The following is a 56,044-nucleotide window of genomic DNA, read 5'->3' as shown; positions in this document are numbered from 1 at the left end:
TTGTTCGTATGTAATTGTATGCTCAATTAAATCAGAAAGAGAGTTACTCAGATAGCTTTATTCAAGGCGGCATCACCACGCCTATGCATAAGCACACCCGTCGAAGTAATCGATGCCGCTCAGCAAGAAACCGCTCGGGGCCATTCCGGACAAGCTCGCATCAAGTAGCCCAGGCAGGGGGACAGGTTCCAACGGCATCCCCTCGATACCCGCGCTACATCTGATCTTCGGTCCTCGCTTTTCATTTATCAATTCCCCTAACTCCGGAATAAATCCCCACCATACGGCTGCCCTCGTGGTGTGCCCCATTCATCCCCAGTAAAGAACACTAGCCCGAACGCTGGGATGTAGGTCACTGGTCCGTATTCGACCCAGCCATTTGCGAGCGTCACGTGCACTGCAGTGCACTCGATACGCTCTGGCCGATCCGGTAAAAAAGCTATCCGGAAGACAGCTGTGTGGGTCTGCTCGAAAGCGACCTCAAGTCCGGAGACAAGACATTCGCTGTCGCCATGGGTGAACACCACATCTGCAAGGCCACGGTAAGTCATGTAGGCCATGTCTTCACCTGATCACTTGGTCGAGCTTGGCCTCGACTGCATAGGCCAGTGCGCCGTCAGCCAGTTCCAATAAATCACTAAGGTCATCGCCATCGATCACTTGGGACCGGTGGAGCGTGTGAGCTGTTCTGAGAAGCGTTTTATGCTGAGCTCCAGGATTATCTAGAAGCGCGACCTGGTCGTTTAGCAGCAGCGTCCACGTCGCGATAGCGGCGGTCCTTTCAATAGTTTCCATATTCATAGCTCCCGGCCTACCCATCAAATATAGCTGTATGCATAAACAGTACTATAGGTGGTGAGTCGTCGCCATTCGATCGGATGAAATGCATGTCAGCGGTCACATCACCAGCGATATCTATGCTTTTTCAAATTGGACCGATCTTCGGACATGGGAGGGATGTTGCTCAAAATGGCGATCAGTTCGAACCAGGGGTAGGCCCCGTGGGTATTCGCCAGGCAGCCGGGTAAGTGTTGAAAGGACTGAGACGCCATATCAATGGGCTGAGCGACCAAACACTGGCTGCAGACAACAAAGTCAGCCATCAACGTCCAGCGGCCGGACCAGCCAATTTGCTGCTCGTTGATTTCAGTGCTGCCGCTCAAGTCCACACAATGCTCATACAACGATTGTTTATTCATTTCACACACCCTGTGTTCTTAAGGGGATGACATCCAGTCCTCCCACCTAAACAGGATAGGTCGCGCTGCTGTGAGCCTCTGACCGTTTCGGCATAAAAATCTCAGTGAAATAAAAAAACGTCCGAAAAAGCACTTATCCCCCTCCCGCCGACGGGCTTTGTGTCCCTTTTCTTTGCAAATCTCTGAGCAGAGCAAAGCTACCCCCAGCCCCCGCAGGCCTTGGGCCTCTGCAGTCGATTGGCGATTGCACTCAGTGCAAGGTTTTGCAGAACAATGTCATCGGACTGCACAGCTCGATGCAGACGCTCTTGGACGGTTGACTTAGGCGATGGCCCGGTTGGCTTGAACAAAAACTTTAAAAACCGGCGAAAAGTGGAATTTTAATAATCAGCTCCCCTCTCGGATCTGCGTGTTGAACGAACCGATGCCACCGAACCATAAAACGCTGGAAGCCTCGTCGATCAAGGCTTTCCGGCATTTAGGATGGTGATGGAGATTTGCACAAGGCTGCAGCTCAATTCTGAATCGCGGTCCCGAATCAAGGGGTGAGATCTGGTGAACTAAACCTTTGGATTAGCGCGCCGCCACCATCTAGGTTTGGTTTCCTGGACGGAGACGAAGCCACACAACCAGTCTTCATAACTTTCGTCATTCGGAATCAGGCCCTCTCGGAGAGGTTTCTCAAAGTCGAATGTTGTGATCCTTGGCGGATTTCCCTTCAGCCGCGACTTATAGCGTTTTTTAAGTGTTTCACCATGGTCTCTCACGTCTTCGCACAGCTTAATACTGAAGAAAATAATGTCATCTGTGTAGAGAGAAATGGCTTTAACGGTCCCGCCATACTCTTGGTTCGTATTCGTTTCTCCATAAGGCAAACCCAAGTACATATGGTGTATAGAAGCTCCCTCCGGAAACTGCTTGTTCTTGAAAGCAGTCAAAAGCTCGTTTCGCTTCGCTAAAGCTGCATTCAGGTTTACCACTGAGTCAGCTACTGCGGTTACCGTAGATATCGTCCGTCCCACGGTGGACAGGCGGCTCAGAACAATGTCTTGAATTGCCGCAATGGGCGGTGAAATCTCCTGCAAATAAAGCATGTTGGGCGTCATTTCGAATTGGGTAGTTGCTGGGATCTGGCGTGTAATGACCTTTGTTTTATGTGCCTCATAATTTTTCCGATCATTATCGTAAGAGCTCTTCAACGCCTTGACGTGCTGCTTTTTTAACGCTAACGCGAGGGACGCTACCGTCACAGCGAGCGATAAGACCGCATTCGTGTGTTGAAACTCCTTCACCAGCTCCTCTCTGAATTTACCTTTTTCTGCGATGCGCTGAGCAGCTACTGCACCTGCGAACGCCCCAGCCAGCGAAGTCGTGAAAGAAGAGTTTGCAAAACTTTTTATGTTATCCCAGAGAGGTGAGACGAGAGGGGACAGCTCTGCGTATAAAGAAGCGATTTCAGTCACGTACGAAAATCTCACATGGTGGTCAAACAGGGATCACTTTGGTCGGTCTTCAGTGTATGCACATTGATTGAGTCTAACCCTACTTTTTAGCTTGGGAGGCATGCCAAGCGCTTAGCGTCTTTTTGTATATATTGAGCATCGTAGGGGCAACCCAGACTTACAAACCCGACCTTCGGGGCGGATGGCGTGGTGACGGTGGACATTGACTAACCTCGGCGGAGATGTGGGCTTCGGCATATAGCCGAGGCAACAGCTGGGCGCTGGTATCCGGAACCGGATTCGTGCGCCTCTGATCAAAAAGTGCGCAATTCTAGCGATCAGCCCGGCGATTGACCAGTGTTATGCAGAGAATTACGACGAGTGCTGCGCTATGCTTCGCGTCGTTACGAAATATGTCGGTATTTCCGATGTCGGTAGCACGCATTACGTATTGGCGACTCAAAGCACCATCGCGTGTTTTTTGCAGTTAATGCCTCGGTTTCCGGAGTGGTAAATGAGTCAAGCAAGCAGTCAGGCTGAGACCGGGCATCCAGTGTCAAAACCACTCGCGCTATTGATGGCGGCGGTGGGCGTGGTTTATGGCGATATCGGCACCAGTCCGCTGTACACCCTCAAGGAAGTGTTCCAGGGCGGATATGGCGTGGACGTCACTCATGACGCCGTGCTTGGCATTCTGTCGCTGATCTTCTGGTCGCTCATCTGGGTCGTCTCCTTCAAGTACATGGTCTTCATCCTGCGCGCCGATAACCAGGGGGAGGGCGGCATCATGGCGCTCACCGCACTGGCTCGTCGGGCGACGATCAAGTACCCGAAACTGCAGATGACCATGGTGGTTTTCGGTTTGTTTGGTGCTGCGCTGTTTTATGGCGACAGCATGATCACTCCGGCGATTTCCGTGCTGTCAGCCATGGAAGGGCTTGAGCTGGCCTTTGACGGTATCGAGCATTGGGTGGTGCCGATGGCACTGGTGGTGCTGGTCGCGCTGTTCCTGATCCAGCGTCATGGCACCGCGCGTATCGGCGTGCTGTTCGGTCCGGTGATGGTTACCTGGTTTGTGGTGCTGGGGCTTCTGGGCATCAACGGTATCGTGCACCAGCCTGAAGTGTTGCATGCAATGAATCCATTGTGGGCTGTGCGCTTCTTTATCATTCATCCCGGTATTGGCGTCGCGATCCTTGGCGCTGTAGTGCTGGCGTTGACCGGTGCCGAGGCGCTGTACGCCGACATGGGGCATTTTGGTCGCAAGCCGATTGCCCGGGCATGGTTCGCGCTGGTCCTTCCTGCACTGGTGCTGAACTACTTTGGTCAGGGCGCGCTGGTTCTGGAGAATCCAGAGGCTGCGCGGAATCCGTTTTATCTGCTGGCGCCCGGTTGGGCTTTGCTGCCGCTGATCGGCTTGTCGACCCTGGCGACGGTGATTGCCTCTCAGGCGGTGATTTCCGGGGCGTTCTCCATGACGCTGCAGGCCATTCAGCTCGGCTACATCCCACGCATGTACATTCAGCACACGTCCAGTGACGCGCAAGGCCAGATCTACATTGGTGCGGTGAACTGGTCGTTGATGGTGGGGGTGATTCTTCTGGTGCTGGGCTTCGAGTCCTCGGGCGCGCTGGCTTCGGCTTATGGTGTTGCAGTCACCGGGACGATGTTCTGTACCACCATTCTGGTTTCGTCCGTGATGCTGCTGCTCTGGAAGTGGCCTGCCGTTCTGGCGGTGCCTCTGTTGTTGGCGCTGCTGTTCGTGGACAGTCTGTTCTTCGCGGCCAACGTTCCGAAGGTGATTCAGGGGGGCGCGTTTCCGGTCATTGCCGGGGTGGTGCTGTTTATCCTGATGACCACCTGGAAGCGCGGTAAGCAACTGCTGGTTGATCGCATCGACGAAGGCGGGCTGCCGCTGCCGATTTTTATCAGCAGTATTCGTGTCCAGCCGCCTCATCGGGTGCAAGGGACAGCGGTATTTCTGACTGCCCGCAGCGATGCAGTACCTCATGCCCTGTTGCACAACATGCTGCACAACCAGGTGCTGCATGAGCAGGTGGTGCTGTTGACGGTGGTCTATGAAGACACTCCAAGGGTTCCGGCGCAGCAACGTTTTGAGGTTGAAGCCTATGGGGAAGGCTTCTATCGCGTGATCCTGCATTTCGGTTTCATTGATGAACCGGATGTACCTGCCGCGCTCGGCCTTTGTCATCTGGATGAGCTGGATTTCAGCCCGATGCGCACGACTTATTTCCTGAGTCGTGAAACCGTGATCCCGTCAAAAATGGTCGGTATGGCCCGATGGCGTGAGGCGCTGTTTGCGTTCATGTTGAAGAATGCCAACGGCAATCTGCGCTTCTTCAAGCTGCCGTTCAATCGAGTGATCGAGTTGGGGACACAGGTTGAGATGTAGTTTGGCGGCACGCACCGCACATGTGTCCTCCTGTTGGAGCGAGGCTTGCCCGCGAAGAGCGTTAACGCGGTCGGTCTGATACATCGAGTCAACGGGTTCGCGGGCAAGCCTCGCTCCAACAGGGATGCGGGTCTACACGGGAATCCACTCAACAAAAAATCCCCGCAGCCTCACAGCTGACGGGGATTTTTTTGTACTGCCGTAAATCAGCTTACTGCGCGGTAGCCTTACCCTGACGCTTATTGATGAAAGTAATCAAGCGCTTGGCCAGCGCCGGGTAGTTTTCGTCAAAGTGGTGACCACCCGGCAATTGCAACTTCTCGCCGACAGCGGTGGTGTCGGTGCAGCCGCTTTCCTTGGTCTCTTCGACGCCATAGACGCACAGTACTTTTTCGCCAGGCAATTTAGCCATTTCCGGACCGGTTTGCAGATCCTTGCCTGCCGCGCCCAGCCAGCCGTCGACGCGAATTTCGAAGCTGCCCGTGCGGGCGAAGGCCAGCAGGATCATGCCGTCAACGCGCTCCTGATCCTCTTGTGGCAGGCGGTTGTAGACGGCAGGCAGGACGTCCGCGCCAAATGAGTAACCCGCGAGGATGAAGCGCTTGGCGCCCCATTTCTGACGATAGTGCTGCATCAGTTCGGTCAGGTCAGCGGCCGTCTGCTCGGGAGATTTGTGTTCCCAGTAGTAGCGCAGGACATCGATACCCACCACTGGATAGCCCATGCCAGCCATGTCCCCGGCAACGACTTTGTCCAGGTCACGCCAGCCACCATCACCGGACAGGAACAGCGTTACGGTGTCGGAGGGTTGCGCAGCAGGCACCTCTACGACAGGGATACCCAGACCGCCACCTTTGTCATCATCGCCAACCAGTTTGCGGCGCAGCTCGCTGTTGAGGACCTGTGGCAGCTTGATGTCATAGTCGCTGATGCTGGTGTCGGCGTTGGTCTGATCACGCACGAATGCCGCAGGCTCATCGTCCGGCGCGTCGTTCCACGCGACCATCCAGTGACCGTGGGGTGCGGTCTTGGGCAATGGCACATCGCAGATAACCGGCGGCGTCTCATCGGGCTCTAGGGTTTTGACCGGCTGAGAAGGTACTTCCAGATAGAAACCTACTGAAATAGCTTCCGCCTTGTCGTTGTTCTGCCCCGCGAGCCAGCGCCAGGCCAGGGTTGCGCCCGGGCCTATACCGGCTACGACAGTTGGTGCTTCATCAAGTTTGCCCAAGGCCTCATTGAAGGTCTTCTGCTGCAGGGTGCAGTCTTCCTTTGGCAGTACAACCTGAATGATCCGGGCAGAAGCGTCTTGACTCAGGGCCTGCAATTGTTTGTCAGACAGCAGATCATCGGCGGTCACGGCCAGTGCAACCTGAACCTTGGCCCGGTTGCCGGGCGTTACGCTGATCACCGCTGAGCCGTCGCTCAATGCGGAGCGCTCCAGCGTTGCGGGTGGGGCGGGGCGGCTCCACAACCAGACTCCAAGAACCAGAACCAAAACAATCAGCAGTGCTGCGAGCAAAATGCGCCGGTAGCGTTGAATCATCAGCGTTTCACCAATCCAGTCAGGCCGCCCGCAATCAGGGCGGCGGTGTCAGCCAGTGCCACCAGCGGATCGAGTCCGGCGGGCACGGCCATATAACGAGGTTCCCAGTCAGGCTGGAATTTGTCTTTGAAGCGACGCAGGCCCTGGAAGTTGTAGAGCTGTTCGCCACGACGGAACACCATGGAGCCCAGGCGCTGGGTCAGGGGCGCGCCCCGGCGTGGTTGCAGGCCCGATAGCGGCACCATGCCCAGGCTGAAGCGTTCGTAGCCGTGCTCTTTGTAATACAGAATCAGCCCGACCATCATGAACTCCATGGTCAGCTTCGGAGCATCAGGGTGAGCGCGCATCAGGTCCAGGCTGGCCAGATCATGACGCGATGTCTCAAGCAGGTTGGAGAACGCTACCGGCTTGCCTTCGAAATGGATGATCGCGATGCGGAAATGCTTGAGGTACTCAGGGCTGAAGCGGCCCAGTGAGAAACCTTTTTCGCGCACATTTTTGCCTGTCAGCCAGGCATCGGAAATGACTTTCAGTTCATCAAGCGGTGCCTGACCTGCTTCATAGATTTCCAGCGACAAACCATCACGTCCGCCCCGGTTCCAGGTGTAGCGCAGGTCTTTCATCTCCTTGCCTTTGGCTTCGATGTCGAAGCGCCGCAAGTTGACCCGAGCCTCTTCACCCAGCTTGATCGCAGTCAGGCCGATGTCCATGTAGAACGGCAGATTTTCCGCGCGGACCTGATAGAACACAGGGCGCGCGTGGTGCACATCACACAGGTCGCGGAATTGCCAGATCAGCTCGGCGCGCTGCTGAGTCGGGCCGATCGGGTCATAAAGGGCAACGAGGCTGCGGCCGCGATGGGCGTACATCAGAAATGCGTTGCCCTCGGGATGCAGTAGCACGGCTTTATCGCCGGTCAGCACCAATCCGCCATCAGGCTGTGACGACGCATTGAGGATTTCCGCGGCCTTGGCCAGCTCTGAAGCGTCCGGAAGTTTGATAACCGGTCGCGCGGTGCGCAGCAACCAGGTGAGCGAAACAATGACCAGTAACACCGCGCTGCCCAGCGCTGAGCGAAGCCCGCGAGGTGCATCCGCATCCAGCGTGAACTGCCACCACAGTTGATGGCTGTAGGGCACGTCCTGATAGGCAAACAGCAGTAGCCAGAACGATGCCCCAAGCACGCAAAGTGTCGCAACCAGGTACAGCGGCGAGAAGGGCAGTTCCAGCAGGCGACTAGGCCGGTAGAACGAGCGGCGAAAAATGGCCAGCAGCGCCGCAGTCAGGATCAGCAAAGTGGCTTCTTCATAATCGAAGCCTTTAAGCATCGACAGTGCAGCGCCTGCCAATAGCAGAATGACCGTCAGCATCCATGCGGCCGAGAGGCGGCGTCGCAGTCCTTGAGCCAGCAGCAGACACAGAACGCCAATAAGGCTGGCGCCAAAGTGTGAAAGGTTGATCAGGCGGTGGGGGATTAGAAATCCCAGATCCTCAAGGCGGGTGTCGATTTCGGGCGTCGCACCGGAAAACAACAACACAACGCCGGAAAGGAACACCAGTAGTGCGAGGATCGGCGCGGCGAGACCGGATGCGACGCGCATCGCCTGTTTGGTCGGTAGCAGGCGCTGACCTTCTGTGAACAGAAGCACCAGACACGCCAACAGCAACGGCAGGACGACGTAAATCATCCGGTACAGCAACAATGCGGCAGCCAGCGGCGCGGCACCCAGTTCGTTAGCGAAGGCTGCGAGCAGGATCGCCTCGAAAACGCCCACGCCGCCCGGGACATGGCTGAGCACACCTGCGGCCAGTGCCAGCAGGTAAATCAGCATGAAGGCCCCGAATGGTGGCGATTGTGGCAGCAGTAGATAGAGAACAGTGGCGGCCGCTGCGACATCCAGTGCAGTGATCACCAGTTGCATCAGCGTCAGGCGCACGCCAGGCAGGCGCAGGGTACGGCGTCCGGCACGCACCAGCAGAGTATGGGGGATCGTCTGCTCAGGTAGTCGGCGGCGATAAACTGCAATGGCCAACACGGCTGTCAGCACTAGAACGCCGATGGCAATCGCTGCCAGCAGGTCTACAGGTGTATGCAGCGCAAGGGATGCACCGGACAGGTTGCTCAGGGTCGCGAGTGCTGCCAGCGGTGGCAGGGCGCAGCCGAGCGACAAGCTGGCGAACAGCGTCATCCGGGCAACTTCTACCGCGCCGATGCCTTTGCGAGAGTACAGTCGATAGCGCACCGAGCCACCGGACAGCATCGACAGGCCTACAGCATTGCCAATGGCGAACGCGGTAAAGCCGCCAAGAGCCAGGGTTTTGTTAGGCAGATTAACGCCAGCATAACGGCTGGCGGAAAATTCATAGCCGAGCAGAATGACGAAGCCGACTGCAGCCGCTAACAGCGCACCCGCCAAAGACGGCCCCGGCACGCTAAGCAGTGAGTCTTGCAGCGCATAAAGATCAAGCTCGCTCAACATGTGTCGGCAAGCGATCAAGGCCACGGCGAACAGCAAGAGCGTAACGCCCAGTCCGATTGGCTGGCGGTATTTACTCAACAGCTCCAGCCATTGGAGGCGCGCAGGTTGGATAGGTTGATTAGCCGTAACTGCTTCGTTCGGTTCTGACGGGTTAGCGCGCATCAATCACTCCTTGGATCGTGCGCGACAGAATGGAGGTATACAGCCAAGTTACCAATCCCTACGCAAAAAATATTTCGAGATGTTAGCGCGTCATCGTCTAACGAGCGAATGGAGCCTGTACCTTCATGTAGCTGTTCAGCAACAGTTCAGCTATTAAACAGCTATCGGCAGATCGCTGTAAAACTGTCGGGTTTTGTAATATTACGTTACAAGGAGTCGGTTCGGTGGAGCGGGGTGGCGGGAATTTGCTTTCTGCATCAGAGGCTTGCGCTACTTTTCACACGCGCACAAAAAAGGCCACTCTTTCGAGTAGCCTTTTCTGCTGTTTGGTTGCGGGAGCCGGATTTGAACCGACGACCTTCGGGTTATGAGCCCGACGAGCTACCAGACTGCTCCATCCCGCGTCTGTGTGGCGGCATTCTACAGAGGATCACAGGGCTGTCAATTGTTAATTCAAGAAAATTGCTTTTCCTTCAATCGGTTAGCGTAAGTTTTTGACCGGGCGGACAAGCTGTAAGCCCTGCCAGGTGGGGCTGTCAGCCAATATCTATACAAACTCTGGAGCGGGGGGTTACTTCAGTTTTCCGGTAGGCCCGCACATCACCAGATGTCACATGTCGACACGAGTGAGATACTGCCCGACCACGTCTCTCGCAAAATTCTTACATGACGCAGCGAAAAATCATCCATGTTGACTGTGACTGCTTCTATGCAGCCATCGAAATGCGCGATGACCCTCGGCTGGCCAATAAGCCGCTGGCTGTGGGGGGCTCTGCGGATAAGCGAGGCGTCATTGCAACCTGCAATTATGAGGCGAGGGCTTACGGCGTGCGTTCGGCGATGTCTTCGCGGCATGCCTTGAAGCTTTGTCCGGACCTGACCATCGTCAAGCCGAGAATGGATGCCTATAAAGAAGCGTCCAAAGAAATCCAGACCATCTTTCGTGATTACACCGACCTTATCGAGCCATTGTCGCTGGATGAGGCCTATCTTGATGTGTCCGATGCCGGCCATTTTTCCGGCAGCGCAACGCGTATCGCACAGGATATTCGGCGCCGGGTGTCCAACCAACTGCATATCACGGTCTCTGCTGGCGTAGCGCCGAACAAGTTTCTGGCCAAAATCGCCAGCGACTGGAAGAAACCCAATGGCTTGTTTGTGATCACTCCGGATCAGGTCGAGGATTTTGTCGCGCAATTACCCGTCAGCAAGCTGCACGGTGTTGGCAAAGTGACCGCCGACAAACTGGGCAGATTGGGGATTATCAGTTGTACCGATTTGCGCGACTGGAAAAAGCTGGCACTGGTGCGAGAGTTTGGCTCGTTCGGCGAGCGCCTGTGGGGGTTGGCCCGCGGTATTGATGAGCGGCCTGTGCAGAACGACAACAGGCGTCAGTCGGTGAGCGTGGAGAATACCTACCACACAGATCTTCCTGATTTGGCCAGTTGCCTGGAAAAACTACCGGAATTGCTGGAAACGCTGAACGGGCGCGTCGCGCGCATGGATGGGCATTACCGTCCTGGCAAGCCTTTCGTCAAAGTGAAGTTTCACGACTTCACCCAGACGACCCTTGAACAGTCAGGCGCCGGTCGCGATCTGGAGAGTTTCGAACAGTTGCTGACTCAGGCGTTTACACGAGGAGGCAAGCCTGTGCGCCTACTAGGGATTGGTGTGCGATTGCATGATTTGCGTGGGGCTCATGAACAGCTTGAGCTGTTTTCGCGCTGAACGGATTTCTGTATAGGCCAGACACCGCCCTATCGAGAAGCAAATAGGCAGCTCTCATCACAAAACACGTCACTATTTAAATTTCCACAGAACCTGTGGGGCCGAATTTATTCGGGAAGAGGTCGGTACATCCGCCACATCATTGTCGTCGGGAATGCAGCCTTCCTGGTTAAAGTGGAGTGCCATCCCGGCCGTCCCACTAATCCTCTGTTTGCCGCGAGACAGCCCGGTGTCATAAATACCGGGCTCACCCCTACAGAAAAACGGCGCGAATCAGGTCACTTTTCAGCGCCTGGATCCGCTACCAGTCGACCCGCATCCTTGGCCAGTGCTTTCAAAAATTCCTGTTGCAGCTGCGGATCGTCGCGAGTCATCTCGATAAGGCTTTGTTCGAGGTCGCTGGCTTCTTCTTCCAGGCCAAGATCCGATAGACGTTTGACCCGATAGACCCATTGGCTGACTTCGTCGTCTTCCAGGTCGTCATAAATCAGCCCGTGGGCTTCAATCAATTTACCGCGCAAGGTGCGACTGACTGCCAGGTCGGCATTGGCGTGGGTATCGTCCTGCTCGTCTTCGACGCTCAGATACAGGCGTGTGACATGGCTCAGGTCCTGTTCGGCGAAGGGGCTGTCTAGCAGACTCAGGCGTAGTACACCGTTGCGATCAGTCGTCAGTTCATGACTCTGGGAGCCTGCCTTGACCGTCACCGGGCGTTCATTCCAGGGGAGCGTCGAGTTTTCGATTCTCTTCTCCCGCTGGACCTCATTGATACCGGCCAGATTCTGTTGAGCGCGCCCGTGAGACGGTGCGTTCATGAAGGGGTTGAGGCCGGCAACGCCGTAGTTGATCCAGTCTTTGGTCACGCTGTCCGGCAGGCGGCCCAGAGCAAAGACGTTGACCACGTTTGCGCCGACACCTGCCACGACCGCCACTGCACCGAGGGGGATCTCGTAGATTTCCCGCCATGGCTGATAGGGTGTGTACCGATCGTAAAGACGGGTTACTTCAAATTCGGTGACCTCAAAGGTCCGGTGTTCGTGAATGCGCACACGTCGTTGTGGCAGCTCAAGGGTTTTGGGCTCACCAAGGTCAATCTGTACGTTGTGCGAGAGCAGTTTGCGCTCGATACGTTCTTCGTGCTCGCTGCGTTGCGACAGTTGATTGGCGCAGCCGCTGACCAGGGACGCGCAAAGAATCACGCAGCCTAGGTTAAGTGGGGATCGCTTGAACATGAGATCTCTTGCGAATTAAGGCAGGTCATGGCTGAAAAATGGCGCCCACCTCATGGTGAGCGCCATCAAGACTCAGCGACGAACGCGGCCCTGGATGAAGGACAGTACCTCGGCAACCGGCAAGGCCTGGGCTTCGGACTCGGTCCGGCTCTTGTATTCCAGATTGCCTTCAGCCAGACCGCGATCGCTGACCACGATGCGATGCGGGATACCGATAAGCTCCATGTCCGCGAACTTGTTGCCCGGACTGGTTTTCTTGTCGCGATCATCAAGCAGCACTTCATAGCCTGCAGCGGTCAGCTCGGCATACAGCTTATCGGTCGCTTCGCGAACTGCCTCGGTTTCGTAGCGCAGAGGTACCAGAGCGATCTGGAAAGGTGCCAGAGTGTCGTTCCAGATAATGCCGTTCTCGTCGCTGTTCTGCTCAATGGCAGCAGCAACCACACGGGATACGCCGATGCCGTAGCAACCCATGGACAGGTTGACCGGTTTGCCGTTCTCGCCCAGTACCTGGCACTTCATGGCTTCGCTGTACTTGGTGCCCAGCTGGAAAATGTGGCCGACCTCGATACCGCGTTTGATTTCGAGGGTGCCTTTACCATCAGGGCTAGGGTCGCCAGCAACGACGTTACGCAAATCGGCTACGGCCGGAACCGGCAGGTCGCGTTCCCAGTTGACGCCGAAATAGTGCTTGTCGTCGATGTTTGCACCAATGGCGAAGTCGCTCATCAGCTCAACCGAGCGGTCGATGATGCAAGGCAGTGGCAGATTCAGCGGGCCCAGCGAGCCAGCGCCGGCACCAATAGCAGCACGCAGTTCGGCTTCGGAGGCCATGACCAGCGGGCTTGCGACCTGCTCGAGTTTGGCGGCTTTGATTTCGTTCAGGTCGTGGTCGCCACGAATGATCAGGGCAATCAGCTTGCCTTCTTCTGCAGCGTGGACCACCAGGGTTTTGATGGTCTTTTCGATCGGCAGGTTGAAGCCTTCTACCAGTTGCGCAATGGTCTTGGCGTCCGGTGTATCGATCAGGCGCAGCTCTTCAGTTGCAGCGCCACGGCTGGTTTCGCGTGGGACAGCCTCGGCTTTCTCGATGTTCGCGGCGTAATCGGAGCCATCGCTGAACACGATATCGTCTTCGCCGGACTCGGCCAGTACGTGAAATTCGTGGGAGCCTGCACCACCGATCGAGCCGTTATCAGCCTCGACCGGACGGAATTTCAGGCCCAGACGCGAGAACACGTTGCAGTACGCCAGGTGCATACGGTCGTAGGTGACCTGCAGCGAGGCATGATCAGCGTGGAACGAGTAGGCGTCTTTCATGACGAATTCGCGGCCGCGCATCAAGCCGAAGCGCGGACGGATCTCGTCACGGAATTTGGTCTGGATCTGGTACAGATTGATTGGCAGCTGTTTATAGCTGTTGAGCTCATTGCGGGCCAGATCGGTGATGACTTCTTCATGGGTCGGCCCCAGACAGAAGTCACGGTTGTGCCGGTCAGTCAGGCGCATCAGCTCAGGGCCGTACTGTTCCCAGCGGCCAGATTCCTGCCACAGCTCTGCCGGCTGAATGCCCGGCATCAATACTTCCAGTGCGCCAGCAGCGTCCATTTCTTCACGAACGATGACTTCGACCTTGCGCAATACACGCAAGCCCATGGGGAGCCAGGTGTACAGGCCGGAAGCGAGTTTGCGGATCATGCCGGCACGCAGCATCAGCTGGTGACTGACTACGACCGCATCGGAAGGGGTTTCTTTCTGTGTGGCGAGCAAAAATTGACTGGTGCGCATGGTAGGCCGTTGTCGGTTGCTGAGACTGGAAATGACTGGGCATTGTACGGGCAGTGTCTAGTCCCGTACAGGCCGTGAGGTTCTCAGGATTACAGCGAAATCTGTTTGACCCCTATATGAAAAAGCCCGGCATCAGCCGGGCTTTTCATTAAACGAGAAGCTGAGTGGCGATTACAGGACCGAGATCGGGTAGTCGACAATCAGACGGAACTCGTTAACGTCGCCTTCACCCTGATCGTCGTTGGCGCGGTGCCATGCTTGACGGATGCGGAACGACAGGTCTTTGGCTGGACCGGCCTGAACCACGTACTTGGCTTCGAAGTTGGTTTCGTGGTGCTTGCCGTCTGCGCCATACAAGTTTGCATAGGCACTGCCCGTCGGGGTGTTGGTGCCGTCAATGTCGTAACCTTTGATGTAACGGGTCATGAAGCTCAGACCTGGAACACCGTATGGAGTCATGTTCAGATCATAGCGTGCCTGCCAGGATTTCTCGCCAGGACCGTTGAAGTCGGAGTACTGGATGGAGTTATTCAGGAAGATCGAGTCGCCACCCCTGTTGTTGTCGCCGATACCGATGTAATCGAACGGTGTATCGCCGTTGATCTTCTGGAATGCAACAGTCACGGTATGAGCGGCTGCGAACGAGTAAGCGACCGAGCCAGAGAACGCGGTGTTGCTGATATCGCCCGCTTTCGCGCTACCTTCGTCTTCGGTGCGATACAGGTTTGCATCAAATGCCAGAGACTGAGAGTCAGTCAGCGGCAATGCATAGTTTACGTTGGCGTAGTACTGGTCCCAGATGTCTTCCAGTTTTGCTGCGTAGAGCGCGACACCAAGGCTGTCAGTAATTGAGTATTTACCACCTACGAAGTCAGCCGACTTTGCCGACTGGCCCGCATAGGTTGCCCAAATGTTGCCGCTGTGGCTGGTGTCATCCTGACTGGTGCCGGAGTAGAAGTGACCACCTTCCAGATCCAGGCCAGCGATTTCGCTGCTCTGCAAGCTGATACCGCTTGCAGTTTGAGGCAGCAGACGAGAGCCGCCCACGGCGAATACAGGGCTGGTTGGCTGCATGTCGCCAATTTTCAGCTCTGTTTTCGAAACTCGGAATTTAACAGCGCCACCGGCTTTGCCGAAGCTGTCTTCGTTCTCGCCTTGGCTGTTGGTGACCAGGTTGCCCGAACCTGAATATTTGTCCGAACCGTCCAGCTTAAGGCCGAAATAGCCAAAGGCCTCAACGCCGACACCGATGGTGCCTTGCGTGTAACCGGTGCTGAAATTACCCCAGAAGCCTTGGGTCCAGTCTTTGTCGTCAACGTTGGTGTCTTTCTTGTCGCGATTGTAATAGTAGTTGCGAGCCTTCAGGTCCAGCGTGCTGCCCTCAATGAAACCTTTGGCATCAGCCTGATCGCTGACAAACGGTGCTGCTGTTGCCAATTGAGTACTGGCGGCAGTAACGGCCAGTGCGATTGCGCTCCACTTCATCACTCTCATCGTGACTTGCTCCTTTGGTTTTTAAGAGAAGAGTACTGCCGTCCACCTGTTTTTTTATCTGGACGGCTCTTTCTTTTTGTGTCGGCGAAATCTATATCACGCTGACATGGGTGGCGATAGTTACAGACCTAACCTTGCAAAATTTTTACGGTGTTGTCGCAAACGATTACTGCGTCAGTCGCAAATGCATAAGCGTACGCAACTACTGTGTTACTTCGAATGCTTGAGCACAGGTTCAAAGAGTCTATGCGGTACGTCCGTCATCCCTCCTTGGGCTGTCTCTTCGCCTCATGCATGGGCGCTGTTTTCTCCTGATCCGCCAGGAGAGCATTCACCCTTGCTCAGTACCATAGCAACAACCGTGCACAAAGCTTAGCGGAATGAGAAAAAAATGTGAAAAAACGAGCATTTACTTTCGAAGTGTTTTTTAAGTGATTGAAAAATAACATAATAAATAAAAATTGATTTTAAAAAATAAGCAGCGTTTTCGTCGCGATTCAGGGTTTTCCGGCAGGGCGCGTTACCCGTGAGGGCGTAACTTGAGTAGTCCGGACGGGAACGGTTGATTTGTGACTGGAAACCGGGTCGTTTTGGTGCGTTGGCCATTCCTCGTGCATTAGAGTGGCCCGAGGGCGCGGCCGGTGAGTAATGTGTAGCGCCGCTTCGTTTCATTTAGATGACGCATGCCTTTTTCCGGGGGCTTCTGCGCCGAGTTATCGGTTGCATATCTGTAGAGATATGTAACAGATGTCATAGTGATGGCTTTCTGGTCGGGTGTGCGTAAATGGGGCATCGCACGTGCTGGTTGATTCTTAATGGTGCGCAATCGCGGGCAGGGCTTAATAAGGTAAGCATGGGGAGTCGGGGCGCTGTAAACCGATCACCGGGAAGGTAAGTCGTGAAGTTGTAGTTGTTCCCGAGTATCCTGCCTGGTAGTGCGCGACGGTTTAAAAATACAAGTCTGTGCAAACGCTCACCTGTAGATCAGGAGTTATATCGTGTTCGTTCTGGATTCACGCTTGCAAGAAGATGCATTGCTCATTGGCGACTTCCCGTTGTGCCGATTGCTCTTGTCCAATGATTCAAATTACCCCTGGTTTATTCTGGTGCCACGACGCCCTGATATCTCCGAAGTTTTCCAGCTGGATGCCACTGACCAGTTGCAGTTGTGGACAGAGACTACTGCCCTCTCAGAGCTGCTGAAGGAGCTGTTCAACGCCGACAAGCTCAACGTGGCCGCCCTCGGTAATGTCGTCAGCCAGCTTCACATGCATGTCATCGTGCGACGAAAAACCGATATCGCCTGGCCGGCGCCGGTGTGGGGCAAGCATCCTGCTCAGCCTTATACCGCGCAGGAGTTCTCGCTGATCAGGGATAATCTGCGCAAGGTACTGGTCAGCAATTTCACCTTTGCGGAGCAGTCATCATGACTCTTGAAGCACGAGTAACCGATCTGGAGAGTCGACTGGCTTTTCAGGATGATACTATCCAGGCCCTCAATGACGTGCTTGTCACCCAACAGCGGGCACTGGACCGGCTGCAGCAGCAAATGGCGGCCATGCTCAAGCGTCAGGAGGAAATGGGCAGTCAATTCGAAATGTTCGGCGAGGACGCGCCACCGCCACATTATTGAGTCTCAGTGGGCATAAAAAAACGGCCTTCTATTTAGATAGAAGGCCGTTTTTTGTACTGCGGTAAAAATCAGCGGCGTGGCAAGGCTGCAATTACATCCTCTGCCTGAAGGCCCTTGTCGCGATTCATGACCGAGAACTCTACACGTTGGCCTTCGACCAGCACACGGTGGCCTTCGCCACGAATGGCCCGGAAATGCACGAATATATCGTCGCCGGAGTCACGCGAAATAAAGCCGAAGCCCTTGGACGTGTTGAACCACTTTACGGTACCTGTATCGCGGTTGGTCATGTCGTGGCTTTGCGCAACGGGTGAAGGAGAGGACCGGTAAAAACTGACGGCCAGGTGCAGGGCTACCGCGATGAGGGCGGCGGTGAGTGCTGCGATGATGGCTGGCTGGCCAGCAATGGTTTCCAACGGTACAAGCAAGGTCAGGATTTGAAGCACAACAGCAAGGACAAGTAGTGCGCTGACCAGATTTTGCAGGTGATGACGTGGTCCTCTGTTCCAGTAGGGGATCACGGGTGCCAGTACAAGATTCAGCAGGCCGAAGAATGCCAGATAAAGCGCATCGGGTTGCAATAGAGAAGACAATGCTTCGCTACGCAGGCTGGGAATAAAGGAAAGCAGCAGGGCTGCGGCTCCCGTTAGCAGGTGGACTATTTTCAACATTTCGATAACTCACATTAAGATGGATCACAAGGAAATAGCTGAGGACACCCGGTACGCTTCTAGAAAAGTGAAGGCGTGAGGCACGAGTGAACTTTCAGCCTATGCACAGCAGCCCGATCAGTCAGATGCCGAGACACGCCGTGTATTTAACAGCAAAGCTCAGGGCTACTCAAATCAACAGCTTGCGTTACATCGCAGACGGAGAGTCCTGAGCGACACAAAGCGACGGGCGGTGTCAGTCATTCTCATTTGGTGCCCTGGTCTGTCCCTGCAGGAGCGCAGGTATTTGCACTACAGGGCTGCGTCCCGACTCGTGTCTTGGTACAGTGGCTGCTGTACCTGCTGGATTAAAATCACCAATTGAAAGGGGAAATACATGGCAATCGATATCGGTATCAGCGAAGAGAATCGCAAGTCAATCGTCGATGGTCTTTCTCATTTGCTCGCAGATACCTACGTTCTTTATCTGAAGACTCATAACTTTCACTGGAACGTCAGTGGGCCAATGTTTCGTACGCTGCATCTGATGTTCGAAGAGCAGTACAACGAACTGGCTCTGGCGGTTGACTCCATTGCCGAACGTATTCGTGCGCTGGGCTTCCCGGCTCCGGGCACTTATACAACCTATGCTCGCCTTTCTTCGATCAAAGAAGAAGAGGGTGTGCCGGGTGCTGAAGATATGATCAGAAGTCTGGTGCAAGGGCAAGAGGCTGTAGTACGCACTGCGCGTAGTCTTTTTCCTCTTCTGGATAAGGTCAGTGATGAACCGACTGCAGACCTGCTGACCCAGAGAATGCAGGTTCATGAAAAAACGGCGTGGATGCTCCGTTCCATGCTCGAAACCAAGTAATAGATACTACGAGTGGTGCGTGGCACCACTCGTCTTTCTCATCCTCTCGGGCTGATGCCCCCGCTTTTGCTGCTCCGTCAACAGTTGTGATGCATTTGCCTGCGGGAAGGTTGATTTTCTGGAGGGGCTATAACTATTCATTACCTGCACGTGAAATTAGTCTCTTCTGTTAGGCGGTTATTCATTATTCCTCTGCACTTTGTAGTGATGTCCTACATGTTTTAAGTCTTAATGCGGCTGGTTATCAACACATAAATCGGGCCTGATAGGCAGGCATTTATTTATATTTAAATGTTTCTCACAGGACCCGAATTTATTGTTTAGAGGAAGCCGTTATGGTTCGAGAGGTCGAATGCGACGTAAAAGACCTAAAGCGTCACACGAAGATTTGTAATGATCCGTTTGTCGAAGATTTCAACATGTCACTGGCTCAGCCACACTCCAGGTCAGTACGGCTTAACGGTCTGGCAACCTGTTTGCGACTTGAAAATGTTTACTGGAATATTCTTTCAACCATCGCCAGATCCAATGACTGTTCTGTCAATGCGGTACTTTCTTATATCGACAGAGAAGTACATCTACGCTACGGCGGGGTGAAAAATTTCAGCGGTCTGATCCGGGTCGTCTGTGTTGCCCATCTTTTGAAGGGTGGCAGCCTGGATCTGACGCAGGCATAACGCCCTCGCATGGGCCTCCAATTTTCGTGGGCTCGCTGTTTTGGCGGGCCTGCCTTTACGCTTGCTCTGGCGGCTGCAGTGCCCGGTGCTGCCAGCAGTGGCGAAGTTATCTTGATCTGTTCGGTTTGCGCGGCTGCACGGTCGTGATTAACGCTATATAATCCTCGGCCTTGCTAAAAACGGGCACGTCTGCGCCTACAGTGCGCAGCGACGGGCCGATGGCTTGAACGCGTGCCTGGGCTCTTGCACTATTGAGCGCAAGCCAAGAGCGAAAGCTCCACCGAATTTCGAATTACGAGAAGTGAACAGACCATCATGATGCGCAGCCATTATTGCGGCCAATTGAACGAGAGCCTGGAAGGTCAGGAAATTACCCTTTGCGGATGGGTCCACCGCCGTCGCGACCACGGGGGGGTGATTTTCCTCGATATCCGTGATCGTGAAGGTATGGCTCAGGTGGTTTTCGACCCTGACCGTGCAGAGACCTTTGCCGCTGCCGACCGCGTTCGTAGCGAATACGTCGTCAAGCTCACCGGTAAGGTGCGTGCTCGTCCGGCGGGTGCCGTAAATACCAACATGGCATCCGGCGCCATCGAAGTGCTCGGGTATGAGCTGGAAGTACTGAACGAGTCGGAAACCCCGCCGTTCCCGCTCAACGAATATTCCGATGTGGGCGAAGAAACCCGTCTGCGCTATCGCTTCATCGACCTGCGTCGCCCGGAAATGGCCGAGAAGCTGCGTCTGCGTTCGCGCATCACTACCAGCATTCGTCGCTATCTGGATGAAAACGGCTTTCTCGACGTTGAGACGCCAATCCTGACGCGTGCAACTCCGGAAGGGGCTCGCGACTATCTGGTACCTAGCCGCACACACCCAGGCAGTTTCTTTGCCTTGCCGCAATCCCCGCAGTTGTTCAAGCAACTGTTGATGGTTGCCGGTTTTGACCGTTACTACCAGATCGCTAAATGCTTCCGCGACGAAGACCTGCGCGCCGACCGTCAGCCTGAATTCACCCAGATCGACATCGAAACCAGCTTCCTTACTGAAGAAGAAATCATCGGTCTGACCGAGAAGATGATTCGTCAGCTGTTCAAGGAAGTGCTGGATCTGGAGTTCGGTGATTTCCCGCACATGACTTTCGAAGAAGCCATGCGCCGCTACGGTTCAGACAAGCCAGACCTGCGTAACCCGCTGGAACTGGTTGACGTTGCCGACCAACTCAAAGAAGTTGATTTCAAGGTGTTTAGCGGTCCGGCCAACGATCCGAAATGCCGTATTGCCGCGCTGCGTGTTCCAGGTGGGGCGAGCATTCCGCGTAAGCAGATCGACGATTACACCAAGTTCGTCGGCATCTACGGTGCCAAAGGCCTGGCCTACATCAAGGTCAACGAGCGCGCTGCGGGTGTTGAAGGCTTGCAGTCGCCAATCGTCAAGAACATCCCGGAAGCCAACCTCAACGTGATCCTGGATCGTGTTGGCGCAGTGGATGGCGATATCGTGTTCTTCGGCGCGGACAAAGCCAAGATCGTCAGCGAGGCCTTGGGCGCGCTGCGCATCAAGGTCGGTAACGACTTCAAACTGCACACCTGCGAATGGGCACCGATGTGGGTTGTGGACTTCCCGATGTTCGAAGAGAACGACGACGGCAGCTTCACCGCATTGCACCACCCGTTCACTGCGCCGAAGTGCACCCCGGAAGAACTGGAGGCCAACCCGGCAACCGCTCTGTCCCGTGCCTACGACATGGTACTCAACGGTACCGAGCTGGGTGGCGGTTCGATCCGTATTCACCGCAAGGAAATGCAACAGGCGGTGTTCCGTCTGCTGGGTATCGCTGAAGACGAGCAGCAGGAGAAGTTCGGCTTCCTGCTCGACGCCCTGAAGTACGGCGCACCACCGCACGGTGGTCTGGCGTTTGGTCTGGATCGTCTGGTCATGCTGATGACCGGCGCCCAGTCGATTCGTGAAGTGATTGCGTTCCCGAAAACCCAGAGCGCTGCTGACGTCATGACCCAGGCTCCTGGCGTTGTGGATGCCAAGGCCTTGCGTGAACTGCACATCCGTTTGCGTGAACAGCCAAAGGCTGAGTAACGCTCGACGGGACGCGTTCCTCCATCCTGGGGGAGCGCGTCCCGCATGGCTGTACCCCTGATCAAGTAAATCCTTTTGCCTGTTTATCGATGGGCGAAAGGCGAAGGTGTTTGAAAAAGAATCTGGAGCGAGATATGGCAGGTCATTCTAAGTGGGCGAACATCAAGCACCGCAAAGAGCGTCAGGATGCCAAAAAGGGCAAGATTTTTACCAAGTGGATTCGTGAGCTGACCGTTGCAGCCCGTCAGGGCGGCGGCGATCCGGGCTCCAACCCTCGTCTGCGTCTTGCGCTGGACAAGGCCCTTGGTGCAAACATGACCCGCGACACCATTGACCGCGCAGTGGCTCGTGGCACCGGTGCAGCAGATGGTGACGATGTCGAAGAGTTGGGCTACGAAGGCTACGGCCCGGGTGGCGTGGCGATCATGGTTGAAACCATGACTGACAACCGTAATCGCACTGCGGCAGCCGTACGCCATGCGTTCACCAAGTGTGGTGGCAACCTGGGCACAGATGGTTCCGTCGCATATCTGTTTGATCGTAAAGGTCAGATCTCGTTTGCCGCCGGTGTTGATGAAGACTCTCTGACCGAAGCTGCAATGGAAGCTGACGCCGATGATATCGTCACCAATGATGACGGTAGCATTGATGTGTTCACCTCGTTTTCCAGCTTTTACGCAGTTCGCAATGTTATTGAAGCGGCTGGCTTCAACGCTACGGACGCTGAAATCGTCATGTTGCCGACAACCAGCGCGGTACTTGATCTGGAAACAGCAGAAAAGGTGCTCAAGCTGATCGACATGCTCGAAGACCTGGATGACGTACAAAACGTCTATTCCAATGCGGAAATTCCGGACGAAGTCATGGAACAGTTGGGCTGACAGATTTCTGCAGGACAAAGGGGCCGGAGGGCGATAGCGATGTTACTGGCACCGCTATCGGCCTCCGGCTTCTGCCTTTATGCTGCGATCTTCGCTGGGTATCACTTCTCAAGCTGCAGGCTTTATGACTCTTATTCTTGGTATAGACCCGGGCTCCCGAATCACTGGTTATGGCGTGGTGAGAGATACCGGGCGTGGCTGTGTTTACGTGGCGTCGGGCTGTATTCGCACCGGCAGTGGCGAGCTGCATGAGCGTTTGCAGATTGTGTTCCGCGGGGTGAGGGAAGTCATTCAGACCTACGGTCCCGTGACCATGGGCATTGAAAAGGTTTTTATGGCGCGTAACGCTGACTCGGCCTTGAAGCTGGGCCAGGCACGGGGCGCGGCAATCGTTGCCGGGGCCGAAGAGGGGTTGGAGATTGCCGAATATTCGGCGACTCAGGTCAAGCAAGCTGTCGCTGGCACCGGGGGGGCGAATAAAGAGCAGGTGATGATGATGGTCATGCATCTGCTCAAGTTGACCCAGAAGCCGCAAATCGACGCTTCCGACGCCCTGGCGATCGCCCTGTGTCATGCGCATACGCGTTCAAGCCTGATTCCTCACGGCCTGAACACGGCTCGCAGTCGCGGTGGTCGCCTGCGTCTCTAATGCTTGCGATAGTGGGGCTGTGTCTCTGTTAGCATCATCTGCTTTAACATTTCTGCTTGCAGGCTGTGTCATGCCTGCAATGATTGCGAACACTATTTCGCGTTGGTCACGTGGTCTGGCCGGCAATACGAAAGGATTTGATACGTGATTGGACGCTTACGCGGCTTTTTGGCTGAGAAACAGCCGCCGCATCTGGTGCTTGATGTGAACGGTATCGGCTATGAGATCGAGGTCCCCATGACCACGCTCTACCGCCTGCCGCATGTCGGCGAGCCCGTGACGCTGCATACTCACCTGGTGGTCCGTGAGGATGCACACCTGTTGTATGGTTTTTATGAGAAGCGTGAGCGCGAGCTGTTTCGGGAGCTGATCCGCCTGAATGGAGTGGGTCCGAAACTGGCGCTGGCCTTGATGTCCGGTCTGGAAGTGGATGAGTTGGTACGTTGCGTTCAGGCCCAGGACACTTCTGCTTTGACCCGTATTCCGGGCGTAGGTAAAAAGACTGCCGAGCGCCTGCTCGTCGAGCTCAAGGATCGCTTCAAGGCCTGGGAAACCTTGCCTGGGACTTTTGCACTGGTTTCCAACGGGCCAAATGCGCCGGAACCCGTGGCGACAGCCGAGAATGATGCGGTCAGCGCGCTTATCTCCCTGGGTTACAAGCCTCAAGAGGCGAGCAAAGCGGTTTCCGCTATCAAGGAAAAAGACTTGAGTAGTGCAGATTTGATTCGACGTGCCTTGAAGGGAATGGCTTAAGTGATTGACGCTGACCGCCTGATAACCGCCAGTGGCGGCCGTGATCGTGATGAACAGATTGATCGCGCAATTCGTCCACTGAGCCTTGCCGACTATATTGGTCAGCCGACGGTACGTGAGCAGATGGAGTTGTTCATCCAGGCCGCTCGCGGACGTAACGAAGCGCTCGACCACACGCTGATCTTCGGCCCGCCCGGTTTGGGCAAGACCACACTGGCCAATATCATTGCCCAGGAAATGTCGGTTTCCATCAAGAGCACGTCGGGCCCTGTACTGGAGCGGCCGGGTGATCTTGCGGCGATTCTGACCAATCTTGAACCCAACGATGTTCTCTTCATCGACGAGATTCACCGGCTGTCGCCTATCGTTGAAGAAGTCCTTTACCCGGCGATGGAGGACTTTCAGCTCGACATCATGATCGGCGAAGGGCCTGCGGCTCGCTCGATCAAGCTTGATCTGCCGCCGTTTACGCTGGTTGGGGCAACCACCCGGGCCGGCATGCTGACGAATCCGTTGCGTGACCGTTTCGGTATCGTGCAGCGTCTGGAGTTCTACAGCATCGCGGATCTGGCAACTATCGTTTCGCGCTCTGCGGGGATTCTGGGCCTGCCGATTGAGCCGGAGGGGGCGTTTGAGATTGCTCGCCGGGCGCGTGGCACGCCGCGGATCGCCAATCGCCTGTTGCGCCGGGTGCGGGATTTCGCCGAAGTACGTGGAAAGGGCGAGATTACCAAGCCTATCGCTGATCTGGCGCTCAATCTGCTCGATGTCGACGAGCGCGGTTTTGATCATCAAGACCGGCGTTTGCTGCTGACCATGATCGAAAAGTTTGACGGCGGTCCGGTGGGTGTAGACAGTCTGGCTGCGGCGATCAGTGAAGAGCGCCATACCATTGAAGACGTGCTGGAACCCTATTTGATCCAGCAAGGCTATATCATGCGCACACCACGTGGGCGGGTCGTGACCCGCCATGCCTATTTGCACTTCGGGCTGAATATTCCTTCCCGAATGGGTGAGATGCCAGGTGCCGAACAATTTGTTGCAGATGAAGACATTTAAAAAAGCGCAAAACACTGATTTATTCGGGGTTTGCGCGGTCAGACTGGCAGCTGCGTCAGGTCGACACGAAATAACCGGCAAAACGTTGAAAAACAGTTGCCGTGGCGGATTGGCAACCTGAGGAGTAAGCACTAGAGTATGCGCGCGCAAAACGGGGTTCAGTCGTTCGCACATCGCTGTCGCGTTTATTACGAGGACACCGATGCAGGCGGCATTGTCTACTACGTCAATTATCTGAAATTCATGGAGCGAGCTCGTACCGAGCGGCTGCGGGATCTGGGGTTCGCCCAATCCTCAATGGCGAAGGAAGGCTTGTTGTTCGTTGTGCATTCCAGCGAGGCTCGTTATCACAAGCCGGCGCGACTGGATGACGAACTGCTGGTCAGCGCTGAAGTAATCGAATTGAACCGTGTCAGCCTGCGCTTCAAACAAGAAGTCAGGCGGGCTGCGGATGCAACGCTGCTCTGTGAGGGGCAGTTCTTGGTGGCGTGTGTAAACGCCGATAGTTTGAAGCCCCGGGCCATTCCCGAAGCTCTGCGTGCGGCCTTTGCCGACCAGGGCGGCGCGGGCACACATACAGAGCAGGAGAGCAAGCGTGGAAGCTAACGTCGTCGACCATTCCTCCATGTGGAGTTTGGTCAGTAATGCCAGCATTGTCGTTCAGTTGGTCATGCTGATCCTGGTGGCTGCTTCAGTCACTTCATGGATCATGATTTTTCAGCGCAGCAACATGCTGCGTGCTGGGCGCCGGGCATTGGACAGCTTCGAGGAGCGTTTCTGGTCCGGCATCGATCTGTCCAAACTGTACCGTCAGGCGGGCAGCAATCCAGACCCTGATTCGGGTGTCGAGCAGATCTTCCGTGCCGGCTTCAAAGAGTTCTCGCGTCTGCGTCAGCAGGCAGGTGTCGATCCAGAGGCCGTGATGGAAGGCGTGGCTCGTGCCATGCGTGTTGCCATCTCGCGTGAGGAAGAGAAACTCGAATCGGGTCTGCCTTATCTGGCCACCGTTGGCTCCGTCAGCCCGTACATCGGCTTGTTCGGTACCGTGTGGGGGATCATGAACTCCTTCCGCGGCCTGGCCACAGCACAACAGGCGACACTCGCCACTGTTGCGCCCGGTATTGCCGAAGCACTGATCGCAACAGCCATTGGCCTGTTCGCGGCGATCCCTGCAGTAATCGCTTACAACCGTTTCGCCGCTCGCAGCGAGACCTTGATCAGCCGTTACTACACCTTCGCCGATGAATTCCAGGCCATCCTGCACCGTAAAGTGCACACCAGCGAAGAGTGAGCAGGTAATTCCCAATGGCTTTAATCGCTCGAGATCGCCGCAGAAAACGCAAGCCGGTCGCCGAAATGAACGTAGTGCCTTACATCGACGTGATGTTGGTGCTGCTGGTCATCTTCATGGTCACCGCTCCCATGATCAATCAGGGCGTGAAAGTCGATTTGCCCAAAGTCTCCAGCGAGGCTTTGCCGCAAGACAACAACAATCAGGTCCTGACCATTTCGATCAAGGCTGACAAGACCTATTACTGGAATCTTGGCAGCGAAGTCGACACCGACAAGCAGATGGACAAGGCAATGACCTTGCCGCAGCTGACCTCGGCCGTCACCAAAATCGTTGCCGCCGGACGTGAAGCCGGCAAGCAGACGCAGGTTTTCATTCGTGGCGACAAAACCGTTGATTACGGTTCGGTCATGGGCACCATGGGTGGGCTGCAGAAGGCAGGGGTCGGGAATGTCGGCTTGATTACTGAGGCCCCCTGATGCAGCCAATTCGAGAGCCGTCCGCCTCGGAGAATTATTTCTGGCCTAGTGTCTGGGCCGTGGCGTTGCATGTCCTGATTTTTGGCTTGCTGTTTGTCAGCTTTGCCATGACTCCGGAATTGCCCGAAGCCAAGCCTATCGTGCAGGCCACCCTGTACCAGCTCAAGTCCAAGAGTCAGGCGACAACCCAGACCAACCAGAAAATTGCCGGCGAGGCGAAGAAGACCGCTGCACGACAGACAGAAGTCGAGCAGCTGGAACAGAAGAAAGTCGAGCAGGAAAAGCAGGAAGCTGTAAAAGCTGCGGAACAAAAGAAAGAAGAGGCTGCTCAAAAAGCGGAAGAACAGAAGGCTGAAGAAGCAGCGCAGAAAGCGGCCGAGGCGAAAAAGGCCGACGAAGCGAAGAAAGCTGATGAAGCCAAGAAGGCTGATGCCAAAAAAGCTGAAGAAAAACAGCTGGCGGACATTGCCAAGAAAAAAGCTGAAGACGACGCCAAGAAAAAGGCCGAGGAAGACGCCAAGAAAGCTGCAGCCGAGGAAGCCAAGAAACAGGCCGCCGACGATGCGAAGAAAAAAGCGGCTGAAGACGCCAAGAAAAAGGCTGCCGAAGACGCTAAAAAGAAAGCAGCTGACGACGCGAAGAAGAAAGCCACTGCCGATGCTGCCAAGAAGGCGCAGGAAGCAGCTCGCAAATCTGCTGAAGACAAAAAGGCTCAGGCCTTGGCTGACCTGCTCTCCGATAAACCGGAACGGCAACAGGCATTGGCGGATGAGCAGGGTGACGAAGTCGCGGGTAGTTTCGACGATCTGATTCGTGTTCGAGCCTCCGAGGGCTGGAGTCGACCACCATCAGCACGTAACAACATGTCCGTTACGCTGCAGATTGGTATGTTGCCGGATGGCACTATTGCCTCGGTATCGGTTGCCAAATCCAGCGGAGACGGGCCGTTTGACAGTTCAGCAGTCGCAGCAGTCAAGAACATTGGCCGCTTGACAGAAATGCAGGGTATGAAGGCCGCGGACTTCGCTCCCTATCGTTCATTCAAGATGACATTTACACCTGGAGATCTAGCCTTGTGATCAAGCTTTTTCGAGGACTACTAGTAGTCGTTCTCTGTTGTGCGGCCGGTATGGTCAGTGCAGAAGAGAAGAACATTCTGGTCACCAGCGGCAGTGACCGTGCAACGCCTATCGCTGTTGTGCCTTTTGGCTGGCAGGGCGGCAACGTACTTCCAGAGGACATGTCGGAAATCATCGGCAATGACCTGCGCAATTCGGGTTACTACGCACCGATCGCGCGTCAGAACATGATCAGCCAGCCAAGCCAGGCCAGCGAAGTCATCTTCCGTGACTGGAAAGCACTGGGCGCACAATACGTGATGGTCGGTAATATCGTTCCTGCAGGTGGTCGCCTGCAGGTGCAATATGCACTGTTCAACGTGGCGACCGAGCAGCAGGTACTGACCGGTAACGTGTCGGGTACTACTGATCAACTGCGTGACATGTCGCACTACATTGCGGATCAGTCGTTCGAGAAACTGACCGGCATCAAGGGCGCTTTCTCCACCCGTATGCTGTACGTGACTGCTGAGCGTTTCTCCGAGAACAACACCCGCTTCACGTTGCAGCGTTCGGACTACGACGGTGCTCGTGCAGTGACCCTGTTGCAATCTCGTGAGCCGATCCTGTCTCCGCGCTTCGCACCCGACGGCAAGCGTATTGCCTATGTATCGTTTGAGCAGAAGCGTCCGCGCATCTTCGTTCAGCACATCGATACCGGTCGCCGCGAGCAGATCACCAACTTTGAAGGCCTGAACGGCGCGCCTGCGTGGTCACCTGATGGCACCAAGCTTGCGTTCGTGTTGTCGAAGGACGGTAACCCGGAAGTTTATGTGATGAACCTGGCTTCGCGTCAGTTGAGTCGCGTAACCAACGATTCGTCTATTGATACCGAACCGTTCTTTGGTAAAGATGGCTCGACGCTGTACTTCACGTCGGACCGTGGCGGCAAGCCACAGATCTACAAGACAAATATTAATGGTGGTGGTGCTGAGCGAGTAACTTTCGTAGGTAACTACAACGCCAACCCGAAATTGTCAGCCGATGAAAAGACGCTGGTAATGATTCACCGGCAGGACGGCTTCACTAATTTCAAGGTTGCGGTGCAGGATTTGGCGCGCGGAAGTGTAAAAATCCTCACAGATAGCAACCTTGATGAGTCGCCTACTGTTGCGCCCAACGGCACCATGGTAATCTACGCCACCCGCCAGCAGGGCCGGGGAGTCTTGATGCTCGTGTCCATTAATGGACGCGTAAGGCTCCCGCTTCCTACCGCTCAAGGCGAAGTCAGAGAACCGTCCTGGTCCCCTTACCTGAACTGACGCGGCGCTACACAAAAAGATTTGCTTAACACACTGGGGTTCATTAGGAGTTTCACGATGGAAATGCTGAAGTTTGGTAAATTTGCTGCGCTGGCTCTGGCCATGGCTGTAGCTGTAGGTTGCTCTTCCAAAGGCGGCGACAACGCTGGCGAAGGCGCTGTTGATCCTAACGCTGGTTACGGCGCAAACACTGGTGCCGTTGATGGCAGCCTGAGCGAAGAAGCTGCTCTGCGCGCAATCACCACCTTCTACTTCGAATACGACAGTTCGGACCTGAAACCAGAAGCCCTGCGCGCTCTGGACGTACACGCCAAGGACCTGAAAGCCAACGGCGCTCGCGTAGTTCTGGAAGGCAACACCGACGAACGTGGTACTCGTGAGTACAACATGGCACTGGGCGAGCGTCGTGCGAAAGCCGTTCAACGCTACCTGGTTCTGCAAGGTGTTTCCCCAGCTCAGCTGGAACTGGTTTCCTACGGCGAAGAGCGTCCAGTTGCTACCGGCAACGACGAGCAGTCTTGGGCTCAAAACCGTCGCGTCGAACTGCGTAAGTAATTTGACATGCGAACGTGCCGACGTGCTCTAACCGTTTTGGCCCTCACCCTTCCACTTGCTGCGTGGGGTGCGGTTCCTGTGGTCGATAACAATTCTGGCTCTGGCAGCAGCAGTTATCCGCCAGCTGGTTATGGCACGTCTGGCGCCTATGCCGGGGGAGGGGTTACGGCCCAACCCTCGGCACAAGGTCAGCTGTTCATGCAGTTGCAACAGATGCAGGACGAAATCGCGCGTTTGCGCGGTATGGTCGAGGTCCAGCAGAACGATATCCAGCGCATGAAACAAGAAGCGCTTGAGCGGTATCAGGATCTGGATTCACGCATAGGGGCAGGCGGCGCAGCCGCAGCGGCTTCCAATAATTCTCAACCGGCTGGTGGTGATATCAACGCCAGCGGGACACCAGCAGCACCGGCCGCGCAAGCGCCGTCTGCAGGTACTGAACCACCTGATCCAGCCAAGGAAAAGCTTTACTACGAAGCTGCCTTTGACCTGATCAAGGCCAAGGATTTTGATAAAGCCAGCCAGGCTTTCGGCGCATTCCTTCGCAAATACCCAAACAGCACGTACGCGGGCAACGCTCAGTACTGGCTGGGTGAGGTGAACCTGGCGAAAGGTGATCTGCAAGGCGCCGGTCAGGCGTTCGCCAAGGTCAGCCAGCTTTACCCAAAGCACGCCAAAGTGCCTGATTCGCTGTACAAGCTTGCCGATGTCGAGCGCCGCCTCGGTAATACCGACAAGGTGAAAGGCATTTTGCAGCAGGTTGTAGCTCAGTATCCGGGTACCTCTGCTGCTCAGTTGGCACAACGCGACCTGCAGCGCCTTTAAGATTCTGACCCGAAATTCAAGAAAGCCGCGCTTGTCGCGGCTTTTTTCGTTAGAATTCGGCACCCGAATTTTCGGTACTTTTTAAATACGCTTCTCTGGATTCTGCGATTGCAGGGTGCTTTGAAGTGCCTGACGGAGGCGGACGGCCTGTTTAGCTGTTACGCCCGTGGCCCATATGCAAGAAACGTTACGCATCACCGAAGTCTTTTACTCGTTGCAGGGTGAGACTCGCACAGCTGGCTTGCCCACTGTTTTTGTTCGGCTGACGGGTTGCCCGCTCCGTTGCCAATACTGCGACAGCGCCTACGCGTTCACTGGCGGCACGATTCAGACTCTGGACGACATTCTCGGCCAAGTGGCTGATTATCGCCCGCGCTATGTCTGCGTGACTGGCGGTGAGCCGCTGGCTCAGCCCAATGCCATCCCGTTGCTCAAGCGCCTTTGTGATGCGGGTTATGAGGTGTCGCTGGAGACCAGCGGTGCGCTGGATATTTCGGCAGTTGATCCGCGCGTCAGCCGTGTCGTGGACCTGAAAACGCCAGGTTCCATGGAGGTCACTCGCAACCGCTACGAGAATATCGAGCTCTTGACGCCTAACGATCAGGTCAAGTTTGTGCTCTGCTCACGCGAAGACTACGACTGGGCTGTCTCCAAGCTCATTCAGTACGGTCTGGAGCGTCGCGCCGGTGAGGTGTTGTTTTCCCCTAGCCATCACCAGCTGAACGCCCGCGATCTCGCGGACTGGATCGTTGCCGACAACCTGCCTGTACGCCTGCAAATGCAGCTGCATAAATTTCTCTGGAACGATGAGCCGGGGCGCTGAGATGAGTGAAGCAACCATGACTGAAAAAAGAGCGGTAATTCTCCTGTCCGGCGGACTGGATTCGGCCACCGTGGTCGCGATGGCGCGTGAGCAGGGCTACACCTGCTACACCATGAGTTTCGATTACGGCCAGCGTCATCGGGCCGAGCTGGACGCAGCAGTGCGCGTCGCTCGCGATCTGGGTGTGGCCGAACACAAGGTCATAGGTCTGAATCTTAACGGTATCGGTGGCTCGGCGCTGACCGATGACTCCATCGCTGTTCCTGAAACTCCCGGTGAAGGTATTCCGGTCACTTACGTGCCTGCGCGCAATACCGTGTTTCTGTCCCTCGCGCTGGGCTGGGCAGAAGTGCTCGGCGCGCGCGATATTTTCATCGGCGTCAACGCGGTGGATTACTCCGGCTATCCGGACTGCCGACCTGAGTTCATCGAATCGTTTGAGCGCATGGCCAACCTCGCCACCAAGGCCGGTGTAGAAGGGCAGGGTTTCACCATTCAGGCCCCGCTGCAGAATCTGAGCAAAGCCGATATCGTCAAGGCTGGCGTACGTCTGGGCGTTGATTACGGCCTGACGGTTTCTTGCTATCAAGCCGATGATCAAGGCCGTGCATGCCGTAAATGCGACAGCTGCCGCCTGCGTGCAGAAGGCTTCGCAGCCGCCGGAATCAGTGACCCGACACGATATTTTTAAAATAATTGAAATTAGGTGTTGAATTACTCATATAAATCAGTAATATACGCGCCACGCAACAGAGGGTCGTTAGCTCAGTTGGTAGAGCAGTTGGCTTTTAACCAATTGGTCGTAGGTTCGAATCCCACACGACCCACCATTTTTTGCAGTTTGAAAACCTGGAAGGCCCACGAAAGTGAGGATTTTCAGGTTTTTTTTTGCCTGGAAAGGGGAGCCTAGCTAAAGGAATAGCTTTGTTTCTGGGTTTTCAGGAGCTCATACAAGCAGCTGTCTGCCGCTAAACATAGCCTTGCCTTGCTGTGTGTCAAATTGGAACTTGTTTCCAGCCAAGCGCCTTACACGCCCTCTGAAGCCTCAAAACACCCAAATGATCAGTATCAGCTCGCTATCTGCAGCCGTACATCAGCTTCAGAAATGCGATCCTTCGCAACACGTCCCTCTCTCAAAGTCTGAAGAATCTCGTCTCCGCCGTGAGTTTTACCGATTGTTCCAACTCATTGGTTGGTTTGATAGTTGAGCCAATTCATTGAGCTGATCGGTAATTTTGCGATCGTTGGTCAAGGCAGGAGCCGCGGATGGGTGTCCTCTACGTTGCTTGAGCCAGTCGGCCAAGTGTGAAAGCAGGCTATCCAGTTCTTCAGAGCTTATGGCCTCCTGTTGCAGGTACGTTTCAGCCTGATAGATCTTCTCGGCTCGAATGACCAGCGCATCCTCGATTTGATCATCTACTACTCGTGGGGCTGCAGGAGAAGCTGGTTTCGGCGAGTCGATAACATACATGGTGGTAGTGTCAGTTGAGAGTGTTGGGTCTATCTTCTGTACGATGGGCCGCTCTTGTGCTGACTCTATTAGTGCTGTCGTGTGATCTGACAAACGATGAAGCACTGCACCCAGGTCGACCCTGGCCCGATGGGTTAGCTGGGTAGGAGGGCGGCTCCTCTCGTTGAGCACAATTCGCATAAAATCATAATCAGGCTCTATGTACTCCATCGTTGTGGCCATGTTGGAGTGGTTCAAGAGGGTCTTTGTGACATGAATATTCCGCTGAGGCTGTTTCATCAAGTCGCTGGCAATTGTGTGTCTGAAGCGGTGCGGGGTCATCCTTACCCCTGTTTCCTTCGTTAGCTTTTTGTACATTGCCTCGACCTGATCCAAGTTCATGTACTTGCGTCGATAGAAGACCGAGAATCGATTGACGTTGAAAAGCTGATCCGTTTTACCGAAGCGAAGTGCCTGAGCTGATTCAATCAACGTCATGATGAAGGGCATGAGGTCGTCTGGGATTGGGATCATGAACTCGCGATGGGTTTTCTCCAGGTCACCTTGGATACGGATCAAGCGCGTTTTGAGGTTTACATCCGCAACCTGGATGCAGAGCAAAGCATTCAGACGTACACCCGTGTGATAGAACATCTCGAAAACGGTGAGCCAAAACCAAGCAGGTGTAACTTTCGCACGCCTGGTTGTTTTCTGTTCTTCATCGACGAGTGTCAACAGCCAGCTTCTCGCCCGACTTATCGCATCACTGACTACGGTCTTCTTCGGTTTCTTGGGGGGGATCACGCTTGTTTTGCTGAATGGGTTTTTCTTAAGGTTCAACAGGTCGTGCTGTATCCCAAATCCGAAAACAGTCCTCAAATGGCTTGAGTAGGTGTTCCAGCTGCGTTTCGCTAGCCCTCCGTCCAGGCGTTCTTTTCGCCAAACTAGAATTTGCCTTGTATCGACGTCGTTCGCTTGGCAGTTGCCGAAGTGACGTATGAACGATCTGGTCGCAGCATGATAAATTTTCACCGAGTCAGGACGAAGATTATGAGCTCCGACGTATTCGTTCGTCAGGTCCAGAACTGTGATCATTTAGCTGCGTCCTTATCGTCGGCAGCTACGAGCTTTAGAATTGCGTTGTCATAAGGAACTTCATTGAAAACTGCTGTTGGATCCTTCAGTAGGTAACCTCTGAGCTCCTTGCTTTTCCTTGGGCCTTTTACCTCGCAAGTGAAAATGTTGAGTTGTGTACTGGTCTTGCGGTGCAATTTGAGTTTCTCAAATGCACGCTGAACCAATTGCCACGGCTCCAGCTCCTTCTCTTTCGCTGCAGCCTGAGTGTCTGGATGCTCCAATGCATAGCGTTTGAAAATGTCGGGACTGACCAGGAACGCCGTCCCGTCAACCGTGTGAACCCGCGCTTTAGCGTCGTTGATCACTATTTTGTGGGAGATGACACCCTCCCTAAGCCAGCCCAGAAATGCCGAACCATAATCTCCTGCAATCATAGAAACCGGTCGATCTATCATATCGTCGGTTTGTTTTCTGAGCGGCTCGGGCTGTCTGATCTTTGGCATGTCCACTGTAGGCTCGATTGCAGGCGTTTGTTCTGCAGGAGCTTGGGGGGGGAGTGCGCCTTGGGGAAGGTCATCAAAAAGTGAAAGCAAATCATCCATGTGATCGGGGTCGCTCTGCGTGTTTTGTGAAGTAGTTGGCAGAGTATTGTGAGTGTCGGTAGTTTGTTTTGGTAGCGATGAGCCAGTACTAGTTGTTGCTGGCATGCTTTGGGGGGCGTTATTTGTCTGTTCCAACTCCATGTCGTCTTGAGCCGTTCCTGCTAGTTCCACTGTCAAGGTACCGCTGTAGATTGCCGGTCGTTCGTCAGCCTGGGGCCAGATCAGGGCTGGAGAAATCTTCAGGACTGTGAATGTGTTTTTCCAACCGCGACCATTGTCGATGGCCGCTTTCCAGATGGCCTTGTCCTGGGCATTAGTCTGAATGATTGCCTGATCCTGAAGCATGTTGAACATAGGAGCATTTGAGTTAGGAATGTGCTCTATTCCCTGAGCCAGTAAAGCTGCTCTGAGCTGGTCTACTGCAGGTTTGCTCACGAGCCAAAGTGCTTCCTGAGTCAGCCATCCATCTGACGGACCATCCGGCTGATTCAGTTTGAATTTTTCTTTCACCAGCATCCTCAAACCATCCACCAACTGGCGTTGCAAGGACTGCTTTGGTGCGGTCAATGCCCGGTCAGGGTTTCCGCCTAACTCTTGGGCAACTGATGCTTGGTCAGCCTGGGTCACTATCTCGCCAAGGATTCCTGCGTGCTCGTATTGGCCTGCGAGGGTAAACAGCAGCTGTGCCCACAGTTCTGGAAATGCACTGAGCCAGTCCATAGCCTCGGTAGGGAGTACTTGGGCGTAGATCAATGAAGATGCCGCCCCGTGGAGTCGATAATCCCGGCCTTTCACGTAACGGAATCGATATGGCTGTGTTAGCGGGCCATACCAGGGGTGCCACGTTTTGCCGTCCTGCTGTTCAACGGCGACGTCCACTGCAATTTTCCCCAAGTCGTGCATCAACGCCCCATAGGCAGCCGCGGCTGACCAGGCTTCTGCCTGGGCAGCCTGCGACTCCGGAGGGGCCCCGATCGGCAGCAGGTATGTCTGACGAATCTTGAGTGCATAGGCTACGATCTCCAGCCCGTGATCGAGCATCCCCCCAGGGTAGGCATGGTGATGGTTTTCCGATGCCGGCAGGTGCTGCACCAATGTTGCGTATCGCTCCAAAGGCGTTAAGTAGAGAGCACCAAACTGCTTGCGGGATAGAGAGGTTCGTTGCCAGATATTTTCAAGAAGATTTCGCCGCCTGGGCGTGCCGAGAAGGGCGCCAGATGACTCAGGCCGTATGAAGCCTTCAATGTCTGAGGCAGGTGAAGAGCCGCTGTTAGTTCTGCGTCGAAAAAAGGTTAGCATTGCATCGCCCATGAGAAGGTCATGGGATGTGTTTTCCGCTACACGAAGCTACGCAGCAATGCTTAAACGATATCGGCACTGCCGAGGTTTAGAGATCAATGTGCCAGTCTCGAACTCTACGGTTCTGGACCATACATGCCGCCCATAGCGATACGTGTCAAAAAGCTCTTACACGCAGGGACCGTTGGGATCTCACACAACCCACAATCAACGCCATATGGATTGGTAATCCAAGTCAGTCCGTCTAGTTCGTCGTAGTCGAGACGGTGACCGTCAATCCTTACCACCTCACCAATTAGAAGGTCGGCTGCAAGCCTCTCCGGAGTAGGCAGGTCCAGGTCCTCCCAGGCGCCTCGTAGGATGCAATCTCGAGCGTGCGTTCTTTTGGCCTCAAGCTTGCTCTCAAGCTCCTGGTTCTTCAGATTCTCGTTTTTCTCTTTTTGATAATGCGCATACGTCCGGGTGTAACGTTCCTCAAGTTCAGGCGCATCTCTGAACAAAATCGGTGGGTTTAGACCGTAATGCCCCGGGCAATCAGTAGCTTCATGTGCGGCCAGCAGATCGACCCAGGCATATGCTGATTGCTCAGCCTGTAAGGTTTCACGATTAAAGCCGCCGATCTTCTCCAAGCAGCGCTTAGTCATCCAGTCCCAGCGGGCAGTCAGGGCGATCTCAAAATTGTTGTTCATGACCGCCTTCCAGCTGGATGATAGGGGCATCCTTGCAACCAGAAATACAGACAGTGTCGACGCCCGCAGCCCGCCACTCTCGGGTTAACAATCGCAACTTATCCAGGAGCTCACACAAATCGTTGTCTTCGCGGGGAGTGCTCCTGCAGCACATGTCTTCACGCAATGTCACGAGCGGAATCCATGTTGTCAGTAGGTCACCATGTGTCACATGCGTTGCTATGCCTTGGAGATCTTTTTGAAACTCGGTTCGCCAGAACTTTCCCACCCATTGGTAAAAAGTTTTGGCTTCCTGTCCTGAAAGCTCGATAGGTTGTACTCCAGGCACCGGTTTGAGTATCACCCAGCTATCCAGGTCGTACTGACAGGGGTCAATAAGCACTGGTCCACTACGATCAATGCATTCAAGGGTTGCCATGGGGTTTGTTCCTGGTAATAGCTTGGATCACACGTAAAACGTGACTTCAGCCTTAATTTCTTTGAGAAGAACCGCTGTCATCACCAGAGCCTCTGTCATGTCCGGCACCTCCACATCATCGGTACCGAAGTCGTGCGCAACGCCAGTCATGAACGTGAGAGACACAGATCCAGTCGCCCCATTAATGTCTACGGAAAGATATTCCGTGTTGTGCTGGCGATAAGGCCAAACCAGCGCGATTGCTTGCCCTGTCGTCTTTAACCGTACCTGTACGGCTAGTGTTTCAGCCCACTTCTGTATTTCGGGCGAGATCAAGCGCGTGCTCGAACCCATGTGGCAGAGAATTTCAATGTCATCTGTTACAGCGGATGTGCAGTCGGAACTTGACATGCCCGTATCCTCATTCGGTGAGGGGAGAGCATTGCTTGGGTGGCTGAGGCCGTCAGTGGGAAACCCTTATTGACGGGCTGAGGGTTTGGTAGAGACGGTTCAGGGCTGATGAAGGCAAGATTCTTTCGTCGACAAATGGCGTTTCAGAAATCGTAGAGGTGGAAAGATGCTTATTGCTTCCAAAAGCGGCAACATTTCAGTAGCCACGCTGATATCCGAAACGGACAAAGCATGGACGCTTATAGTTGAAAATCGCGAAGTCCAAGTTAGCAAGTCTGACAGACGCCAGCGCGCTTTCAATGACATGTCTGACGCCTTGAAATGGACCAATGCTGACAAAGAACTGATTGAGCACTTTCTTGCTCTCGACTCGGGAAAAAACGCCTCGGTTGATGATGGGAAGAATGCCCGGCTTATTACTGAGCCCCGCTTCTCGGTAAACCTGACAGCGCATCAATTGAATGATCTCAAGATAATCCTGGACGCAGCGACAGCCAGTGAAGCGGATCCAGCCGCCGAAATATTCAAACTGATGGATCAGGTACGAGCTGCATGTCGGCAAGCGGCTCATCCAGTAGCTGAAACTACTGAGTCTTGAAAGCTTATGCGTTACGTCATTAGCGTTGCGTACCACTACCTAGCGGGAAAACTTACTATCAAGCATTCGATCTACGCTCTTCGCGAAAGACCAGTGGCTGTGGTCAGCAAGGGCAAAACTTGGGTTATAGAACCGGGCTTTGAGGTCTGAGGATTATCGACAATGAGGAGCCCTGCCTGCTGAGGCGGATTGTAGGATTGATTGGATAGGCAATATTGCCTATTCTTTTGCTTAGGCAATATTGCCTATTACTGAGCAAGCGAGGGATGCGTGGACAACCGCACACGTTATCTACATCTACTGGAAACATATGGGATCACCCAGGCAAAAAGCGCTGAACTAATTGCAGCTGTCACTGCGCGGCCTTGCGGTGTGCGAACGGTTCGGTCATGGCTCAACGATCCTGAGAAGCCAAGCTCAACACCTTGTCCCGATTATGCCGTTGCGAATTTGGAGAAGGCGATTGAATACATGCAGCGCGCCTTGGCACTACGTGCAGCGAGTTCAAGGAACTCAGCCAATTTAGACATGTATAGCTCCTGTTGAGATGTCCTTAGTTTATCGCAAGGCCTGATTTGACGCTCATCAGGCCGCTCTGAATACTCTGCGTAAGAGCCGGCTGACCACATGAAAAAGACTGCAAGGTTTTGAGTGGCTCGCGCCTGCCGTTGTGTTTAGGATGAAATTTACTTTTCATCTGCAGGAGTTTCTCAATGGATCAAAACAAAAATCGTGTTGCCGAGTTACTGACGTTTGCCGTCGGCATTGCTTTGGTCGGCTACGTGCTGGCTAAGGCCTTTTCTGATCTGATCGGCGTCGACGTTTCCGCCGGAGGCCGACTGCTGTTCAGCATCGTTCTCTCTGTAGGGCTTGTAGGTTACGCGGTGTGGAACGAACTGACTGATGGGTTACTTGGGTTACGGGCGCTGTTACCCCTGGCCCTGTCCACGCTCTGGAGTGGCATGTGGCCGGCAATGCAATACTGGGGAGCTAAGCCATTTTACTTCCCGGGTTTACCGATGGAGCAACAGAACGTCGAATGGTGGGCTAATGCCTACATGCAGTGGGGTGGAACGGCAGCCCTGTTGTTCGGTGGCTACGCAATTGCTTATTGGACCTGGAGACGTTATTAAAAAGCGCGCGTAGCATTGTTGCTTCCCTTCGAACTGGTGATGGATAGCGTGTTTTGCCGCGCTGAGCGTCACCAGCCACCAGGTGCGGTATAGCATTTTCCGTGAACACCCCGGCACGCGGGCCTGTAAGCTATTCAGGAGGCCCCTTGCCCACTCTCTCAGGATCATTCGCGATTCGTCATCAATCCTGACAGAGAGCCCCATGACAGCACCCATCCGCCGCGCAACTTCCCTTCGACCTGGACAATTCAAGCACCTGATCCGCGTCGCATCCGTGACTGGCCGTCTACCGGAGCGCGACGTTATGCTTTTGTGGCTCACACACACCACTGGCATTCGCGTAACCGAGCTGGCCTTACTGGAGGTCGCAGACGTGCTATATCCCAGCGGAGCCATCAAGCCTGAGGTGTATTTACGCGCAGACATCACCAAGGGCTGTCGTCCGCGCAATGTGTATCTGACTCATCCACGATGCCTTGTCGCCCTGGATGGCTGGATCGCAGTTCGCTTGCAGCGCTGCTGGGGCCTTTCCGGCACCGACGAATACCGAGGCCTGCGGCCAGGTTCAAAGCTGGTCACCACACACAAGGGCCAAGCCTTTGAACTCGCGTTCAAACATCGCCAGCTGGATAGTGGGCCTGAGGTGTGTCGGGCCTGCGATTCGCTGCAACAGACGATCAGCAGGCTCTACCGGCAGGCCGGTATCAAACAGGGTTCGTCTCACAGTGGCAGACGCTCTCTAGCTGCAAAAGTCTTGTCCGCGACCGGGGATGTAGAGACAGTACAGACGATCCTCGGGCACGCCTGTCTTGACCATAGCAAGCCCTATTTGAACGTAGATCAAGACGTCATCAGGCGGGCTTTTGAGGTCGCCCTTTAGTCCGCTAATTGTTCCTAGTGTTTGAGAAGTCAGTGGTATACTACCGGCAAGCGAGCCGGCAAAATAATCACCTAAAAATTGATATGGGCCTTTATTAATAAGGCATAGCGTAAGGTAGGTAAACGGCAAATGTCATTCACCCCGTATATTCCCCAAGACAAGGCTCCCGAGGAGTTGCAGGACCAGATCGTTAAGGTCATGCGCCTTGATGCGGAACTCCACGGCAAGATCCCGCGCCCGCTGCGCGTGCCGATGACCAACCTATTGCGCGTAGTGAACTCGTACTACAGCAATAAGATCGAGGGTAACTCTACGGTACCGGCTGACATTCTGCGCGCCGAACAGGTTGCAGACGCGCCTCAGGAGGTCAAAGCCAGCGAGGACTTCTTGGAGATCAAGCGCCACATTGAAGCGCAGCGCCGCCTCACCGACGACCCGATCAACCCAGTCGATGTCTGCACTCGGGACACCATCTCGCGTCTACAACGCGAATTCTACGTCGGTGTGCCGGAGGAGATGCTCGATATCCAAATTAACGAACAAGGCGACGTTATCCGCATGCTTCCCGGCGTATTCCGCGAGTACGGCGTCAAGGTTGGCCAACACATCGCCCCGACCGCTGAGCAGATGCACGCCCACCTTGGCCAATTCGAGCGCGTTTACCGACTGGATCGAATTCACGGGCTGTCGCGCTTCCTCGCGGCCGCTGCAGCGCACCACAGGCTGATGTGGATCCACCCCTTCATGGACGGAAACGGCCGCACAGGGCGCCTGTTCACTGACCAGTACATAAAGGCCGCCGGTTTTGGCGGCTATGGGCTGTGGTCGATGAGCCGTGGCTTCGCCCGAAACACCGACGCGTATTACGACATGCTCAAGGCAGCCGACCACCCTCGAAAAGGCGACCAGGACGGTCGCGGCATTTTGTCGGATAGCGGTCTGATGCGCTGGACCCAGTACTTCACCGAAACCGCGCTGGACCAGGTTCAGTACTTCAGCGCTCAGCTTGATCCGGAGAAGCTAGGCGAGCGGATCGATGTGTACTTCGAGATGCGCAGTCGTGGCGCGCTTTCAGACGGCAAGGGCAATGCACTGCCAGAGCTCCGGATCGAGGCCAGGGACGTTTACAAAACCTTGCTCCATATGGGCGACCAGCCACGTGCCGAGCTGCAGGCCAGCCTTGGCGTTGGGGAACGCACCACCCGGGGCCTGTTGAGCCAGATGGCAAAAGAGGGCTTGATCAGCCTCGACGGACGCAAGCCGGTATCCCTGAACCTTTCGCGGCACTCAATCGAGTTCCTGTTCCCCTACCTTTGGTAGGGGGGCTGGAACACCATTTGGAATGGTAGGAAAAGAGAACAACATGTCTACAGATGGACGGATTCATATTGGCACTTTGGGCATGGGTATTCCGAAAATCTACAGTGAAGTGGTAACAAAGATTGTATCCGGCCACCTTGCCCTCGAAAGCGCATTGTGCAAGCAGATTAAATCTCGTTCGCTGAAACCTAGTCGCAAGCAATTTGGGGCACGCCTTGCAGTCGTGGTTTCGGATCTAGGCCTACCAGAAGACTGGTCGATAGATGCGTGCCGTAAACTGAATAAAGTACGTAATGATTGCGCACATATAGGTGATGGTGACTATCAGTTTTTGGCTGCCCGAATTATGGAGCCTGCTGAAGAGTTCGTCGGGTATGTCAAGCAGCATAATACGCGGCTTGCCGCCCACAAAATAAGTGACTTCGACTGGGCATGCACCATGACCTACCAACGAATTTACGAAATTTGCGGCCTCGAATACGACCCATTGATCTTCGGAAAGCACGCTTCGCTACCCACCGAAATCAGGAATATATTTTTGTCTCCTAGTGCGTAGGAAAACGATCATGGACTTAGTAGCCCGCAGAACCATTGAGCAACGTATCACCATCGCAGCCGCCGAAGGCTTGGTTGCAGCCGGTTGCAGGATTTCCGTTGTCGAAGGCCAAAAGGTGTTTCTCGCCGATAGCACAGACCCAGTTGCAATTGATGCTGCTTTACATGCATCGGGTGAACCAGGATTTAAGGTTAAGCGCACTCTCGACGGCATTGTGCATGAGGGTTGGGTAGATTTTGTTGGAGCGCGGGGAATCGAAGTCACCGCAGACAAAAAACTAAAGCTCAACAATGCGTTGAAGATGGCCAATACCTTGGCGGTGCAGCTCGGTGCCCAGTCTGAGAACGGATGCCCATCTTGTGGTTGCCCAGTACCTGCCGATGTTGTTTTAGACGAATGGGGCTACTTTCATTGCCCGGAGCCAGAGTGCGGCGACCGGCTTCACCTAAATGAAGATGGCAGGCCGCAAGGCTATAAGGGCTAATGTCCCGAAGTTTAAGGAAAACACAACCAAATCTAGGGAGCATCAGCCATGGAGCTGTTTTTCTTAATGATCACCGCTTGCATCAACAACTGCCATACATCAGAAAGCGGCTATATCAAGCCTTTCGAAACACTTGACGCGTGTGTTGCCGCTGCGCGTAAAGACCAAGAAGGCAAAAGACGCTTCGCATCGATGCGTAACTCTCCGATTTATCTGTATGAGTGTCGGAGCGAAAGTCGAACTGTCGCAGTTCCAAAACAGACTTAAGCTTCAACATAGGAAAAAACGCTGCACACCAGCCCGCCCTTGTCGCGGGCTGTGTCAGTAGAATCAGGGGACTTTCGGCCCTGATGACTCAGCCAGGAACGGGAATCATCACGGATAAGAGAGACGATAGCCCAGTAATTGCTACTGTTCCGCTGAATCATCCTGCACCGCAGAATGTGCATGAAATTGACTAATCGGTCCGCCGAGCCCAGGAATTCACATTCGGCTGACACAGACATGGATCTAGAAAAAATGGTCATGCAAAAGGATTCTGCAATCTGGAAAACCAATACCCACAGGCTAGTCCTGCTGGCGACACTCACTATGTTGATCCTGGTACTTCTGCTTCATTTTCCATTCGACGGGTACGTAAGCGAGTACAGCTACAGCGTGCCATCGCTTACCGCATGCCCAAAGGGCGACCTTATGCAGAAGATGAGAGAACTTGGAGCAGAAGAGTTCAACAAAGCGATTCAGGCCTGCCAAGGTGCCTTTATGACTAAGGAGTTACCCATTTCCGATTGGCGTAGCAATGGCGCGCCAATCTATTGGTTTGCCTCGCCGGTCCATGCGTTTGTGACCGTACTCGCGATTCTGATTGTTGGTCTAGCTTGTTTTTTTTCTATCACACCAAAACGAGTCTCCAGTTAACCGTCGATGAAGACGGCCATGTTGTTCAAGACTAGATCCCATTGCCCGGCTCGCCGGGCCTTCAAGGAAATCTGCCATGCCAAAGAAACTATCAGCTCCATTCACGCTTGAAGAAGACATAGTGCGCTTGAACGCCTTACTACCTACTGAAGCGATGATTGAGGAGTTTAGCGACATGCTCCAGCAGATTCATAGAAGCAATGCTACCGAGCGTGAGCGATTACTGGCGCTCGGAATGTGTCACGGTTACTTAAGCGGCCTAAAATCCGCCGAGTTGTTGAGCGCAGCCAAGGTCCCCGACTTGCGTGAGATAGTCTTTTGGGCAGAACTAAGATCTGAGTCTAAGTAAGTAGGAAAATAAGATGAAATCATTATTGCTCGCTACGTTACTTCTTTCGTCTGCGGTCTCGGCTGCCGAGGCACCGCCAATACAATCTGGACCTAATCCCACGCAATTCACAGGGCGAGTTTTCACGCTGGCTGCTGATGACCCTTTAAAGCAAATCAAGCTCCCCGCGAAGATTGGCTATCCGGCATTGATTCTTGATAAGTCGATGACTGTTCGGACAGACATTGGCCAGGAAATCACCACAGACCGTGTGCAGTTCGTTCTAGATGACGGCGTCCGAATTACGAATGGGGCTAGAGTCGAGCTCGACTGCGGGTTCGTTATGGGAGCAGAGACCCAACACCACTTCGAGCCGCTCTTCTGCGGTCAGAGCAAACTAAAAACTTTGGATTAGCGATCCGCTCTGGATACACCGAGCGCCGTTAGATCGGGCGTAGGAAAGGACCGTGAACAACGAAAAAAACGAGCACAAAATCACCTTGTCTCCTGGTTCTCGGTTTCGCCGACAAGCAGGACCGTACGACCTAGATACTGGCCAGCCGCGATATGCCGTCGAGGTGAGCGCACCGGACGAGCATACGCGACGTCAGGTCGAGGATAATTCGCAGATCATGGGTGGCCCTGGCAGGCACTTCTATGTATGGGATATCAAGAACGGTTCCAGCTGGCCTGTACTCCTAACACTGACCGTGGATGGAGTACCGGCAGATCAGTACAGCAACTGACGAAATGTTCGAGGAAAAATTTGATGGAAGTTAGCCGATGAGTAAGGTGTTCCTAAGTCATAACCATGCGGACAAACCTTTTACAAGGCGTCTCGCGAGCGATCTTCGCCAAGCAGGTCATTCTGTTTGGATTGATGAAGCCGAAATAAACATCGGTGACTCCCTCATAGGGAAAATTCGTGAAGGTCTTGATGAAGTAGATTTTGTGGCAGCGGTTCTAAGTGAGCACTCCATTGGTAGTGTTTGGGTGCAGAGGGAACTGGAGATCGCGTCAAGCCGAGAGATCGAAGAGCGCAGAGTGGTTGTTCTGCCATTGTTGGTGCAAAAAGTGGCGCTGCCAGGTTTTCTGAAAGGGAAATTTTACGCTGACTTCACCGATCCCACGTCTTACAAACCAATGCTTGATCTTCTCCTTCGCGCGCTTTGCCCCGCAACGCCGGTAGAAAAGCCCGCAGACGCTGAGATGGAAGCTCTAAGGAGCGAGCTTGCCGTCATGAAGCATGCTTTAGATGATCTTTCTAAACAGAATAAAGCTCATCAGCATTTTTCGCTGATGCATAAGAGTCCCCTACTAGCTGACGCTGTTTACCGTGCTAACCAGAAATTTCCGAATCATGCGCCAATCAATAACACCTACGCCTTTGAGGTTGGTAATACCGTGGTAACCCTGGATTACCTTCTTTGGGGTATTGGGAAAGCCATGAGAACGGGAGCTCACGTTCTAGAGGCGCTGCTTTCAATGCACAACAAGTGGCAAGAGGCTCACTGCATGATCGAAGCATACGACGACCTACTAGCTAGCTATGAATAAGGAACCAACCACATGCACCGACCTGGCAAAGAGCCCATCCCGGCGCCCGTGCCGACCCCTCTGACCGAGTCGCTAAAGATTGAGCTGACGCTGAGTGGTCGAGACTTGGAGCATTTCAATGCATACCGTGAGGCGGTGCATGCGCTCAATCCTGATAACTGGTCGAGGGCGTTAAAGAGGGCGTATACCGGCGCGACCAACCAACGGGGGTACTACACACCCCTCAAGGCGGCGGCGGGGGAGGCCCTGGCCAGCGCCCTCTATGAGCAGGCCGAGGCGCAGTTGTGTACCCGTGCCTATTTGGCTCGTGCCGCTGCGGACAATGTGAACCAGTAGGAAAGACTTGTATGAACAATTTTGGGCCTCTAATCCTAGTCATTTCTGGGGCGATAGTTTTTTACCTCTACCGGTCACACAAGCGGAAGGCTGACTACGAAGCTGTATGTGAAGTGACCCAGGTTTTGAGAGATTTTGCATACAGATCTGGAGCTGAATCCAAAGGGAAAGTGCATCGGCACGAGGTCATGGCGGACGCCATTCGGGAAGCTCAGTCAGCGGTTATTGTGAAACGCAGATTCGAGTCTGACTACACTAACCATGTAAGTCGCCAATTGCTCAGTTCATTTAGCCCCGAGTTTCTTGAATCGATTGGATTCCCACGCGAAACGGCAAGGTTTAGCAGGTGCCGCTCTGGTCTGATTACCCTCGCGAAAGATTTTGAGCGTCTTCAGCTCCGTAATAAAAAGTGGTGAATCGCGCCCTGTGAGTTGAAGGAAATGTCGCTCAGATGCAACCCAAACCTTGGCCTACAAACTAGGGCTAAACCAGTGAAGGGAGACGCGATTTTCGCGTCCGAGAAAACGAGGGAACGAAAATGAGCACTTCCGACGATTTGCTGGACGACAACCTTGGTGAACGTTCCAAACTCCCATCAGAATTTGCAGGTCAAAAGTTGTTTGTTCGAGGTGACGACTGGCAGAACAATGCCATGCTTGGCTGGGCGCCTTATCCCATGGATATTTACGCGGCTGGGTATAAAGACGCGGCAGATGCAATCTTGTATGCATTGTCGGAGCGCAGAACCAGTCTCGACAGCGTTATTTATCCATTAGTATTCCTCTACCGCCAAGGATTAGAGCTTCAAATAAAGCTGATTCTGCCGTTGGCTAGACAGCTGGCAAACTCTCCTGCCAAAGAAGACCACAGCCATAGCCTGATGCCCATGTGGGCAGAACTGCGGACGCTAGTCAATGAGCTGACTCCACATGCATGCGATCAGGAGGTGCCTGCGATGGAGCAATTCCTACATCAACTAGCCGAGATTGATCCGCAGTCGTTCGCCTTTCGGTACCCCGAGGACAAAAAGGGCCAGTTATCGCTGCCGGACCTACACCACATCAATGTTCGACATCTCAGTGAGGTCATGGACAGCCTATTCTTGCTGCTTTCCGGCATTCATTCGGAGCTAGGTGAGATGGATCAGCATGTTTGGTGAGCCGGTAGTTTTCAACTTCAAAACTGTGGGTCCGCTAATGCGCGGCCGTCCATAGGAAAATGCGATGAGCCGGATTTTTACAATAGCGTTGGCATTATTAGCTATTGCACACAGCGCGGTTGCGGCCGAAGTCGCACAGCCCGAACCCAAGCTGGTGACAATCCTTCACGACAATCAGGGCATTCATGAAGACCTGATTGCATCGCAGGAGCTGATTGCTTTGGGGTGTATGGGCAAATTGAACATTACCGCCACGGTATCTGGACAATATGAGGCAGCCTCTCTGGCGAAAATCCAGCAATGTGCAGACAACGAGGGTACTGACCTTGCCGCAAAGATACTGGCTCAATACAAGCGGGGTGAGATTGAGAAGGCAAGAATGCCAACCTACACGTTGCATTACTCGGCAATTTTTGCGAAAGAAAACAATATTGAAGCTCAGAAGACGGCAACGGCTGATTTGATCAAGGCTGCGAGAGAGCAGGGGAAAAAGCATTATCCCTACACGGGGAAGTAAGAAGGAAAAAAGAATGGATTACGAGTCCCTGCCTAGCGCTAGGGTAATCGAGGAAGCACGAGCATATTTGAGAGCTTCGCTGCTGCTTGAACAGCATGGCTTGAATGGTGATACAGCCCTATATTGGCCTGCGGCGATGAACTCAGCACTGGCGTCGGAGTTGTACCTTAAATCATTTCTTGTTGAGGCTGACCCGCGCCATCCAAGGACTGAATACGATCCTGATGGCCACCTACGATTGTCTATACGCTTGCCTGGAAATCGACATGATCTGCTTGAGCTATACAGAGCCATGCCGATGGATCTAGCCACCCAGTTTAGAGAAATTTCCGATCGGCTTTGTCCCGGCTTTCCGCTGGAGAAATGGATCATGTCGTGTGCGAGCTTATTTGTCGGAACTCGATATCCATATGAAGCCAATTCCACCCAGACCATTGACTCTGATGTATTAAAGCTCGCGCCGCATCTGGATCTGGTGTTAAGCGAATTTCTCGCCTCGGGCGAGACTCGGCCCCATGAGTCCTAATAGAATGGAAAGCGCCGGTTACGGCAAAGCCAAAAGCGTTCTGCCAGCAGGTGCCCAGTCGAGCTAAAGCGGAAAAGTTGTCCAGGTACACCCCAGGCCCAGCCGTCGAACGTTGGGGCAGTAGGGGAAGAAGCCCCAAGCGTCGAAAAGGAGTAATCAATAATGCTTTCCAACACCAATCTGTACGACGTAATGCTTTCAGACGCGCATCCTGGCTATCAACAGGTGAGGCTGCGTCGTCGCGCTGGCTACGAAAACCATGTGGTTGTTCTTGTCGATATCCATAAGCTTATCCAATTTTCCGATCAGCACTTGCACTCCAATTATGTGGTTCCACCTGCAGAAGATTGGTCTGAGGTGAAGCGACAGGAATTGGCAACGTTCCTCGCCCCCCCTGGACCAACAGAGCGGCATGTTGAGATGCCTTTTGTTTCTTTCAACGAAATGCAGGTGCAGTTTCGAGTACCTTTCATGAAAGTCTTCAGTCGCAAGCGTGAGCGCCTGGTGCGCTGGGTCGGTTACACCCAAGGTCGTCATCGCACACGTTATCTTCACTTCGCAGGAGCTTCGGTTATCCCTGTAATGTGTCTTCAGAACGAAGCTCAAACCCTGCAACACTACTGCGGCGTATCTGCATAGCCGCTATCTGAGTGCCTGCGTGAGACTGACGATGGCGCTGCAAGTGGAGATTGAACGAGGAGAGTGCCGAGGGTGGCGCGCCCCGGGTTCATTAACGCGTCTTCCGATAAATAAGCCCCGACACTTGAATAAGTGTCGGGGCTTGTCAATTGCATCACCCGCTAAGTTCAGGCCGCTATCATATTTGCCTGCATGTGATTGTGTCTCAGCAAACGTCCTATAGTCGCCGCTATAGCCTCGAAGGCAGTGAAGATGACCGACTGACCCAGTATCTCGTGGGCAATTGTGTTTGATACACCTCTAATGATTTCAATTGGTATGGTTTTCGCCATTGCATGCTCGATCACCGTTAGTAGCCTGCTCAATGATGGATTGTGCGGGTGCCGGATAAATGGCTCAGTTGATCTGGCCTTTGCGTAGCCCCGTCCGATGCAGCCACACGAAGCTGCATCAGCTGTGAGAAATTGCCGACGAAATCCTTTACCGCTGGCGATATCGCGTTCTTCCTTCTGTTCCAGGTAGTCATAGCACTTCCACCTCTCGTCATTATCTGGGACAGATTCCATCAGGTCTCTCAGAGAGCGTTCCTTGGTGCGAAGCGGCAAAATTTGATGCAGTGTCAGTGAGTCAAATGCGCCCTCCGTGTAGGCCACCAAAACCATTCTGGAGCGATTTTCGAAAGCTCCAAATACGTTCCCATCAAGAATGCACTCAAATAGCTGGTAACCCAGTGAGGTCAGTACAGACCGAATCATTTCCATGGAGGTGCTGGTCAGGTAATCAGGAACGTTTTCTACGATCGCCATTGCGGGGTTTGTGTGACGGACAAAGTCCAGGAAGTCCACGAATAATGAGCCAGCCGCAGGATGTTGTTCGGCTGCGGAAAGCTTGTTCTTCGCTTTGCCGGCGCGAGACGCTCCTGTGCAAGGAATGCCTGCAATAACGAGATCGCATTGCGGAGTGTTTTCCCCACGCTGGACGTCCCGGACATCGGCACAAATAGCGACCGAGTTGTCTCGCCACAGCATCCTGTTGTTACGCAGACTGGCATCCAGGTACTGCTCCTCGAGCTCAATGCCAATTCGAACATAGGTGTCGATGTCTGATCGTGCCAAGCCAGCGTGAATCGCACGGTCCAGCACGCCACCACCGTGATACAGGCTGCATACAGCCAGTGGTTCCTGGGCATTGAGCTTCTGCTTCAGCCGCGCTAGGCGTTCGTCTTTCCGCGTATCTTTATCCAGGGCTGTGATTAGGATCCTACCCAGGCGGATGACGACCCGAACCTTTTCCGCAGTCTTAAATAGACTTCGCAGAAGTGCTGTGCGTATCTCAATAAGAGGTGTTGTTATGCCATTGCGAACACGTTTAGAGACTCTGATTATCCCCGCATTGTTTTCTACTGCAGCTGGTGTGGGCACCAGTTCAAGTTTGGTTCGTCCGTCCCCGCGTGACAGGGAAAAGCAAGACCCTATTTCGATACCGGCACTCAGCAGTTTTTGACCTTCAAGCCAAATACGAGGAACGCCGCGGGCTTCCCCGATTTTCGGGGTGATGAGCAAGGTGAAGTTTTTCATAGAGGGTTCTCGATAGGGGAACCCAGCCCAATGGGAGGATTCCCATTGGGTGATTGAATGATTAGTGTGCAACCGCCAACTGGACGTTGGCCGCTCGCGCTTCCGGTAGCTTTGCGAGCTTTGGGGGATGGATCCACGCAATTACTTGCGTCTAAGCCTTCAGATCCTGACTTCAGACTTTTGCATTACCAGGTTCCAGGAAGCCTGTTGTGTTTGTCAACGAGGAATGGGTTGTTACTGCTTTGACTCGGACGCCCGTCGCTGGTCGGCAGGTAAGTGAACGGTTAAGCTGAGATTGATGCAGCACTGGGGCCGAGGACGTAGGAGAAGCGCAATTTTTTGCGCCTTTGCGAATGACGAACAGAAGGGAAGGAAGACTTAAATGGGGCTGAAAAACAGCGAAAGCCAAATCGGAGTATTAATAGCCGCTGCGCATTTAATCAGGACCGGGCGCTTAGATATAGGGGCAGAGCTGGTCGAGAAATTGTGCCCTGATAACGTGCATGTTACAGGGGTTGGTGACTACGACCGCTGCCAGCTAGTGCGTTTGAACCTGGAGCGTGAGTTCAAGTTGGGAGGGCTAGATTCTATTGAGCCAGGTTTCGACCACTAAAAGGGCTGACACGACGAGTATCTCTGATCCGTTGCACAAACCGTCGAAGTAAGCAGGAAAAGTCCCTCAGCAAAACTGACAGCTGTCAGCGTGCTCTTAACGATATGTCCGAGGCCATGAAATGGGCCGGTGCAGAACCAGAACTAATTGAGCATTTTGCTGCGCTAACTGCGGGGAAAGCGGTTCCCGCTGATCAGGCGCAGAGTTGAGATAAAAATCGCATCAGGTGCACCAAGCCCCGGCGTCAGAAACCGGGGCCTGGATGAAAGGAGACCACAAGGAGTAACTATGGACATCTATACAGACTGGCTACACGGCACGCAATCTCTTATCGCCCAGTGGACATTGACTGGACGCGGTGCTCTGAAGGGCACCACTCCGCTCCACAAAGGCCTATTTTTCACTACGAGTCGTAAGTTCGCTTTAGACAGCGGTCAGGTGCACGGTACTAACGCTAACTTGTATCAGGCAACTGTTGTGCCTGGGGCTCATGTGCTTGATATCACTGATCCAGATGTGACCTGCACACCCCGGGAGTCGGAGCATCTACGTCAACTCGTTGTAGGCCGCCGTCCGGGCATGGGCAATATCCAATGCGAGTTTAAGCAACACTGGAAAACTGGCTGGAGGACAGGCGATATCATGAAGTATGCACCTAGGCCCGGAGATGAGATGATGGCCAAGATGGCAGATCTCGCTATTCATCACCGCGACACTGTTGCCGGCCAGCGCGCTTGGAATCTGTGTCAGATGATCACTCGCCAATGCATCGAAGATATTGTCGACGCTTCAATTGAAGCTGGTTATCAAGCTGTCGCTGGCAACGAACGGCAATATGGGGTGACCTATCCGATCTTGATCGTGCTAGATCCGAATATTTTGACAACCCCTGTGAAGATCTGACCTTCGCCAAGGTACATCTCAAGCCCTGCCTCGAACCTCTACCGGATTCATCATGGACGATTTACAACTCGCGATTAATGCCTCTTCTGAGGTTGGACGCCTTTATAAAGATGCCAAGGCATTCAGTACGCACACGCCCGTCCTGGCTTTGTCTTTCTTACGTGGCTTGGCAGCCGCCTTTTGCAATTGTCTGGATCCCGATTTAGCTAATTATTCCCTTGATGACAAAATCAAGAGCCTGGACGCTCGAGGCCTGATCAAACCTTCCGCCAAAAGGCATCTCCGAACACTGCAATCAAGCGGCAACAAAGCTTCTCATCCTGAGCGGTTTGATTTCATCGAGTTAAATTTCGCCAACCTCGTCGTCGATGCATTAATCGCTGCAAGGGGGCTGGTTGAGTATTTGTATGTCGTGCGCCATGAAAGTGTCCCTACATATGTGGTCACTGTGGACGAGTCGGACTCTCTCAAAGAGATGTGCGCTCGTGCAATGTTAGATGGTGATGTCGAGTCCATTAACCAGGCTGGTGTGTATTTCAAGGAACGCGCTGATCAGCACAATATAGACAGTGCATTCGTGCGTTTGGACGGTTATTCACATGACTCTCGATCCGACATCGATCAGGCGATGTTTTGGTTCAAGCAAGGCGCAGCTGTGCGTCACCCTAACTGTCTCTACCAGTATGGTCTTTATCTTGCCACACATATAAATGTTGAGTCCAAGCAGCTTCATGATGGCGAGCGTTTTATCTACGACGCTGCGCAATATAGGCATCCAGATGCGCTGATTTACGTTGCGCAAAGATGCTTTGAGGGTGGGGGAATATTTAACAAGGATGTAGCTTACTCTCGTGAGTTGTTCGAGCAAGCCGCTGAGCAAGGACACCCCACGGCATTTGCGCAGCTTGGAGCGATTTGGGCCAAAGGTTTGGGCTGTGAAATTGACCTCGCAGCTGCTGCTTCTTACACGCTTCGTGCTGCGGAGGCCGGAGATCCTCAGGGGCAGTTCAACTTATTTGTATTTTATCAGGAAGGTATGGGGTTACCTCAGGATGCCGCTGAGGCAATCCGGTGGTTGAATGAAGCAGCTGCGCAAGACTATCCGCAGGCGGTGTATACCCTCGCTTACTTCATTCAGATGGAAAAGATTCCTGGGCGTGCTTTAGGCGAAACACTCGATCTTTTTGAGCGCGCTATGGCGCACGAGGAGTTTCGTGCTCGGGCTGCTTTGTCGCTGGCAGAGATAATTGAGACGCTTGATCCCTCGCACGTAGACTTGATGCGTGCTGCAAGGTGCCTGCAGATTTGTTATGCCACGCTCGACAAGGATGGCGACCCCAATAATATCCGCGATGACTGCTTGAGTGCATGTGAGCGCATTGTGAGCAGGCTCAGGGCGCATATTAATGTATATGGCCCAGACCTGGCACTGCATGGAGACGATTTGTTTACCAGCACCTTGTTCAGCAAAGAATGCGTGCCTGTTTTGGATAGCCAAGCTCGAATTATGGAGGTATATGAAGTACTGCGTCGAGCTGGAGCTGGAGCCGGTGCAAAGGAACAAAGCACTGCGTACATGATGCGGGAGGCTTGCTTGACGCCTCGACTGGTTAAAACTGCTCATCACCCAGGTACAGAAAGTTATTCCCTCCAAGCTCAAGCAGTAGGGAAGCAGCTTCGTAATGACCCATGCAACTGCGGGTCGGGGAGGAAATTCAAGAAATGTCATGGTAGATGAGGCTGATTAATTATACTTGCGAGTTTGAAAAGGTGCTGCGTGTAACAGACCACAAAACGCATCAGCTCAGCTAATCTTAGTCTCAAAGAAACTAAGCGACTATAGTAGAATACCAACATCCCACCCCTTGCATTTGATAAGTGGCTAACCGATATAGTTATTCATGAATTTAGTACGCTGAGAGGTATGCGTCCGGCCAAGTCATCATTTATTCAGTAAAGCAAAATTCGACCTGCTGGGACTTAGTTACTGAGCGACGACTTGAGGGCTTAGCAGGAGAGCGTGGCACCCGTAACTCATCCCCCGGCGGAATTAGTAGATTGTTGAGAACACCCTCATGATTTAGCTTCGCCAGCTCTTCTTGTGTACGTCGCAGCAAGGCGCTGACTGACTCCCTCGACCCGGTGCACAGAGTGATCGCCACAAGAGTAAGTGGATTTACACTGAGTGGGCCGCTGAGAGCGGTAATCATCTCTAGCGTGGGGCTCGACTGGGCTCGCTCCAATTTGGATACGTAGGTACGGCTGCTGACTTCTGCCAGATTTCTCTGAGTCAATCCCTTGCTGGCCCGCATCGCTTTAAGAACAGCAGCAAATGCATTTTTAAGCGACATGAACACGTTCCTGATTGAGCCAGTCCCTTTGAGCGTGGATAAGCTGGATACGCTGGAAGGGACATTCTAGTTACGTGAAAGCGTATCACGGTATGCCTGGGTTCAATGCTCTAGCGGCACTGAGATGATCATTCAGCTTGATGGAGCTATCTACGCAGATTGGGCTAGGTTAGGCACCAGCAGTGCACTGTTGTCCACGCCTCGGAATATCTTCTGATCCACATCCAGCGCTTCGATGTAATCGCAAGGTGCCTTGGCGATGACCAAGCCTGGTTATTTAGACGGACTCATTATTTGCTCTGCTGTTTGTGCCGTGCGTACATCACAGCGCTGCCACCGGAAGCATTACGTGCCTGAAGCTCGAAGGCGTGCGGGTAGCCTTTGATAAGGTCGCTCAGTTTTTTGTAGCCATGAGTCCTGGGATCGAAATCTGGCCGCAGCTTCGTGATATTCGCGCCTAGCGCGCCTAGGTGTGCCCATCCATCCTCGTCAGCTATGTCGTCGAGGATTTTCGCGATGAATCCCACAGGGGCTTTGGGCTTTTTAAGCTGCTCAGTCTGCGTGGCTACGCTGGACTCGCTGCTGCTGGTAGCGGATGTCTCGGATATCTCACTTGTGGGGAGAGGAGGTGCATCCTCATGTAGCAATTCGATGTAAACGAACTTGTCGCAGGCAGCCACGAACGGCTTCGGTGTTTTCTGTTCACCGAACCCATATACCGTCAGTCCCTCTTCACGCAGGCGAGAGGCGAGGCGGGTGAAGTCGCTGTCACTGGACACTAAGCAGAAGCCGTCGAAGCGTCGGGTGTACAATAGATCCATTGCATCAATGATGAGTGAGCTGTCGGTCGCGTTCTTCCCTTTGGTGTAGGCGAACTGCTGGATCGGCTGGATGGAGTGATCGAGCAGGACTTTCTTCCAACCGCCAAGCTGTGGGCCAGTCCAGTCGCCATAGATGCGCTTGACGCTGGCAACGCCGTATTTAGCGATCTCTTCGAACAGACCTTCAACGATTGCTGCCGGTGCATTATCAGCATCGATCAGAACTGCCAAATGCTTCTGTGCATTGGCGGAAGTGTGTGTGGCCATGGATCATCCTTGAGTGAAAGCACTGCACACCACCATACCCACAATCGGATAATTATTCCGGGCATTTACCTGCGTGTGATGCCCAATGCTTTGACCACTCATCTAAGTGACTTGGCCGGACGGTTACGATCATTCAGCTTGATGGAGCTATCTACGCAGATTGGGCTAGGGGTGATTACCAACATCGGTAACCCCAAGTCCATGGCCTTCTATGCTGCTGTTTTTTCAGCCGCAGCTCCCGCCCACGTTTCGATAGGCACGTTTTTGTCGATGCTGGCAGTTGTAGTGGTGGTTTCAATGGCTTGGTATGGAATGGTCGCAATCGCTTTTTCGCAGCCTAAGATTGCTTTCGCTTATCAAGGAAGGAAAAAAGCAATTGACCGGCTGTGCGGTGGGTTGATTTTGTCGTTGGGGATCTGCCAGCTGGTTTAGCAATACTGTGACTGAAAACTGGCCTGGCTAGGTGACTTCGCTGAACGCATACTATTTTCCACACCCCTTTGCTCGCGGTCCGGCTCTCTCGGTTGTCAGGTAAACGGAACCAACTGTATGGATTTAAGGAGTTGGCGTTTGCAGCGCCGATAGGAAAATACTAGCCATCAACCTGAAGGGCTCAGATCGATATGGATCTTTACCGCATCACTCCCCACCTCAATCGGGCCAAAAGCCTATTGGAGAAGCCTGATGAACCGTCAATGCGCTATGCGGCGCTAGAGTTACGCTTCGCGATGGAGACTGTGGTTTATAGGCAGTTGCAACAGTATGGCGAAGTCATCCCTGGCAGCCTGACAAGAATGTGGAAGCCGGATCAGATCCTTAAACTGCTTATCTCTTTTGATCCGACCGCTGGCCAAGGAGGTGAGTTATCGTTCGCGACTAATGGGCCTGATGAACTACCGCAAGACTTCAAACCAATAGGGGAAACGAAAGCAATACCTTGGAAAGAATTCAGAGGCTTCTACAACAAACTTGGCTCCTACTTACATGTTTCACCGCACAAGCCTGACGGAAAAAAGAGCACCACTCTGACGAAGGAAGCTTTCACGAAAATCATTGCTGGGCTTGAGGACTGCACAACTGCAACGGCTATATTTGCCTTCAAGGCGATCATTTCGGCTCGCTGTGATTGCGACAACATGCTTTATGTCGGACAAAGCGAGTTTAATAATGATGAGCTTACCGTATGCAGCAACACTAAGTGCAACAGGCTTTGGCAAAAAAGGACAACCGATGATGGCCAACAGGTCCTCGATAGGGTCGAAGTGATCACTTTCCGGTGTGCTGATTGCCAGGCATATATTCGTGTTCAGCCGGCGCTCATCTGGCAGCCGATCAGATGCCCAAATTGCCCCTGCAGCTTTAAGATTAATTTGGCCCTGTCGACAGCCACGCGGATTGGATAGGCACAGTTGCAATGGTTGCGCCTTATGGGCGCCGGTCTGTGGTCACCCAATATCAGGTCATTCAACTGCACCCCAGCTCTGTCCGCAATAAAAACGGGGCCAGATCAGCATAGAGGCGCGTTTTTCGCGTCC

The 56,044-nt window shown here is 53.8% G+C and carries 58 protein-coding genes and 2 tRNA genes; 42 read left to right on the top strand and 18 right to left on the bottom strand.

Annotated features, from left to right (window positions below; all coding sequences use genetic code 11):
- Positions 1-564: 564 nt before the first annotated feature.
- The 3 genes from EE949_RS15820 to EE949_RS15810 form a co-directional block, all read right to left on the bottom strand.
- The gene (locus EE949_RS15820) at positions 565-801 is read right to left on the bottom strand and encodes a hypothetical protein (RefSeq protein ID WP_122665134.1); all 237 of its coding nucleotides are present in this window, start codon (positions 799-801) and stop codon (positions 565-567) included.
- 101 nt (positions 802-902) lie between these two features.
- Complete coding sequence (locus EE949_RS15815; protein WP_162874444.1) at positions 903-1,199, bottom strand: hypothetical protein; 297 nt, start codon at positions 1,197-1,199, stop codon at positions 903-905.
- A 560-nt stretch (positions 1,200-1,759) separates the two neighbouring features.
- A complete protein-coding gene (locus tag EE949_RS15810; RefSeq protein ID WP_162874445.1) occupies positions 1,760-2,662 on the bottom strand; it encodes a hypothetical protein in 903 nt (300 codons plus the stop codon).
- A gap of 493 nt (positions 2,663-3,155) precedes the next feature.
- Here EE949_RS15810 and EE949_RS15805 point away from each other — a divergent pair, with 493 nt between their 5' ends.
- Positions 3,156-5,054 (top strand): potassium transporter Kup, encoded by a 1,899-nt coding sequence (locus EE949_RS15805; protein WP_122665131.1) that lies wholly within the window; start codon positions 3,156-3,158, stop codon positions 5,052-5,054.
- A 211-nt stretch (positions 5,055-5,265) separates the two neighbouring features.
- Here EE949_RS15805 and EE949_RS15795 read toward each other — a convergent pair whose 3' ends face one another.
- The 3 genes from EE949_RS15795 to EE949_RS15785 form a co-directional block, all read right to left on the bottom strand.
- Positions 5,266-6,600 (bottom strand): virulence factor family protein, encoded by a 1,335-nt coding sequence (locus tag EE949_RS15795; protein ID WP_122665130.1) that lies wholly within the window; start codon positions 6,598-6,600, stop codon positions 5,266-5,268.
- On the bottom strand, positions 6,600-9,242 hold the full coding sequence (gene mprF / locus EE949_RS15790; RefSeq protein ID WP_122665129.1) for a bifunctional lysylphosphatidylglycerol flippase/synthetase MprF: 2,643 nt from the start codon (positions 9,240-9,242) through the stop codon (positions 6,600-6,602). Before mprF ends, EE949_RS15795 begins: the two co-directional genes overlap by 1 nt.
- Positions 9,243-9,569: 327 nt before the next feature.
- A tRNA-Met gene (locus EE949_RS15785) sits at positions 9,570-9,646 on the bottom strand.
- Positions 9,647-9,908: 262 nt separating this feature from the next.
- Between EE949_RS15785 and dinB the strand changes: the two genes are divergently transcribed.
- Positions 9,909-10,970, top strand: a complete 1,062-nt coding sequence (dinB, locus tag EE949_RS15780; RefSeq protein WP_122665128.1) for a DNA polymerase IV — start codon at positions 9,909-9,911, stop codon at positions 10,968-10,970.
- 278 nt (positions 10,971-11,248) lie between these two features.
- On the opposite strand, the gene EE949_RS15775 is transcribed toward dinB, so the two are convergent.
- From EE949_RS15775 to EE949_RS15765, 3 genes are all read right to left on the bottom strand, one after another.
- Positions 11,249-12,202: a hypothetical protein gene (locus tag EE949_RS15775; protein ID WP_122665127.1), complete on the bottom strand. Its 954-nt coding sequence runs from the start codon at positions 12,200-12,202 to the stop codon at positions 11,249-11,251.
- Between the two features lie 72 nt (positions 12,203-12,274).
- Positions 12,275-13,990, bottom strand: a complete 1,716-nt coding sequence (locus EE949_RS15770) for a proline--tRNA ligase (protein ID WP_122665126.1) — start codon at positions 13,988-13,990, stop codon at positions 12,275-12,277.
- Positions 13,991-14,161: 171 nt separating this feature from the next.
- Positions 14,162-15,484 (bottom strand): OprD family porin, encoded by a 1,323-nt coding sequence (locus tag EE949_RS15765; protein ID WP_122665125.1) that lies wholly within the window; start codon positions 15,482-15,484, stop codon positions 14,162-14,164.
- A gap of 998 nt (positions 15,485-16,482) precedes the next feature.
- Here EE949_RS15765 and EE949_RS15760 point away from each other — a divergent pair.
- Both EE949_RS15760 and EE949_RS15755 read left to right on the top strand, forming a co-directional pair.
- Complete coding sequence (locus tag EE949_RS15760; protein ID WP_122665124.1) at positions 16,483-16,914, top strand: HIT family protein; 432 nt, start codon at positions 16,483-16,485, stop codon at positions 16,912-16,914.
- Positions 16,911-17,117: a SlyX family protein gene (locus EE949_RS15755; protein ID WP_122665123.1), complete on the top strand. Its 207-nt coding sequence runs from the start codon at positions 16,911-16,913 to the stop codon at positions 17,115-17,117. Before EE949_RS15760 ends, EE949_RS15755 begins: the two co-directional genes overlap by 4 nt.
- A 68-nt stretch (positions 17,118-17,185) precedes the next feature.
- On the opposite strand, the gene EE949_RS29975 is transcribed toward EE949_RS15755, so the two are convergent.
- Complete coding sequence (locus EE949_RS29975; protein WP_162874446.1) at positions 17,186-17,788, bottom strand: cold-shock protein; 603 nt, start codon at positions 17,786-17,788, stop codon at positions 17,186-17,188.
- A gap of 376 nt (positions 17,789-18,164) precedes the next feature.
- Between EE949_RS29975 and EE949_RS15745 the strand changes: the two genes are divergently transcribed.
- From EE949_RS15745 to EE949_RS15665, 17 genes are all read left to right on the top strand, one after another.
- On the top strand, positions 18,165-18,638 hold the full coding sequence (locus tag EE949_RS15745; RefSeq protein ID WP_027898221.1) for a Dps family protein: 474 nt from the start codon (positions 18,165-18,167) through the stop codon (positions 18,636-18,638).
- Positions 18,639-18,973: 335 nt separating this feature from the next.
- Positions 18,974-19,315: a ribbon-helix-helix domain-containing protein gene (locus tag EE949_RS15740; protein WP_162874447.1), complete on the top strand. Its 342-nt coding sequence runs from the start codon at positions 18,974-18,976 to the stop codon at positions 19,313-19,315.
- A 315-nt stretch (positions 19,316-19,630) separates the two neighbouring features.
- On the top strand, positions 19,631-21,406 hold the full coding sequence (gene aspS, locus EE949_RS15735; RefSeq protein WP_122665122.1) for an aspartate--tRNA ligase: 1,776 nt from the start codon (positions 19,631-19,633) through the stop codon (positions 21,404-21,406).
- Between the two features lie 134 nt (positions 21,407-21,540).
- On the top strand, positions 21,541-22,287 hold the full coding sequence (locus tag EE949_RS15730) for a YebC/PmpR family DNA-binding transcriptional regulator (protein ID WP_122665121.1): 747 nt from the start codon (positions 21,541-21,543) through the stop codon (positions 22,285-22,287).
- Between the two features lie 124 nt (positions 22,288-22,411).
- On the top strand, positions 22,412-22,936 hold the full coding sequence (gene ruvC, locus EE949_RS15725; RefSeq protein ID WP_027898225.1) for a crossover junction endodeoxyribonuclease RuvC: 525 nt from the start codon (positions 22,412-22,414) through the stop codon (positions 22,934-22,936).
- Between the two features lie 144 nt (positions 22,937-23,080).
- Complete coding sequence (gene ruvA, locus EE949_RS15720) at positions 23,081-23,689, top strand: Holliday junction branch migration protein RuvA (RefSeq protein ID WP_122665120.1); 609 nt, start codon at positions 23,081-23,083, stop codon at positions 23,687-23,689.
- Positions 23,690-24,748, top strand: coding sequence for a Holliday junction branch migration DNA helicase RuvB (gene ruvB, locus EE949_RS15715; RefSeq protein WP_122665119.1), 1,059 nt, complete (start codon positions 23,690-23,692; stop codon positions 24,746-24,748).
- A 138-nt stretch (positions 24,749-24,886) separates the two neighbouring features.
- Positions 24,887-25,354 carry a tol-pal system-associated acyl-CoA thioesterase gene (gene ybgC, locus EE949_RS15710; RefSeq protein WP_122665118.1) on the top strand — a complete coding sequence of 156 codons (468 nt, stop codon included), beginning with the start codon at positions 24,887-24,889 and terminating at the stop codon, positions 25,352-25,354.
- Complete coding sequence (gene tolQ / locus EE949_RS15705) at positions 25,344-26,039, top strand: protein TolQ (RefSeq protein ID WP_122665117.1); 696 nt, start codon at positions 25,344-25,346, stop codon at positions 26,037-26,039. Before ybgC ends, tolQ begins: the two co-directional genes overlap by 11 nt.
- A gap of 14 nt (positions 26,040-26,053) precedes the next feature.
- Entirely contained in the window at positions 26,054-26,518 is a 465-nt protein-coding gene (gene tolR / locus EE949_RS15700; protein ID WP_032630699.1) for a protein TolR, read from the top strand.
- Complete coding sequence (gene tolA / locus EE949_RS15695; protein WP_087274352.1) at positions 26,518-27,597, top strand: cell envelope integrity protein TolA; 1,080 nt, start codon at positions 26,518-26,520, stop codon at positions 27,595-27,597. The genes tolR and tolA overlap by 1 nt, the downstream gene beginning before the upstream one ends.
- A 50-nt stretch (positions 27,598-27,647) precedes the next feature.
- Positions 27,648-28,898: a Tol-Pal system beta propeller repeat protein TolB gene (gene tolB / locus EE949_RS15690; RefSeq protein WP_240350591.1), complete on the top strand. Its 1,251-nt coding sequence runs from the start codon at positions 27,648-27,650 to the stop codon at positions 28,896-28,898.
- 57 nt (positions 28,899-28,955) lie between these two features.
- The gene (gene pal, locus EE949_RS15685) at positions 28,956-29,453 is read left to right on the top strand and encodes a peptidoglycan-associated lipoprotein Pal (protein WP_087274349.1); all 498 of its coding nucleotides are present in this window, start codon (positions 28,956-28,958) and stop codon (positions 29,451-29,453) included.
- Positions 29,454-29,459: 6 nt separating this feature from the next.
- On the top strand, positions 29,460-30,278 hold the full coding sequence (gene ybgF, locus EE949_RS15680) for a tol-pal system protein YbgF (RefSeq protein WP_122665115.1): 819 nt from the start codon (positions 29,460-29,462) through the stop codon (positions 30,276-30,278).
- Between the two features lie 175 nt (positions 30,279-30,453).
- Entirely contained in the window at positions 30,454-31,101 is a 648-nt protein-coding gene (gene queE / locus EE949_RS15675) for a 7-carboxy-7-deazaguanine synthase QueE (RefSeq protein WP_027899121.1), read from the top strand.
- Positions 31,102-31,117: 16 nt separating this feature from the next.
- Positions 31,118-31,792 (top strand): 7-cyano-7-deazaguanine synthase QueC, encoded by a 675-nt coding sequence (gene queC / locus EE949_RS15670; RefSeq protein WP_162874448.1) that lies wholly within the window; start codon positions 31,118-31,120, stop codon positions 31,790-31,792.
- Between the two features lie 63 nt (positions 31,793-31,855).
- Positions 31,856-31,931: transfer RNA gene (locus tag EE949_RS15665), tRNA-Lys, on the top strand.
- A 338-nt stretch (positions 31,932-32,269) separates the two neighbouring features.
- Here EE949_RS15665 and EE949_RS15660 read toward each other — a convergent pair.
- The 5 genes from EE949_RS15660 to EE949_RS15640 all read right to left on the bottom strand — a co-directional run bounded on the left by EE949_RS15660 (position 32,270) and on the right by EE949_RS15640 (position 37,026).
- Positions 32,270-33,646: a site-specific integrase gene (locus EE949_RS15660; protein WP_122665113.1), complete on the bottom strand. Its 1,377-nt coding sequence runs from the start codon at positions 33,644-33,646 to the stop codon at positions 32,270-32,272.
- Positions 33,643-35,541 carry a MobH family relaxase gene (gene mobH, locus EE949_RS15655; protein ID WP_122665112.1) on the bottom strand — a complete coding sequence of 633 codons (1,899 nt, stop codon included), beginning with the start codon at positions 35,539-35,541 and terminating at the stop codon, positions 33,643-33,645. Before mobH ends, EE949_RS15660 begins: the two co-directional genes overlap by 4 nt.
- Before the next feature lie 104 nt (positions 35,542-35,645).
- A complete protein-coding gene (locus EE949_RS15650; RefSeq protein ID WP_122665111.1) occupies positions 35,646-36,218 on the bottom strand; it encodes a hypothetical protein in 573 nt (190 codons plus the stop codon).
- Complete coding sequence (locus tag EE949_RS15645; RefSeq protein ID WP_122665110.1) at positions 36,202-36,636, bottom strand: hypothetical protein; 435 nt, start codon at positions 36,634-36,636, stop codon at positions 36,202-36,204. The genes EE949_RS15650 and EE949_RS15645 overlap by 17 nt, the downstream gene beginning before the upstream one ends.
- Positions 36,637-36,663: 27 nt before the next feature.
- Entirely contained in the window at positions 36,664-37,026 is a 363-nt protein-coding gene (locus tag EE949_RS15640) for a hypothetical protein (RefSeq protein WP_122665109.1), read from the bottom strand.
- A gap of 166 nt (positions 37,027-37,192) precedes the next feature.
- Between EE949_RS15640 and EE949_RS29475 the strand changes: the two genes are divergently transcribed.
- The 16 genes from EE949_RS29475 (at position 37,193) to EE949_RS15545 (ending at position 47,977) form a co-directional block, all read left to right on the top strand.
- Complete coding sequence (locus EE949_RS29475) at positions 37,193-37,624, top strand: hypothetical protein (protein ID WP_162874449.1); 432 nt, start codon at positions 37,193-37,195, stop codon at positions 37,622-37,624.
- Positions 37,625-38,337: 713 nt separating this feature from the next.
- A complete protein-coding gene (locus EE949_RS15625) occupies positions 38,338-38,757 on the top strand; it encodes a hypothetical protein (RefSeq protein WP_240350592.1) in 420 nt (139 codons plus the stop codon).
- Positions 38,758-38,959: 202 nt separating this feature from the next.
- Positions 38,960-39,637 (top strand): site-specific integrase, encoded by a 678-nt coding sequence (locus tag EE949_RS15620; RefSeq protein WP_122665106.1) that lies wholly within the window; start codon positions 38,960-38,962, stop codon positions 39,635-39,637.
- 129 nt (positions 39,638-39,766) lie between these two features.
- A complete protein-coding gene (locus tag EE949_RS15615) occupies positions 39,767-40,957 on the top strand; it encodes a Fic family protein (RefSeq protein WP_122665105.1) in 1,191 nt (396 codons plus the stop codon).
- 43 nt (positions 40,958-41,000) lie between these two features.
- Positions 41,001-41,513 (top strand): hypothetical protein, encoded by a 513-nt coding sequence (locus EE949_RS15610; RefSeq protein ID WP_162874450.1) that lies wholly within the window; start codon positions 41,001-41,003, stop codon positions 41,511-41,513.
- Positions 41,514-41,523: 10 nt separating this feature from the next.
- Positions 41,524-41,997, top strand: coding sequence for a hypothetical protein (locus EE949_RS15605; RefSeq protein ID WP_122665103.1), 474 nt, complete (start codon positions 41,524-41,526; stop codon positions 41,995-41,997).
- Between the two features lie 504 nt (positions 41,998-42,501).
- Complete coding sequence (locus EE949_RS15595) at positions 42,502-42,915, top strand: hypothetical protein (protein WP_122665101.1); 414 nt, start codon at positions 42,502-42,504, stop codon at positions 42,913-42,915.
- 76 nt (positions 42,916-42,991) lie between these two features.
- Positions 42,992-43,264 (top strand): hypothetical protein, encoded by a 273-nt coding sequence (locus tag EE949_RS15590; protein ID WP_122665100.1) that lies wholly within the window; start codon positions 42,992-42,994, stop codon positions 43,262-43,264.
- Between the two features lie 13 nt (positions 43,265-43,277).
- On the top strand, positions 43,278-43,658 hold the full coding sequence (locus EE949_RS15585) for a hypothetical protein (protein WP_122665099.1): 381 nt from the start codon (positions 43,278-43,280) through the stop codon (positions 43,656-43,658).
- A gap of 52 nt (positions 43,659-43,710) precedes the next feature.
- Positions 43,711-43,989 (top strand): hypothetical protein, encoded by a 279-nt coding sequence (locus tag EE949_RS15580; protein WP_055004048.1) that lies wholly within the window; start codon positions 43,711-43,713, stop codon positions 43,987-43,989.
- A 37-nt stretch (positions 43,990-44,026) separates the two neighbouring features.
- The gene (locus EE949_RS15575; RefSeq protein WP_122665098.1) at positions 44,027-44,800 is read left to right on the top strand and encodes a toll/interleukin-1 receptor domain-containing protein; all 774 of its coding nucleotides are present in this window, start codon (positions 44,027-44,029) and stop codon (positions 44,798-44,800) included.
- Positions 44,801-44,812: 12 nt separating this feature from the next.
- Positions 44,813-45,136 carry a hypothetical protein gene (locus EE949_RS15570; RefSeq protein WP_122665097.1) on the top strand — a complete coding sequence of 108 codons (324 nt, stop codon included), beginning with the start codon at positions 44,813-44,815 and terminating at the stop codon, positions 45,134-45,136.
- Between the two features lie 538 nt (positions 45,137-45,674).
- Complete coding sequence (locus tag EE949_RS15560; RefSeq protein WP_122665095.1) at positions 45,675-46,295, top strand: hypothetical protein; 621 nt, start codon at positions 45,675-45,677, stop codon at positions 46,293-46,295.
- 64 nt (positions 46,296-46,359) lie between these two features.
- On the top strand, positions 46,360-46,812 hold the full coding sequence (locus EE949_RS15555) for a hypothetical protein (protein ID WP_122665094.1): 453 nt from the start codon (positions 46,360-46,362) through the stop codon (positions 46,810-46,812).
- 13 nt (positions 46,813-46,825) lie between these two features.
- Positions 46,826-47,338, top strand: coding sequence for a hypothetical protein (locus EE949_RS15550; protein ID WP_122665093.1), 513 nt, complete (start codon positions 46,826-46,828; stop codon positions 47,336-47,338).
- Positions 47,339-47,500: 162 nt separating this feature from the next.
- A complete protein-coding gene (locus tag EE949_RS15545; protein ID WP_122665092.1) occupies positions 47,501-47,977 on the top strand; it encodes a plasmid fertility inhibition factor family protein in 477 nt (158 codons plus the stop codon).
- A 167-nt stretch (positions 47,978-48,144) separates the two neighbouring features.
- Here the strand turns inward: EE949_RS15545 and EE949_RS15540 are convergent, their stop codons facing one another.
- Complete coding sequence (locus EE949_RS15540) at positions 48,145-49,554, bottom strand: DNA cytosine methyltransferase (RefSeq protein WP_122665091.1); 1,410 nt, start codon at positions 49,552-49,554, stop codon at positions 48,145-48,147.
- A 382-nt stretch (positions 49,555-49,936) separates the two neighbouring features.
- Here EE949_RS15540 and EE949_RS15535 point away from each other — a divergent pair, with 382 nt between their 5' ends.
- From EE949_RS15535 to EE949_RS15525, 3 genes are all read left to right on the top strand, one after another.
- The gene (locus EE949_RS15535; RefSeq protein WP_122665090.1) at positions 49,937-50,167 is read left to right on the top strand and encodes a hypothetical protein; all 231 of its coding nucleotides are present in this window, start codon (positions 49,937-49,939) and stop codon (positions 50,165-50,167) included.
- Between the two features lie 288 nt (positions 50,168-50,455).
- Positions 50,456-51,070 carry a hypothetical protein gene (locus tag EE949_RS15530; RefSeq protein WP_122665089.1) on the top strand — a complete coding sequence of 205 codons (615 nt, stop codon included), beginning with the start codon at positions 50,456-50,458 and terminating at the stop codon, positions 51,068-51,070.
- 52 nt (positions 51,071-51,122) lie between these two features.
- Positions 51,123-52,808, top strand: a complete 1,686-nt coding sequence (locus EE949_RS15525) for an SEC-C metal-binding domain-containing protein (RefSeq protein ID WP_122665088.1) — start codon at positions 51,123-51,125, stop codon at positions 52,806-52,808.
- A 208-nt stretch (positions 52,809-53,016) separates the two neighbouring features.
- Here EE949_RS15525 and EE949_RS15520 read toward each other — a convergent pair whose 3' ends face one another.
- Together EE949_RS15520 and EE949_RS15515 are read right to left on the bottom strand one after the other, a co-directional pair.
- Positions 53,017-53,421 carry a helix-turn-helix domain-containing protein gene (locus EE949_RS15520; RefSeq protein ID WP_122665087.1) on the bottom strand — a complete coding sequence of 135 codons (405 nt, stop codon included), beginning with the start codon at positions 53,419-53,421 and terminating at the stop codon, positions 53,017-53,019.
- 290 nt (positions 53,422-53,711) lie between these two features.
- Positions 53,712-54,509: an NYN domain-containing protein gene (locus EE949_RS15515; RefSeq protein ID WP_122665086.1), complete on the bottom strand. Its 798-nt coding sequence runs from the start codon at positions 54,507-54,509 to the stop codon at positions 53,712-53,714.
- Positions 54,510-54,650: 141 nt separating this feature from the next.
- Here EE949_RS15515 and EE949_RS29845 point away from each other — a divergent pair, with 141 nt between their 5' ends.
- Both EE949_RS29845 and EE949_RS15505 read left to right on the top strand, forming a co-directional pair.
- Positions 54,651-54,941 (top strand): LysE family transporter, encoded by a 291-nt coding sequence (locus EE949_RS29845; RefSeq protein WP_346010044.1) that lies wholly within the window; start codon positions 54,651-54,653, stop codon positions 54,939-54,941.
- Positions 54,942-55,132: 191 nt separating this feature from the next.
- Positions 55,133-55,912 (top strand): hypothetical protein, encoded by a 780-nt coding sequence (locus EE949_RS15505; RefSeq protein WP_122665085.1) that lies wholly within the window; start codon positions 55,133-55,135, stop codon positions 55,910-55,912.
- The last annotated feature ends 132 nt before the right edge of the window (positions 55,913-56,044 follow it).

Origin of the sequence: Pseudomonas viridiflava (assembly GCF_900602065.1) — a bacterium.
Classification (GTDB): Bacteria; Pseudomonadota; Gammaproteobacteria; order Pseudomonadales; family Pseudomonadaceae; genus Aquipseudomonas.
Note: the sequence above shows the minus strand (reverse complement) of the source record. Positions and strands in the feature narration are given on the sequence as shown.

Excerpts from the sequence above, each read along its gene's own strand:
- EE949_RS15820 (WP_122665134.1), bottom strand. The coding sequence starts at position 801 with ATGAATATGGAAACTATTGAAAGGACCGCCGCTATCGCGACGTGGACG.
- EE949_RS15815 (WP_162874444.1), bottom strand. The coding sequence starts at position 1,199 with ATGAATAAACAATCGTTGTATGAGCATTGTGTGGACTTGAGCGGCAGC.
- EE949_RS15805 (WP_122665131.1), top strand. The coding sequence starts at position 3,156 with ATGAGTCAAGCAAGCAGTCAGGCTGAGACCGGGCATCCAGTGTCAAAA.
- EE949_RS15795 (WP_122665130.1), bottom strand. The coding sequence starts at position 6,600 with ATGATTCAACGCTACCGGCGCATTTTGCTCGCAGCACTGCTGATTGTT.
- mprF (WP_122665129.1), bottom strand. The coding sequence starts at position 9,242 with ATGCGCGCTAACCCGTCAGAACCGAACGAAGCAGTTACGGCTAATCAA.
- dinB (WP_122665128.1), top strand. The coding sequence starts at position 9,909 with ATGACGCAGCGAAAAATCATCCATGTTGACTGTGACTGCTTCTATGCA.
- EE949_RS15775 (WP_122665127.1), bottom strand. The coding sequence starts at position 12,202 with ATGTTCAAGCGATCCCCACTTAACCTAGGCTGCGTGATTCTTTGCGCG.
- EE949_RS15770 (WP_122665126.1), bottom strand. The coding sequence starts at position 13,990 with ATGCGCACCAGTCAATTTTTGCTCGCCACACAGAAAGAAACCCCTTCC.
- EE949_RS15765 (WP_122665125.1), bottom strand. The coding sequence starts at position 15,484 with ATGAGAGTGATGAAGTGGAGCGCAATCGCACTGGCCGTTACTGCCGCC.
- EE949_RS15755 (WP_122665123.1), top strand. The coding sequence starts at position 16,911 with ATGACTCTTGAAGCACGAGTAACCGATCTGGAGAGTCGACTGGCTTTT.
- EE949_RS29975 (WP_162874446.1), bottom strand. The coding sequence starts at position 17,788 with ATGTTGAAAATAGTCCACCTGCTAACGGGAGCCGCAGCCCTGCTGCTT.
- EE949_RS15745 (WP_027898221.1), top strand. The coding sequence starts at position 18,165 with ATGGCAATCGATATCGGTATCAGCGAAGAGAATCGCAAGTCAATCGTC.
- EE949_RS15740 (WP_162874447.1), top strand. The coding sequence starts at position 18,974 with ATGGTTCGAGAGGTCGAATGCGACGTAAAAGACCTAAAGCGTCACACG.
- aspS (WP_122665122.1), top strand. The coding sequence starts at position 19,631 with ATGATGCGCAGCCATTATTGCGGCCAATTGAACGAGAGCCTGGAAGGT.
- EE949_RS15730 (WP_122665121.1), top strand. The coding sequence starts at position 21,541 with ATGGCAGGTCATTCTAAGTGGGCGAACATCAAGCACCGCAAAGAGCGT.
- ruvC (WP_027898225.1), top strand. The coding sequence starts at position 22,412 with ATGACTCTTATTCTTGGTATAGACCCGGGCTCCCGAATCACTGGTTAT.
- ybgC (WP_122665118.1), top strand. The coding sequence starts at position 24,887 with ATGCGCGCGCAAAACGGGGTTCAGTCGTTCGCACATCGCTGTCGCGTT.
- tolR (WP_032630699.1), top strand. The coding sequence starts at position 26,054 with ATGGCTTTAATCGCTCGAGATCGCCGCAGAAAACGCAAGCCGGTCGCC.
- tolA (WP_087274352.1), top strand. The coding sequence starts at position 26,518 with ATGCAGCCAATTCGAGAGCCGTCCGCCTCGGAGAATTATTTCTGGCCT.
- tolB (WP_240350591.1), top strand. The coding sequence starts at position 27,648 with ATGGTCAGTGCAGAAGAGAAGAACATTCTGGTCACCAGCGGCAGTGAC.
- pal (WP_087274349.1), top strand. The coding sequence starts at position 28,956 with ATGGAAATGCTGAAGTTTGGTAAATTTGCTGCGCTGGCTCTGGCCATG.
- ybgF (WP_122665115.1), top strand. The coding sequence starts at position 29,460 with ATGCGAACGTGCCGACGTGCTCTAACCGTTTTGGCCCTCACCCTTCCA.
- queE (WP_027899121.1), top strand. The coding sequence starts at position 30,454 with ATGCAAGAAACGTTACGCATCACCGAAGTCTTTTACTCGTTGCAGGGT.
- queC (WP_162874448.1), top strand. The coding sequence starts at position 31,118 with ATGACTGAAAAAAGAGCGGTAATTCTCCTGTCCGGCGGACTGGATTCG.
- EE949_RS15660 (WP_122665113.1), bottom strand. The coding sequence starts at position 33,646 with ATGATCACAGTTCTGGACCTGACGAACGAATACGTCGGAGCTCATAAT.
- mobH (WP_122665112.1), bottom strand. The coding sequence starts at position 35,541 with ATGGGCGATGCAATGCTAACCTTTTTTCGACGCAGAACTAACAGCGGC.
- EE949_RS15650 (WP_122665111.1), bottom strand. The coding sequence starts at position 36,218 with ATGAACAACAATTTTGAGATCGCCCTGACTGCCCGCTGGGACTGGATG.
- EE949_RS15645 (WP_122665110.1), bottom strand. The coding sequence starts at position 36,636 with ATGGCAACCCTTGAATGCATTGATCGTAGTGGACCAGTGCTTATTGAC.
- EE949_RS15640 (WP_122665109.1), bottom strand. The coding sequence starts at position 37,026 with ATGTCAAGTTCCGACTGCACATCCGCTGTAACAGATGACATTGAAATT.
- EE949_RS29475 (WP_162874449.1), top strand. The coding sequence starts at position 37,193 with ATGCTTATTGCTTCCAAAAGCGGCAACATTTCAGTAGCCACGCTGATA.
- EE949_RS15625 (WP_240350592.1), top strand. The coding sequence starts at position 38,338 with ATGGATCAAAACAAAAATCGTGTTGCCGAGTTACTGACGTTTGCCGTC.
- EE949_RS15620 (WP_122665106.1), top strand. The coding sequence starts at position 38,960 with ATGACAGCACCCATCCGCCGCGCAACTTCCCTTCGACCTGGACAATTC.
- EE949_RS15615 (WP_122665105.1), top strand. The coding sequence starts at position 39,767 with ATGTCATTCACCCCGTATATTCCCCAAGACAAGGCTCCCGAGGAGTTG.
- EE949_RS15610 (WP_162874450.1), top strand. The coding sequence starts at position 41,001 with ATGTCTACAGATGGACGGATTCATATTGGCACTTTGGGCATGGGTATT.
- EE949_RS15605 (WP_122665103.1), top strand. The coding sequence starts at position 41,524 with ATGGACTTAGTAGCCCGCAGAACCATTGAGCAACGTATCACCATCGCA.
- EE949_RS15595 (WP_122665101.1), top strand. The coding sequence starts at position 42,502 with ATGGATCTAGAAAAAATGGTCATGCAAAAGGATTCTGCAATCTGGAAA.
- EE949_RS15590 (WP_122665100.1), top strand. The coding sequence starts at position 42,992 with ATGCCAAAGAAACTATCAGCTCCATTCACGCTTGAAGAAGACATAGTG.
- EE949_RS15585 (WP_122665099.1), top strand. The coding sequence starts at position 43,278 with ATGAAATCATTATTGCTCGCTACGTTACTTCTTTCGTCTGCGGTCTCG.
- EE949_RS15575 (WP_122665098.1), top strand. The coding sequence starts at position 44,027 with ATGAGTAAGGTGTTCCTAAGTCATAACCATGCGGACAAACCTTTTACA.
- EE949_RS15570 (WP_122665097.1), top strand. The coding sequence starts at position 44,813 with ATGCACCGACCTGGCAAAGAGCCCATCCCGGCGCCCGTGCCGACCCCT.
- EE949_RS15560 (WP_122665095.1), top strand. The coding sequence starts at position 45,675 with ATGAGCACTTCCGACGATTTGCTGGACGACAACCTTGGTGAACGTTCC.
- EE949_RS15555 (WP_122665094.1), top strand. The coding sequence starts at position 46,360 with ATGAGCCGGATTTTTACAATAGCGTTGGCATTATTAGCTATTGCACAC.
- EE949_RS15550 (WP_122665093.1), top strand. The coding sequence starts at position 46,826 with ATGGATTACGAGTCCCTGCCTAGCGCTAGGGTAATCGAGGAAGCACGA.
- EE949_RS15545 (WP_122665092.1), top strand. The coding sequence starts at position 47,501 with ATGCTTTCCAACACCAATCTGTACGACGTAATGCTTTCAGACGCGCAT.
- EE949_RS15540 (WP_122665091.1), bottom strand. The coding sequence starts at position 49,554 with ATGAAAAACTTCACCTTGCTCATCACCCCGAAAATCGGGGAAGCCCGC.
- EE949_RS15535 (WP_122665090.1), top strand. The coding sequence starts at position 49,937 with ATGGGGCTGAAAAACAGCGAAAGCCAAATCGGAGTATTAATAGCCGCT.
- EE949_RS15530 (WP_122665089.1), top strand. The coding sequence starts at position 50,456 with ATGGACATCTATACAGACTGGCTACACGGCACGCAATCTCTTATCGCC.
- EE949_RS15525 (WP_122665088.1), top strand. The coding sequence starts at position 51,123 with ATGGACGATTTACAACTCGCGATTAATGCCTCTTCTGAGGTTGGACGC.
- EE949_RS15520 (WP_122665087.1), bottom strand. The coding sequence starts at position 53,421 with ATGTCGCTTAAAAATGCATTTGCTGCTGTTCTTAAAGCGATGCGGGCC.
- EE949_RS15515 (WP_122665086.1), bottom strand. The coding sequence starts at position 54,509 with ATGGCCACACACACTTCCGCCAATGCACAGAAGCATTTGGCAGTTCTG.
- EE949_RS29845 (WP_346010044.1), top strand. The coding sequence starts at position 54,651 with ATGGAGCTATCTACGCAGATTGGGCTAGGGGTGATTACCAACATCGGT.
- EE949_RS15505 (WP_122665085.1), top strand. The coding sequence starts at position 55,133 with ATGGATCTTTACCGCATCACTCCCCACCTCAATCGGGCCAAAAGCCTA.